Origin of the sequence: Pseudomonas sp. PICF141 (assembly GCF_002286815.1) — a bacterium.
Taxonomy (GTDB): Bacteria; Pseudomonadota; Gammaproteobacteria; order Pseudomonadales; family Pseudomonadaceae; genus Aquipseudomonas.
Genome location: NZ_MUNM01000090.1, coordinates 1 through 56445 on the forward strand (window position 1 = coordinate 1; position 56445 = coordinate 56445).

The window sequence follows — 56445 nt, forward strand, 5'->3', positions numbered from 1 at the left end:
AGCTACGTTGTTCATGGCAATGATCTCCGATGAGCCCCCGGTGAAAGCTTAGTGGGCGATCACAGGGGGGGAGGCGGGGGTAGCCATTTCATTAGGTTTGCGGGTTTGCGCGGCTTACGTCTCAGCGTTTGACCGACAGACTCGTCTGGGTCATGCGGCTTCGGATGGTGAACACGCCATCGCCCGAAAGAATCGCGCTGCGTGCAAACAGGCGGCCACTCTCCCAGTTCGAAAGCCCCAGTTCCGGCTTGTTCAGTGCGTACTGGCCATCGACCCAGCGAGTAATCCCGTTGCCAACAAAAGGCGCGTTGACCGCGTTGTAGAAACGCTCCTGCGCCGGGGCATCTTCACTGATCAGCGACACAGTGAATTGCGGGCTGTAGCGATTGAACAGGATGATGGCCTGCTCCAGGTCGTCGACGATTTTCAAGCTGACTTCCGGGGTTTCTTCCCACTCCCACTCGCGACCCAATTGGTCCTCGGGCAGCGGTTCGGCCAACGCTTCGGTCTGATAGCCGTCGGCGCGGTACACCTCGACGCTCGCGGTTTGCCAATCACTTGGCAAGTGCTGCTCGCTCCCCTCGACGATATGCAACTTGCAACCCTGGCCCCGAGCGGTGCCGGCCTGTTGCAGTGCGTCGAGAAACAGCGGCACCAGCTCAGCGGCACGGTCGCGGTGGATCAGGCAGACGTTAAGGGTGTTGCAGACTTTGCGGTCCAGTGAATTGCGCACCACGGCGGCAAAGCGCCGGGCATCGGCGTGTTGGTCGGCGATCAGCCACGCGCCGCCGGTGCCGTGCAAGCTGACGGCGGTGCCGGCCTGTTGCGCGATGCTGCCCAACTGGCTGACTGCCCGTCCTGAGCCACGGGCCACCGCTAATGACAGGCGGCGGTCGGCGAACATTGCCCAACCGGCGGCGTGATTGACGCTTTCCACCAGCGAAACCGCACCGGTCGGCAAGCCGGCGTCGGCCAATGCCGGATTCAATGCGTGGGTGACGATGGCCTGGGCAGTGCCCAATGCATCGCTACCAATGCGCAGCACCGCGGTGTTGCCCGTGCGCAATACACCAGCGGCATCGGCAAAGACATTCGGTCGGCCTTCGAACACGAACGCGACAATGCCCAGCGGCGAGACCACTTGCTCGACTTTCCAGCCGTCGTGCTCGACGCAGCTCACGACTTTGCCACGGGTGGCCGGGGCATCGCGCCAGGCCCGCAGGCCGGCGATCATGTCGCCGCGCATGCGTTCATCGGCCAGCAACCGCGTGGTGGAACGCCCGCGCGCCTTGGCCCGTTCGATGTCGGCCAGGTTGGCGGCTGCAATCAGAGCCCAGCATTCCGGGTTTTCGAGGCGTTGAGCAAAATGATCGAAGAACTCGCTGATGGCCTGATCCGGGACGCCGGACATTGCAGCGAATGCCGATTCGGCGCGCTCGATGGCGACCGCGGCCGCTTGCTGGTCGGCCACTGGAATCAGCAACAATTCGCCGCTGACCTGCTCCACCAGCAGATGGTCGCCGGGCTGAAAGCGCGCCGCCAGTTCGGGGCTGACGACAGTGACACGATTACCGGCAAAAGGGATTGGCGTGCCAGCGACTAGACGTTCGAGCGCAAGAGACATGAAACGGTTTCACCATGCAGGAGAGCGGCCAGAAAATGTATAGGAAAATCCGTCAAGCGTCATTCACCGGGGCTTTTTTGCCAGGCGAAATACATCTTGCTCCAGGCGATTGCTCCCCTGTTTGCGCCATCCGGCGTTCGCGTCATAGACCACCAGCAGCAAGGGCTCTTCTACGCCTGCGGCGCTGATAAAGGTCAGTCCCTCGGCATGATCGCGTCCTTTATCTTTTCCTTGCCCGTAAGGAACCTCCAGAACCGGCGTCAATTGTTCGCTGAAGACAAAACCTTCCTCTGTTGGGCTGGCACCGTCGAGCCATCGAAATACGCTGACTGGCCCGTCGAGGTTCATCGTCGGCCCGGCCAGAATCAGCATGTCGTCGCCATCGATGCACAAATCCCTGACGCCGAGCCCGCCCAACTGGAGAAAATGCTTTCGGTATTTGCGCCCCTTGGGCCCGATTTTTTTCAGCCTCAGCGTGTGGGCGGTCTTGGGATGGGCTTGGGGTTCGATCTCCAGAATAATGGTCCAGCCCCGCAGCACAGGCCCTCGCAACCCGATAAAAACCCGCTTGCCATTGACCTCGAGACCTTCGGTATCGAACCCGTTGTCCTTGCCGGGAATGTGCAGAAATGCCCCGACATGCTCGTCGTCCTTGAGTGCGTCGAGCAATTCATTACCCAGTTGATCGCCGGACAATTGAGCGGCGACTCGATCATCACTGACGGTGCTCTTCACCAACGTGAACGTCCCGTTTTCTTCGACCACCGGAATCCGGGCCAGGAGAAAACGATTGCCATCGCAGCTGACCGTTGCCAGGCGCTCGGCGTTTTTCTTCGGGGACTTGGAGCTATCAGGTTTTTTCCGTTTCAGGCTGTGAGACCCCACCATCCAGAGATACCCCGTGTCGCGGTCGTAGCTCATGCCTTCCAGGTCTGCCTCAACGCATGCTTCGCCAATCGTCGGGATGACCGGCAGCGTCAACAGGGACGCCAACGGGAATTGTTTGTGCTGATCGAACAGAAACTCGCCCGCACCGACGCGCTCACGCAAGGTAAAGCGCTCCAGGCTCAAGGATTCATCATTGGCAACCCAAAGGGTGTCGCCTATCTGGACCACGGCAGACAAGCCTTTGCGCATATGAGTGTCCGGATCGTTGAAGACTAGAAGCCCGGAACCGAAATTCGCCATGAAGTCACCCGCCCCTTGAGTGAAAGAATGCCTGCTTCACGGTAGCGGTCATCGGGCGCTAGTCAAGACAGGCCATCAGAACACCGACCAGCCAATCCGCTGACTTAACAACTCCAGCGCCGCCATGCCGGCGAGGGAGTTGCCGGCAGTGTTTAATTCCGGGGACCAGACGCACACCGTGAATTGCCCCGGCACTACGGCGACAATCCCGCCACCCACGCCGCTCTTGCCCGGCAGGCCGACACGATAGGCAAAATTGCCGGCTTCGTCGTACAGCCCACTGGTGGCCATGATCGAGTTGACTTGCTGGGTCTGGCGAGCGCTGAGAATCTGGGCGCCGCTGTGCTTGCAGAAACCGTCGTTGGCCAGAAAGCAGAACGTGCGGGCCAGATCCACGCAACTCATGCGCAACGCGCAATGGCTGAAGTAGCTGCGCAGCACGGCTTCGACGTCGTTATGAAAGTTACCGAACGATTGCATCAGATACGCCATGGCCGCGTTACGCGCGCGGTGCTGGTATTCCGATTCGGCAACCTTGCCGTCCACCATGACATTCGGGTTGCCGGACAAGCGCCGGACAAAATCGCGCATCGACAACGCCGGCGCGGCAAAACGGGACTGGTTGATGTCGCAGATCACCAGCGCACCGGCGTTGATGAAGGGATTGCGCGGGCGTCCGCGTTCGAACTCCAGTTGCACCAGCGAGTTGAACGGCTGCCCGGACGGCTCGTGGCCCAGACGTTGCCAAATCGCCTCACCGGAATGGTCGATGGCCTGCACCAGGCTGAAGACCTTGGAAATACTCTGCACCGAAAACGGCGTGTCGGCGTCGCCGGCACAAAACAACTCACCGTCATTGCCATACACGGCAATGCCCAACTGATTGGCCGGCACGGTGCCGAGGGCGGGAATGTAGTCAGCCACTTTGCCCTGACCGATCAACGGTCGGACTGCGTCAAGGATCTCGTTCAACAGCGCTTGCATGCCGGGTTCCGAAGTCTCGCCCCATGGGATTGCGGGGACACTGTCGCTAGACGCCACTGATCGGGGCTGAATCACAGTTTTGTACGGGAATGTATCTGTCCAGGCCCGGGATACATGAACTTGCACCGGGCGCGCTTTCGGACATACCGCCCACACATCGGGTTGAAAAACTCCTGCCGTCCGCCGACCGCTTGCAAAACCGGGTCGGCTCTTGCTCAGGAGAGTTGTCATGATGACCCAAATTCCCCGTTACCACGGCTGGTCGCTGTTTGGCCTGCTGTCCCTGCTGGTGTTGTTGATGACCGGTCTGATTCTGCTGCTGAATCCGGACCTGGTAGAGGCCACGCGCAGTGCCATTCGCGCCACCGCACGCACGTCGTTTGTGCTGTTTCTGGCGGCGTTCACGGCCTCCGCCGTCGCTGTGCTGGTGCCCTCGCCTTTCACTCGATCGCTAGTGCGTGAACGACGCTTCATCGGTCTGGCCTTTGCGTTTTCCCACCTGGTACATGCCCTGCTGATCTATAGCTACGGCCAACTGAACCCCGAGTTCTGGCCCGGCCGTACCACGGTCGGCAACATTCCGGGCTCGGTGGGTTATCTGTTCATTGTGCTGATGGCGCTGACCTCGTTCAAAACCACGGCGCGGCTGATCGGCCCCAAAGCCTGGAAAGCCCTGCATGTCAGCGGCATGTGGGTGATTGCAGCGGTATTCACCTATTCCAACTTCAAACGCATCCCCCTGAGCGCCTGGTATGTATTGCCGTTCGGCCTGATGTTCTCGGCCATCGTCGTTCGGCTGCTGGGCAAGATTGCGTTGAAGTACAAACGGTCAACGAGGCATGCGTTATTGACCGAATGAAACCTCAACAACACCAACATTCCCCTGTGGGAGCGGGCTTTTGTGGCAAGGGGGCTTGCCACAAAAGGCCGCTCCCACAATGAATGCACCTGTCGATCAAATCCCGGAGCTCAAGCCCATGAATACCCCCCTCTCATCAGCCCTCAAAAGCCTGCACCTGAACCTCGACCGTCTCGGCAGCTGGATCGCGCCCCTGACGTTGCGAGTATTTCTGGCCTGGGAGTTTTTCGAGTCAGGCCTGGAAAAATGGAACGGCCAGAACTGGTTCGCCGACATCCAGCACCGCTTCCCGTTCCCCTTCAACCACGTTCCCGCCACGCTGAATTGGGAACTGGCAATGTGGGCCGAATTGATCTGCGCCTTTGCCCTGCTGGCGGGCCTGGGGACGCGGGTCTCGGCGATTATCCTGACCGTGGTCACGATCGTTGCGACCGCTGCCGTTCACTGGCCGGCCGATTGGTCTACATTGAGTGAACTTGTCCAGGGCTATGCCATCAGCAATAAAGGCCACGGCAATTTCAAACTGCCGCTGATCTATCTCGCAGCCCTCCTGCCGTTGTTGCTCTCGGGGGCCGGTAAGCTCAGCGTCGACGCGCTGTTGGCTCGATACTTCTGGCGGCACAGTCACCGCTGATCCGCCAGCGTCTCGATACCTCACCCAACTTATGTAAAGGAGCCATCATGAGCGTGACCACCCAATGGATCGAAATCACCAGCAGTGAGGGCACATTCGGCGCTTACCTGGCCATTCCCCATACCCGCAAAGGTCCGGGGATTGTGCTGATTCAGGAAATCTTCGGCGTCAACGAGCACATTCGCTCGGTCGCCGAGCAATATGCCGCCGACGGCTACCTGGTCATCGCGCCGGATCTGTTCTGGCGCCACGGCCACCGCATCGAACTGGGCTACGACGAAACCGGCTGGAAACGCGCCGTCGAGCTGATGAACGCCACCGATACCCAAAAAGCGCAAGCCGACATCAAACTGGCCATCGACGCCCTGAAAGCACAGCCGGGGCTGGATGGAAAAATCGCCTCCATTGGCTTCTGTTTTGGCGGCATGCTGTCGTACAACACCGCGGCCAACGGTTTTGTCGATGTGGCGATCGCCTACTACGGCGGCGGCATTCAGAACCAGCTGGATCGAGCCGATGAAATCAAGGTGCCGGTGCTGATGCACTTCGGTGAACAGGACAGCCACATTCCCATCGACGCCGTGAAGCAAATCGCCGAGCGTTTCGAGTTCAACGACGATGTCGATATCCAGGTCTATCCGGGGGCCGAACATGGCTTCAATTGTTCGCACCGTGACAGCTATAACCAGCGGGCGGCGGTCGAGGCCCATGGCAATACGTTGCTCTTTTTGAGTCAAAACCTTTAAGGGCTCCTTTAAAGGGGGTTGGCGACATAAACGATCGGTGAGCATTCAATCCCGGAAACCTGCATGGACAACCTCTCGAAACCCAGACCGGCTTCAGTACGCATCCCCTCCACGGTCTGGGCCTTGGGTTTTGTCAGCCTGTTCATGGACCTGTCTTCAGAACTGGTGCACAGCCTGCTGCCGATATTTCTGGTCACGACCTTGGGCGCGAGCGCGTTGACTGTCGGGGTGATCGAGGGCATCGCCGAAGCGATCGCAATGCTGACCAAGATCTTCTCCGGCGCCATCAGCGACTTTATCGGCCGGCGTAAAGGCTTGCTGTTGATGGGCTATGGACTGGCGGCGTTGTCGAAACCGCTTTTCCCCCTCGCGCAATCGGTGGAGGTGGTGTTCACCGCGCGTTTTCTGGATCGCATCGGCAAAGGCATTCGTGGCGCGCCGCGAGATGCCCTGGTCGCCGATATCGCACCGGCCGAAATCCGTGGCGCCTGTTTTGGTTTGCGCCAATCGATGGACACCGTGGGCGCCATTCTGGGTCCGGTTCTGGCCATTATCCTGATGCTCTGGCTCGGGCAGATCCATCTGGTGTTGTGGTTCGCGGTGATTCCGGCGGTGATATCGGTGGCGCTGATTATCGGCGGGGTCAAAGAGCCGACCACTGTCGCTGGCGAAGGCGCCTTCCGCTCGCCTATCCACTGGAAAGTCCTGCGGGATTTCTCGCGCGATTATTGGTGGGTGGTGATCATCGGCGGGCTTTTCACACTGGCCCGTTTCAGTGAAGCCTTTTTGGTATTGAAAGCACAGCAAACAGGGCTGACGGCCACTTGGGTGCCGATGGTGATGGTGGTCATGTCGCTGCTTTATGCCGTATCCGCCTACCCTGCCGGCTGGTTGTCCGACCGGATCAGCCGCACCAAAGTGCTATGCATCGGCATCGTCCTGCTGATCCTGGCGGACCTGTTATTGGCGCAAGCGGATTCAATCATGAGCATGCTGGCGGGCGTGGCCCTGTGGGGCCTGCACATGGGCTTCAGCCAAGGCATTCTGGCGACGCTGATCGCCGACACCGCACCGGAACACCTCAGGGGTACGGCGTTCGGCCTGTTCAACCTGATCAGCGGCGTGTGCCTGTTGATCGCCAGTGTGCTTGCCGGTGCGCTGTGGGAAATCTCGGGCTCGGCCAGCACATTCATCGTCGGGGCGGGCCTGGCGGCTGCGGCGCTGTTGTTGCTTCTGTTGCGCAAGCCTTAGTCCATCGCAGCCGCTAACCTGAGCCCGGAAAGCGCCAGGATCGAGCCAGTAATTTGAGTGCCAAAAACATCTTAATGGAGCAAACGATGCAGATGATGAAGGTAGGGCCAAGCGGTTTGCATCAGCTCCGTGAGTCTTTGAGCGAAGCAGGATTGCCCTGCGATGATGTCGGAGAACCGGGGCTGCAGTTTTTCCGCTTCGAGGTGGATGGAAGCCGGGTTGCTTATGGAGGGCTGGAAGGTTCTGGCGCGGATCTGTTGCTTCGTTCACTGATCGTTTGTGAGACTCGTCGTGGCGAGGGGCTGGGTAAAGCCGTGTTGTCTGAACTGGAACACTGTGCAATCGCCCAAGGCGCAGTCCGGCTTCACTTGCTGACCCAAAGCGCGGCTGGTTTTTTCGCAGCCAATGGCTATGAATTGCTCGATAGAGGTAAAGCGCCTGTCGTCATCAGCCAGACAGCCCAGTTCAAGCACCTGTGTCCTGCGTCGGCGCGCTATCTACGAAAAACTCTATAGGCTTTTCTTGATAACTCTTTGCAGTCAGCCGTTCACAGCGACGAGTTAAGCGCTACCGCCGCTCGAATCAGCGCTTTCAACGCCTTCTCATCGACCCTTTCAACCTCAGGCCAGCATACATTCATGCTTATGCGTTATAGCACTGGTTCACAATGGGTATATCCGCGATCCGGCATTCGGCTACCGTCAACGTATATGACTTGATTGCACAGGCTCTGCGCCTGTGCGTTGAGGCCCCCAGACATGAGGAAACCATGATGACTGCCCACAAAGCGGCCGCTGTTTTGTTGGCCTTGCTCAGCCCTGCCTTTCTGACATTGACCGCCCTGGCCGAGGAAGCGGGTTTTATTGCCGCCACCTCATCCGGACTCAACTGGAAACCTGCGCCGGCAGTGGGCCCCGGCGCCATGATTGCCGTGATTGAAGGTGACCTGAAAGCCGCCGAGCCCTTCACCCTGCGCTTGAAGCTGCCGGCCAATACAAAAATCGGCGTGCATACCCATCCCGTGACCGAACGCGTAACCGTTATCTCGGGCACCTTCTACTTCGCCACCGGAGACACCTTCGATCCGGCACGGGCCAAGGCCTATCATCCGGGTGACACCCTCATCATTCCTGTCGGCACGTCGATGTACGGCGCCAGTCGCGAACAGGAAACCGTGCTTCAACTCCACGGCACAGGACCTTGGGGAATCACTTACCTCAACCCGGCGGACGATCCCAGGAACAAAACAATGCAGTGAGCGCGGCCTGCGCGATGAAGATGGCGGCGAGGATGCAGCAGATCGCCTGGCCGTAAAGGTTGGTTACTGGTCCAGGATGAAAGTTGCCAGGGTTTGCAGATCGTCCGGGCTTAGCTGCGCAAAAGGCGGCATTGGGATATTTCCCCATTTGCCGGCACCACCGCGCTGAATGCTGGACGTTACCTTGGCCAGTGCCTGCGGGTCATTGGCATACTTGGCAGCGACATCGTGAAAGGCCGGGCCTACGACCTTATGATCGATCGCGTGGCACGACAGGCAGGCGTTGCTCTGGAACAAGGCCATGGCATCGACTTTTGCCACAGACGCCGCCGGGGGTTGGTCCGCCGACGGGTTCGAAGCAGCCTGCACATCGGCATCGCTCGCATGGGCACTCCCGTAGGTCACCGCAAGGTAGGCGCCGATAATCTTCACATCCTGATCGCTGATCGGAGCACCGTACACGTGCTGCATCTTGCTCGCTTCACCCGTCCACTGAGCCAGGGTCATGCCAGGAGGCTGGAAGTTGATGTAATCGGCTGAGTGGCAGGTGGAACATTTCTGCTGGGCCAACGAGTAGCCAGGCAGCGCACTGGGCTTGAACGCAGCCGTTTCGGGCGGCAACGTGATCGATAGTGGCGCCGCGCTAGCCATGGCAGCCAAAAAAACCTGAGCCGCGCACAGCAAGGTGGTCATATATTTCATGCGGGCCCCCTCAGGCGACGGTCACGTGGCTGGTTTCTACCACGTTGCGGCGGTAGCCACCGGGGTTCCAGTCGGCTTGCATCGGTTGCGTCTCGCCCGCCCTGTTACTGGCTCGCACCATCAACTGTGTGGCGCCCTTACTGGTAAAGGTGATCGGTAGCATCCATTCACGGAAGGAGAAACGACCAAGATCCTGCCCAAGCCTGGCTTCGCGCCAACTTTTGCCGCCATCGATCGATATTTCCACCTTGTTGACCCCAACGCCGCCGTCGAACGCAATGCCCTTGAGCACCACGCTTTTTTTCAGCGGCAGCACATCGCCGTGTTTGACGCTGGTGATGAAACTGCGCACTGGCAACCTGGAAATCGGCTGAGTCTGCGCCGCAGTGGTCCCTGGGGCGATGCAATAACAATCGTTATCCGGAACGCGGTAGCCTTTAGCCATGAAGAAACCGTCATAGGTGTGGTTGACGACTTCGATCTCACTCAGGTGCTTGACCCAATACGTACCGAAATAACCTGGCACCACCAGACGTATCGGGTAACCGTTGAGGAATGGCAGGTCGGTGCCGTTCATCGACCAGGCGATCATAGGCCCGCCATCCATGGCATGACCGATGTCCAGGGCCTTGATGAACTCTGGCGTGCTCGGCAGCACTGGCCTATCGAGCCCACGGAATGTCGCTTGCCTGGCGTCGGCTTTCACCCCCGCCTTTTCCAGTACCGCCTTGAGCGACACCCCCACCCAGCGGGCATTACCCATTGAACCGTTGCCCAACTGAGCGCCGAACACGCGTGGCATCGAGAAGCCACGGCTATTCCCCGAACACTGATTCACGGCCACCACCTCGACCGGTTCAGCGAGGGCCTTGAGTTCTGCAAGCGACAGTGACAGCGGCGTGTTGACGGAGCCCTTGATCGTCAAACGGTAGTTGTCCGGATCGATGCTGGTAGGGAAATCGGGCAGGTGGTAACGCACGAAAAAGGCGTCATTCGGCGTAATGGGCCCCTGGTTGAAGACAGAGAATGGGGTCTCCAGATGCGGTGGCCGAGTGGTCACCAGGGTCAACGGTCGTTTTTGCGGGTATCGCACCAGCGGCCGCGGGCCAGCAGCGAAGGTGACTTCTTCGGCGTTTTCGTCGGCCGCCTTGGTTTCGTCGGCGGCCTTGGCGAGGCTTGCCAATGGAGAGGCCGCCAAAGCCAGAGTGAAGGCATCGCGTAGAATGCGTCGGCGGCTCGGCTCGCTGTTATCTACAAAACTGAACTTCATTCTGCACGCTCTATGATTGTTTTACTGAGATGCAACTGACAGCCTCCCATCAAGGCAGAGAGGCATCGGATTTAATGTGTAAGTGGAATTTCGCTTAACTGTTCACCGTCGGTGAGTAAGTCAGTATTGTCACGCGCCAATCGACTGCTTTTCATTGAGCGTCAGTGATTTAACATTTGATGACAGAGGCGAAGCGGTAACTGAACGCCCTTCACGCTGGCTTGGAGGCTGCTAGCGCAGCGTCGCGGAGCGAGACGGCGCAAGCGACCAGCGTGCTGCAAGCGGAACCGTTCGGGCGACCTACTCTTCAAAGCGCCCCGTGGCGTCACGATCGCGCTCGTATCGTCGCGTCAGCGGAAACGGCGGCAACCAGGATTCGCGACGCACGATCCAGCTTTCGTAGGTGGGTGTCAGTTGGTCAGGGGCATCCAGGGAGCCCAGGTTCACTTCGATTTCATCGCCGGTGCGGGCGAACACGGACGAGCCGCAGCGGGGACAGAAAAACCGCCCGGCATAGTCGCGTGTTTCGCCCTCGATCGTCACCGCATCCTGAGGGAATATCGCGGAGGCGTGAAACAGCGCGCCATGATGTTTGCGGCAATCGAGACAGTGACAAACACCCACCCGGTATGGGTGTCCCGACGCCTCGATTCGGACGTTGCCGCACAGGCAACCGCCGGTGAATCGGTCCATGCTGCGTCTCCTCTGATCAAGCGACGGTTGCGACGTTGCAAACTGTGAAAAGAGTAGCGAAGCCACGGCCATGGGTCGACTAATCTGAGTAGAGCACCAGCACAAACAGCCTCTAACCTCAGGGGAAACGGGATGACCGGAAAAACAGCGCGCCAGTGTTCGTCATGGGTTATGCCCTCCCTGCTCGCGATCAACCTGGCGCTGACGGCGGGATGTGCAGGCAACGCTGCCACGGCGCGCTATTCAGCCTCAACGATGGGCTCGAACTGCTACGCAAAAGCGATCCCCACTGCCGGCGAGGGCGGCCTGGCGTGGGGCGATACCTTGAGCATGGCTCGCAAAAAATCCATGGATAATTGCATCCGCTATGCCGGTCGATCCGGGGGTACGCCCAACACCTGCCAGGTGGTGTTGTCGGAGTGCAAAAATTAATAGAGCGTCATCGAAACGGTCCATTCCGTTCGCGGTCAATCGTCTGAACAACATCTATCGGTCATAACCGAGGGCACTGAACAACCTGCCAATTCTGGAGAGTCAAAATGATCAGCAAAAACACGATCTGTCTCTGGTACGACGGCACCGCACTGGATGCCGCAACGTTCTACGCCCAGACATTTCCCGACAGTGACGTGGGCACTGTCCTTCGTGCGCCCGGCGACTATCCGGCGGGCAAACAGGGCGATGTCTTGACGGTAGAGTTCACGGTGATGGGTATCCCTTGTCTGGGGCTGAACGGCGGGCCGGAGATCAAGCACAACGAGGCTTTCTCGTTCCAGGTTGCGACCGACGACCAGGCCGAAACCGACCGCTTGTGGAACGCGATCATCGGAAACGGCGGTCAGGAAAATGTATGCGGCTGGTGCAAGGACAAGTGGGGACTGTCGTGGCAGATCACGCCACGCGTGCTGACCGCCGCGATAGCCAATCCTGATCCGGCGGCGGCCAAGCGTGCGTTCGACGCCATGATGGGGATGGGCAAAATCGACATTGCTGCGATTGAAGCGGCTTTGAAAGGTTAACCGGCGCTGTAGCCCTGCCATACTGTTGAACATGACCCGAGCAACTTTCCGCTTCTACGAGGAGCTCAACGATTTCCTGCCGGCCGACCGGCGGCGGCAGTCCTTCACCTGCGAGTGCGCACGCGGGGCGACGGTCAAGCACATGATCGAAGCGCTCGGCATCCCGCACACCGAGGTCGAACTGGTGCTGCTCAATGGCGAGTCGGTGGGCCTGGAGCGGGTGATTTTCGATAATGACCGGCTGGCGGTGTATCCCAAGTTCGAAGCGCTGGATATCAGCCCGTTGCTCAAGGTTCGCGCACAACCTTTACGGGTGCTGCGCTTTATCGCTGATGCGCACCTTGGCGGGCTGGCCCACCTGCTGCGCATGAGCGGCTTCGACACCCTCTACGACAATGGCTTCGAGGACGGCGAGATCGCCGAGATCGCAGCGCACCAAGGACGCATCGTACTGACCCGCGACCGCGAACTGCTCAAGCGGCGGATCATCAGCCACGGCTGTTACGTGCATGCCCTGAAACCGTCGCTGCAGCTGCGCGAATTGTACGAGCGCCTCGACCTGGCACGTAGCGCGCGGCCCTTCAGCCTGTGCCTGCACTGCAACCTGCCGCTGCACGAGATCAGCCCGGAACTGGCCCGGTTGCAGGTGCCGCCCCGCGTTGGCGCCCTCTATTCACACTTCCTGCGCTGCGACGCCTGCCAACGGGTTTACTGGGAGGGTTCACACTGGCGCAGCATGTGCGCACTGTTGGCACCTCTGCTGGGCCAATAGCCGAGCGCATCGGGACGGCTGCCAGGGAAACTGGCTTTTGCAGGGTCTTCGCGCCTATGCAAACCCGAGGAACGACAGGATAACCACGACGATCACAACTACCCCGACGATGTAGATGATGTTGTTCATGAAATCCACCTCTCAACCTGGACAGGACTGCGTTAGAAAGACAAGACACTGCACCTTTGCCGGGCGGGACTGGCGCGTGTGCCGTGCGCCAATCCCGCCCTTCCTAGTTCTGACCACCCGACAACGGTGGGGTTCGCGGCGGAATCACTCGCTTCGTCCCAGTCGACTCAAACGCCGAAGCCAAGCGCAGCAGCGTCGAATCGTCATAGGCCCGACCGGCGAAGGTCAGCCCGACGGGCATGCCGATGTCCGGCATGATTCCCATCGGCACCGTGACCGTGGGAACGCCCAGGTGGCGGATGGCAAGATTGCCGTTGGCGACCCAGACACCGTTGCTCCATGCGATGTCCGCCGACTTCGGGTCGACATCGGCATTCGCCGGCCCGACGTCGGCCACCGTCGGGAAGATCACCGCGTCGAGTCCCAACCGATCCATCCAGTCCTCAAGGTCGATTCGGCGCGTCTGCTCAAGGCCGCGCAGCCCGTCCGGCACCGTGGGGATCTGGTCCCAAGGCGTGATGCCGCGCTCGGCCATGCGCACATACTCGTCCATGCCGGCGGCAAGGTCGCCCTCACGGTTGGGCAGCGTCCCGGGGTCGTGCGGGAAGATCAGCGGCCCGTTCACGTCGACCAGGCGATTGAGTTTTGGATCGCCGTTGGCCCGCAGGAAATCGTCGAATGCCCAGGCCGTCAGGTCCCACAACTCATGGTGAAGGAACTCTTTGGAAACCAGGCCCCGATTAAACACCGTCGGCGCACCGGGACGATCACCCTCGCAATTGGACACCAGCGGGAAATCGACCTCGATCACTTCGGCCCCACAGGCTTCGAGTGCCTTGCGAGCCTCTTCCCAGAGCGCGATCACGGAAGGACGGGTGTTGATTCGCTGCCCCGTCGGACCACCGATACCCGGCTCATCGCTCGTGCCCGCTTCGGGATCCGCGTTGATGTACATGCGAGGAACGCCCAAGCGCTTGCCGGCAAGGGCATCGCAATTCGCAGCAAGCGAGGCATAGGAAGCGGGACGCACCGAGGCGACACTCGGGATGGGCACCCAGGGTTGCATCCGCCACAGATCGCCTCGTGTGTCGGGATCGTCCGCCACCACCACGTCGAGCACTTCGAGCAGGTCGGCCATGGTTCTGGCAAACGGCACGACAACGTCCATGGTCGGCGTCAACGGCCAGTTGCCGCGCACCGAGATCACCCCGCGCGAAGGCGTATAGGCACACAAACCATTGTTCGAGGCCGGGCCACGTCCGCTCGACCAGGTTTCTTCGGCGAGGCCGAATGCCGCGAAGCTGGCGGCGGTTGCAGTGCCGGCGCCGTTCGATGAGCCCGAGGCGAAGGGTGCGGTGAGATAGTCAGCGTTGTACGGGCTCTCGGCCCGGCCATATACCCCACGCTGCATGCCGCCGTTGGCCATGGGCGGCATATTGGTCTTGCCCAGGCAAATTGCGCCGGCGGCACGCAGCCGTTCGATGGTGAACGCATCGCGATAAGCAATCAGGTTCGCGAACGCAGGACTTCCAGAGGCTGCGGTGAGCCCTTTCACCAGATAACTGTCCTTGGCCGTATAGGGAATGCCATCGAGCGGTCCCAACGTCTGGCCCTTGGCCCGACGGGCATCGGACGCCTGCGCTTCCTTGAGCGCATCGGGGTTGCGAACCACCACTGCGTTGAGGGCGGTAGGCGTGTCGGGGCCGTCGTAGGCATCGATCCTGGCGAGATAGGCCTGGACCAATTCAACCGCCGTCGTCTGGCCCGATTCGAGCGCAGCACGCAGTTGAGCAATGGGAACCTCGGTGACCTCGATCATGCTGTTACCGCCGGCGGGTGATGGGTGACTGGATGTTGGGCTCAAAGACATCACTTATCTCAAAAAGGGGTTTTCATAGTGGTTCTCGTTGCACTGCATTAGCGCGATCGATTACTCACAATACGTGCTTGACCTGCGATCAATACGCGGTGAGCGCGTTCTACCCGTGATTTTGCATGAGATTAGAGCAAGAGCCCACTCCATGAACGGCCCGGAACGCTATGCATCCTGAAGCCGCTCACGCAGAAACTCGATAAACCGCTGGGTTTTCGCCGGCAACAGCCGCGTCTCGGTGAGGGCGTAAACCGAGACGGGTGAAGCCCGCCACTGCGGCAAGACCCTGCGCAGGGTGCCATCGGCAAGGTCTTGCGCAACGATACCTTCCCCCAATAACGCGATACCCAGATCCAGCGTCGCCAGACGTCGAATCATTCCAACACTGTTGAGTTCGAATCGACCTCCCACCTCAACCTCCATTTCCTCTTCACTGCCAGAGAGTATCCAGCGGTCAGCGCGCGTGCCGCGCATACGCAGGCACTCGTGCCTGGTCAGGTCCGTGGGGTGAATCGGATCACCGTGCAATTCGAGATATCGGGGTGAGGCATACAGGCCGCGGTGCACGCTGGCGAGCTTACGGGCAATCAGGTTCGAACTCGCAGGCTCGCCCATGCGAATGACCACATCAACCGGCTCACTCACCAGATCGACCTGACGCGGAGTCAGATCGAACTCGAAGCTGATATCGGGATACAACCGGGCAAATTCCGCCATCAGCGGTGCCAGATAGATAGTGGCGAAATCCACCGGGAGTGAGGCTCGCAGTACACCGCTGGGTCGGGCAAGCATTTCGCCGAGCTGCTCGTGCGCGAGCCGGGCTTCGTCGACGATGCGTTTGCAGCGATCGAAGTACAACTGCCCCGCCTCGGTCAGCTCGATTTTGCGCGTGGTGCGATGCAAAAGCCTTAGCCCGATTTCCTTTTCAAGGCCACTTATCCGACGCGACAGCGTCGAATTCGGCATCCCCAACGCCTGCGCCGCCCGGCGGAAACTGCGCGCCTTCACGACTTCGACGAACAACGCCATGTCGTTGAGAAACTCCAATGTCATTGCTCCATCAGTGGATCAGTCAATTCAGTTTTACCCGGTTTATCCCGGATTCTGATTGATCAATGATAGCCACATCGTTTACCGAGGAGTACCGCAATGCATTCGCTTTTTTCTCAGGTCCAGATCGGTCGCCATACACTGACCAACCGCATGGTCATGGCACCAATGACCCGTTCACGTTCCGACGATGCTGGCGTGCCAAGCGAACTGGTAACGACTTACTACGCACAACGCGCCAGCGCCGGCCTGATCATCAGTGAAGGCGTGTTTCCCGTTGCGATGGGCAAGGGTTATGTCCGTACCCCAGGCATCGAAACCGCCGAGCAAGTGGCCGCCTGGAAGCACGTCACCGCAGCCGTGCAGGCTCGCGGCGGACGGATCTTCATGCAGCTGATGCACTGCGGACGCATATCGCACCCTTCGCTGTTGCCTGGCGGCGCCCTGCCACAGGCTCCCTCCGCGATCAAACCCGTCGGCCAGACCTGGACAGCCTCAGGCCTTCAGGATTTCGTCACCCCACATGCGCTGACCGTGATAGAGATTGCCGCGATCATCGAGGGCTACCGTCAGGCCGCACGCCTGGCGATCGAGGCCGGTTTCGACGGTGTCGAGTTGCATGCCGCTTCGGGGTATCTGCCTGAACAGTTTCTTTCGACGGGCAGCAATCAGCGCACGGATGAGTACGGTGGATCGGTGGAAAACCGTGCTCGCTTTGTACTGGAAGTGTTGAACGCCATGGCGACGGAAATTGGCAGTGATCGCGTCGGCATCAAGCTCTCTCCAGAAATGAACTTCAATGACATCGTCGATGCCAACCCGCAAGAAACCTACACCTGGCTGGTCGAGCAATTGCGCGGGCTGAATCTCGCTTATCTGCACGTGGCCCTGTTCGGCGCCAGCGTCGACTACCACGCCTTGTTGCGCCCACTGTTCAATGGCCGCTACCTGATCGGTGGCGGGCTCGATCGAAACGCCGCCGAGACCCTGATCGCTGAGGGCCAGGCCGACGCGGTGGTGTTTGGCAGCGCATTCCTCGCCAACCCCGACCTGCCCGAGCGTTTTCGCACAGGCGCCGAGCTTAATGTGCCGGACAAAAACACGTTCTACGCACCGGGCGCTCAGGGGTATATCGATTACCCGGCCATGAGCCCGGCACAGAGCGCCTGAGAAAGCTGCCATAGCGATGCATGCCCCAACCTTACTGCCAGGAGAATCATCATGACGTACGAAAAATTCAGTGCCGACAATGCCGCCCTGCTGCTGATCGATCACCAGGTGGGGACGATGGGGTGGGTGAAATCCATTCCGTTCGAAGAGCTGAAACGCAATGCGCTGATGCTCGCCAAAGCGGCCAGCATTCTGAAGCTGCCGGTGGTCTTGACCTCCAGCATGGAGGAATACGCTCAGGGGCCGCTGCTCAGTGAACTGGAGCAGATCCTGCCCGCCGAATTCGCTTCCCGCGTCAAACGCCTGGGTATCGTCAACGCGATGGACGATGAACACTTCGCCGCCGCCGTCAAAGCCACGGGCCGTAAAAAACTCATCATTGCCGGTGTCACCAACGACGTCTGCACGGTCTATCCGGCGCTGAGTCTGGTGCGCGAGGGGTATGAAGTTCAGGTGGTGGCCGATGGCGGCGGCTCACCGAGTGTCATGGCCGATGACATCGCCCTGCGGCGGATGGATAAAGGCGGCGTGACGCTGACGACCACCAACCAGCTGATCGCAGAACTCGCCGGAAGCTGGGCTACGCCGCAAGGTGGGCAGTTGGTGCAAGTGCTGATGGAAGCGCTTCAAGGCTAAAGGTTCCAAACAGTAGAAGTGCAAAACCTGTGGGAGCGAGCCTGCTCGCGATAGCGGTGGATCAGCCAACACCACCTGGAATGGCTGAATGCAATCGCGAGCAGGCTCGCTCCCACAGGGATGAATCGCGTCTACATCTCAACCTGCGTGCCCAGCTCGATCACGCGATTGAGCGGTAACTTGAAGTATTTGAGGTTGCTGTTGGCGTTCTTCAGCAAGAACGCAAACAGGCTTTCGCGCCAACGGGCCATGCCGATACGTTTGGTCGGGATAACCGTCTCCCGGCTAAGGAAATACGTGGTGCGCATCGGGCTGAAATCCAGCTCTTTCAAATGACACAGGCTCAACGCCAGAGGCACATCGGGCTCCTCGATAAAACCAAAGTGCAGACTCACTCGAAAGAACCCTTCACCAAAAGCCTCGACCTCGAATCGCCGATTCGCCGGCACACGCGGGCTGTCTTCAGACACCACGGTAAGCAACACCACTTGCTCGTGCAGCACCTGGTTATGCAATAGGTTGTGCAACAGGGCATGAGGGACCGCATCAGCCCTGGCCGTCAGAAATACCGCGGTACCCTGCACACGATGGGGTGGTTGCGAGCCGATGCTGCTGATGAACAACGGCAGCGGCAGCGAGGTTTCGTCCAGCCGCTCGACAATGATCTTTCGGCCCCGTTTCCAGGTGGTCATCAAGATGAACAGGGCAATACCGGCAATCACCGGAAACGCACCGCCCTGGAAGATCTTCGGCGCGTTGGCGGCGAAATACAGGCTGTCCACCATGAGAAAGCCCAGGAGTATCGGAATAGCCAGCCAACGAGGTGTTTTCCAAAGCAGCAATACAACGGCCGAGGACAGAATGGTGGTAATCAGCATGGTCCCCGTCACCGCCACGCCATACGCCGCCGCCAGTGCACTGGAGGATTCAAAACCGATGACCAGCAACACGACGCCGACCATCAGCGCCCAGTTCACCATGCCAATGTAAATCTGCCCCTGCTCCTGACTGGAGGTGTGCTGGATAAACATCCGAGGCACGTAACCCAGCTGAATGGCCTGACGAGTCAGTGAGAACGCACCGGAAATCACAGCCTGGGAGGCGATGATGGTGGCCAGTGTCGAGAGCGCGACCATCGGCAGCAACGCCCAGTCAGGTGCCAACAGATAGAACGGATTACGGACCGCTTCAGGGTTGCCGAGGATCAGCGCGCCCTGGCCAAAATAGTTGAGTACCAGGCCGGGGAGCACCAGGATGAACCAGGCGCGGGCGATGGGTTTGCGACCAAAATGGCCCATATCGGCATACAGCGCTTCAGCACCGGTCAATGCCAACACGACGGCGCCCAGAATGGCGACGCCAATGCCCGGATGGACCACGAAAAATTGCACCGCCCACGCAGGATTCAGCGCTTGCAGAACTTCCGGCCGTTGCAGGATGCCGTAAATGCCAAGTGTGCCCAACACCACAAACCACAGCACCATGACCGGGCCGAACAGGATGCCGATACGGGCCGTGCCGTGTTTCTGTATCAGGAACAGCGCGACCAGGACGATCACGGACAGCGGAACCACCCAATGCTCAATGCCATCGAACGCAAGCTGTAGCCCTTCAACCGCAGAAAGCACCGAGATGGCGGGGGTGATCATGCTGTCGCCGTAAAAAAGTGCCGCGCCAAACAGGCCAAGCAACACCAGGATCCTGCTCATTTTGGGATACGGCGCAGCGGCCCGACGTGCCAGTGCCGTCAAGGCCATGATGCCCCCCTCGCCCTGGTTATCGGCGCGAAGGATAAACAGCACGTACTTGATCGAGACGACCCAGATCAGTGACCAGAAGATCAACGACAGAATGCCCAATACACCGTCGTGATTGGCCTGGACTCCATAATGACCGGCGAACACCTCTTTGAGGGTGTAAAGAGGGCTGGTGCCGATATCCCCATAAACCACGCCCACCGCGGCGACGAGCAAACCCACTCCTGAGGTTCTGGAATGGGACTCTTCATGGGCATGGATCATTGTTTCGCTCACGGGGTGGCTTCTCGATAAAGAGGAAGGAGTGCAATGAGGAATTGCAGGCATATCAATGATAAAAAAACGCGATCAGTATCATTTCGGGGAAAGGTATCCACCGTAAAAAAACCGTAAATTCTTACCGGCAGCACTCTCCCTCAATGATCATCAAGCGCTTACTGCGCCGTCCCGCCACGAGGTTTATAAAACAGGAATTTCCCGGTCTCGGCCGTCCTGGTGTACTTCTTCGCCCAGTCGGGTTTCACCGTTCTGTCGTGGAAATACAAGGCACCGTGGGTGCGGTCCGTGAGTTGTTTGTTGAGTGCCTTGCGCGCGATTTCCTTGGCGAGGGCATATTCGTCATCTTCCTTTACCTGATCGGCACGGCCGTCGCACCACCACGAAAACTGGCAGGAACCCGTTTCAGAGCCTTGCTTGACCACCGCGCAGACCGTATCGGGAAAACCCTCCTGGCCGAGCCGGTTCATCACCACGCTGGCGACGGCTTCCATGTTGGCAGGTGCAACGCCTTTGGCTTCCCAATAGATACTGCGTGCAAGGCAAGTAATGGCATCGTCCAGCGGCGCGGCACCCGCCGGATCGACCGCCTGCGCTTCCGAGGTGGTGATGGCTTCGGATTTGGGCACCGGAAGCTCGCTGCCCTTCTCGGCCGCTTTCTGCTCCAGGACCTGGGCCTTGTCCTCAGCCACCTCCTGTTTTTGTTCCTGATCAGCCGCCCACACCTGGCTGCCTAGAAGGATGATCGCGAAGCCGGTGAGTGCCCATTTAGATCCCATGAATGATCCTTCCGATGACACGGGCGTTAGCCATGAAACAGCGATGTTGTGGTGCCAATCTGCTGTGATTGTAGTCGTCGCACGTTATTCCAGCCGCCTGACAATAAACGCGTTTCAGTGCAAAAAGGCATTGCGTGCGCAGGGGTGAAATCGCGCATCATGGACGCAATCCGTCCAAGGGAGATTTTCATGCGCAGCCCGTCATCCATTTTGCATCTCGCCGTGTTGTCATTCGGGCTGGTGTTCAGCGTCGCTGCCTCGGCGGCCGAGGAAACGCAGCTGGTCGAGTCGATCAATCTTTACCGCAGTCAGGTGCAGCGTTGCGCTGGCCAGGCGTCTGCGGAACTGCCGCCGCTGGCGAATGATCCGCGGCTGGTCCTGTCCGCCAACAGCATCGGTGATTTGCAACAGGCACTGGCCCGCGCGGCGTATCCGATGGTCAATGTGCAGGCGATCAGCCTGTCCGGCCCCCGTGATGCGCCGTCGGCCATGAAAGCGATTCAGGAGAGCTTCTGCCAAGTGGTGCTGGACCCGCAATTCGTCGACATCGGCATCAGCCGCGATGGCCGTGAATGGCGCATTGTGCTGGCGCGTCCGCTATTGACCGGGCGTCTGGGTGACTGGCAGGCGGAAGGACAAAAACTGCTTGAAGCGATGAACAGCGCCCGCGCTCAGACGCGCCAGTGCGGCAGCCAAGCCTTTGCCGCCACGACGCCGCTGGCCTGGAACGCCACACTGGGCTCCGCGGCGGAGAGCCATAGCCGGGCCATGGCCAACAATAACTATTTCGATCACAAGGACCGCGACGGTCGCACGCCGGGTGATCGGGCTGAATTGGCGGGTTATGCGGGCCAACAGGTCGGCGAGAACATCGCCGCCGGGCAAGACACCGTGCGCAAAGTGGTCGATGGCTGGCTCGCCAGCCCAGGCCATTGCGCCAACCTGATGAACCCGCAATTTCGCGAGCTGGGTGCGGCCTATGCGGTGGACCCGAAGAGTGACGCTGGCATTTACTGGACGGCGATGTTCGGCACGCCGTGAAGGTTTGAATCGAGCTTGAAAAAGGAATCATCATTTGAATAAAGCCCCCTCCTCGACCGTCGAACAGGACCTGTCAAAGCCTGACGCCATCAGCTTGCGGGAAGCGTTCCTGTTCTGGCTGAAACTGGGCTTCATCAGTTTCGGCGGGCCGGCCGGACAGATCTCGATCATGCACCAGGAGTTGGTGGAGCGCCGACGCTGGATCTCGGAACGGCGCTTTCTGCATGCCCTCAACTACTGCATGTTGCTGCCCGGGCCTGAGGCTCAGCAGCTGGCGACCTACATCGGCTGGCTGATGCACCGCACATGGGGCGGCCTGATTGCCGGCGCGCTGTTTGTGCTGCCTTCGCTGTTCATCCTGATCGCGTTGTCCTGGGTGTACATCGCCTTTGGCGAAGTGCCGGTGGTGGCCGGGCTTTTCTATGGGATCAAGCCTGCGGTGACCGCCATTGTGGTGCAGGCGGCCCACCGGATCGGCTCGCGGGCATTGAAGAACAATTGGCTGTGGGGCATCGCCGCGGCTTCATTCACGGCCATCTTCGTGTTCAATGTGCCGTTCCCGTTGATTGTGCTGGGCGCTGCGATTATCGGTTATGTCGGCGGACGCCTGGCACCTGAACGGTTCCGCACCGGAGGTCACAGCGCGGCGAAAAAATCCTTTGGCCCCGCCTTGATCGATGACGATACCCCGCCTCCCGAACACGCCCGTTTCAACCGTCTCAAATTGCTGCGCCTGTTGCTGGTGGGTGCGGCGTTGTGGGCGTTGCCGATGGGCATTCTCACCACGCTGTTCGGCTGGGAAGGCACCCTCACCCAGATGGCCTGGTTCTTTACCAAAGCGGCGTTGCTGACATTCGGCGGCGCGTACGCCGTATTGCCTTATGTGTATCAGGGCGCGGTCGGCCATTATGGCTGGTTGACACCCACGCAAATGATCGACGGCCTGGCACTCGGCGAAACCACCCCCGGGCCGCTGATCATGGTGGTAGCCTTTGTCGGTTTCGTTGGCGCCTATGTTCAGCAGGTGTTCGGCCCTGATCATGTGTTCCTGGCCGGCGCCCTCGCCGCCACGCTGGTGACCTGGTTCACCTTTCTGCCCTCGTTCCTGTTCATCCTCGCCGGCGGCCCGCTGGTGGAGTCGACGCACAATGAACTCCGGCTCACCGCGCCGCTGACCGCGATTACCGCGGCGGTGGTCGGCGTGATCCTTAATCTGGCGTGCTTCTTCGGCTACCACGTGCTCTGGCCCAACGGCTTCAGCGGCCAACTTGACTGGCCTTCGGCGCTGATCGCCATTGCGGCGGCCATCGCCTTGTTTCGCTTCAAGCGGGGCGTGATCGAAGTACTGATGGGGTGCGGGCTGATCGGGTTGGTGGTGCATTTGCTGCGCTAGCGCAGCAAACGTGATCAATGAAGTTGTCGCTGCCTCTGCAGTTCGGTCTTCAGCCAGGTATCTGCCGGTTGAATACCCGCAGGACAGCGCACTTCATAGGCGCGACCACTCACACTGCTTTGGGTGGCTGCCAGGCTGATGAAGTCTTCTGCACTGGTGATCTTGTCCTTCTCTTCCAGGTACTCAAGCTTCTTTTCCAGATGCGCTCGGGCCTGGGCGCCCGGGTATTCGCTCCCGTTGCGCACAAACCGGCATTCACTGTGCTCGACAAAGTCCAGCAAGCTGTTTATTTCCTGAGTGGTTTGAGGTGGGGTTTGCGCCTGTGCATCGAGCACCACGGCGGTCAGGCCGATACCCGCCGCGATCAACCAATGGCTGGCATACCGAGTGAAACGTCCAGGCACAATTCCCATGGTGACACCTCGCATGACTGACGGCAGATCAGAGCGGCGGTGGCCGCTCTGAAGGCTGACGAGCAAGTATCAATCGTCGTAGTCGTCGCCATCCCGGTCGCGGTAACGACGGCGATCATCACGTCGGTCGTAATCCCGGTCATAGCGTCGATCATCACGTTGGTCATAACCTCGGTCATGGTCGCGATGGTATTCACGACGGTGATCCCGATCGTACCTGTCATCATCTTCCCAGTGAGGAAAGCAGCCTCCCAGTAGAAGAGTAGTTGCAATGGCCAGGGTCATTATCGCGGTGCGCTTCATTTGAACATCCTAAAAGCAAAGGTCAGAGCGGCGGGGATGAGTTGACGCTATCCACGAATTCAATCGAAGTGCGTGCAAACCGCAGATACGACCTTCCAGGTGCACAATGATTCCGAACGCAGCCTCGCTGGGGCTCGACAGCTGCTACAAAAATTCGATGGCGACGTTAGGCCTTACAGCGTTCTTTGGCTGTTACCGATGGTTTTGGCTTTTTCGATGGCCCAATCCAGCGCCGCTTCCATGTCCAGCAAATGCGGCGACGGGTGATTGTCCTCAACGATGGCCGAACCGTCCGGCCAGTAGACACCGATGAACATCCCCAGCGAACCGTCTCTCAATATCTCGGCCTTAACCTTGATCGTGCATCCGTTCGATAGCGTTTCCGAGTGGGTTATGTGTCGCTCAGTCATGGCTGCATTCCTCCCGTCGTTGCTATCAGCGTAACCCATGCAGCACTGAGCGCGATGACGCTTAAGCGTCCACTTGCACCACCTCGATCCCCAGCTGTTGATAATCCCCGACATTGCCCGAGGCCACGTGACACTCGGTGATCAAGGTATGCACGCGGTTGCAAGGCGCAACAACAAAGGGCTCCACCGCCCCCAGCTTGTCCGCGGTGGTGACGGCAATCACATGGGAAGCGCTGGCGAGCATTGCCTGCTTCACCGGCACCTCGTCGAAATGCAGCGAGCTGATGCCGACTTCCGGATGAATGGCGCAGACCCCGGTGAACAGCAAATCAGCCTTGACACCTTCGATCAATCGCAAGGTTTCATGGCCGCCGGAAGACATCGTCGCGGGATTGAGCTGACCACCGGCAACAATCACCGTGATGCCTTTGTATTCGGCCAAGGTGATGGCGATCATCGGCGACGCGGTGATGGCCGTGATGGAGATATCAGCGGGCAGCGAGCGCGCAATCTGCAGCGTGGTGCTGCCGGAATCGAAAATCACGATCTGGCCGTTTTTCACCCGGCGTGCGGCGAGTTGGGCCAGCCGGGTTTTCACTTCGTCGGTTTCGCCGACCCGGGTGAAGTAATCCTTGCCCGTGTCCTTGGGCCGCGGCAGCGCTCCGCCATGCACCCGCTGCACCAGCCCGGCGCTGGCCAGTTCCGACAGATCCCGGCGGATGGTGTCTTCGGACACAGCGAAATGATGGCTCAGCTCGGAGGCCATGACCTTGCCGTCGCGTTCCAGGATCAAAAGGATTTTCTGACGGCGCAGCTGCGGGAGTTCGGCGATGGAATGCTCGGCTTGCATGGTTATGCCTGTTTTTGCGTGTTTGTGCGAGATTAGTCAAACAGCTGAATGAACACAACCGGCATGGCAGCGCTCCCACAGGATTGTGGTCAACTGATGCCCCTCACAACGCTTTCACAATGAACTCCCTCAACCATTGATGCGCAGGGTCGCGATGAACACGCTCGGGCCAGAGCATCGACATCTCGTAACCCGGGACATCAAGCGGTGGCTCGACCACTTCCAGCGCCCCCGCATCGCGAACCAGCCGCGACGGCAGCATCGCCACCATGTCGGTACTCTCCACCACCGACCGCACAAACAGGAAATGCGGGACTGAAAGCACCACCCGGCGCGTCATGCCCACCGCCGAAAGCGCCTGGTCGGTGACACCCTGAAACGCCCCACCATCCCGTGACACGATCACGTGGTCGAGTTCACAGAATTGCGCCAGTGTCGGTTGTTTTTTCAACTGCGGATGGCCGGCACGGCCGACCAAAACATACTGTTCGGTAAACAACGTGCGACGCCGCAAGCCGGCGGGAGCGTCCTCGCTGGTATGGAAAGCCAGATCGATTGCCCCCTGCTCCGCTTGCCTGGCGATCTGTGACGGAACCAGATCAAACACCGCCAGACGCGTGCCCGGCGCTGCCGAACGCAGGCCAGCCAACGCAGGCAACACGATAGTCGTCTCACCGTAGTCGGACGCCATGACATTCCACGTCTGCCGGGCCTCAGCCGGATTGAAAGGGCTGGCGGGCGACACCGCGCGCTCCAGGGCTTCCAGGGCCTGACGCAAGGGCTCGCGCAACTCATCGGCCCTGGCCGTGGGCCGCATGCCCCGGGGTCCTGGCAGCAACAGCGGATCACCGAAAATGTCCCTCAATTTGGCAAGATGAACACTCACCGACGGTTGAGACAAATTCAGGCGTTGCGCCGCACGGGTCACGTTGTGTTCCGAGAGCAAGACATCAAGGGTCAGCAGCAGATTGATGTCCAGGCGTCGCAGATTATTCATGGTAATACCTGGCATATTGGTTATTCATTTCCAATATACCGGGCAAAGCCTGACTCTGCAGTCTCCTGACACTGGAGACTCCGCCATGAAAGTTCTGCTCGTTTATGCCCATCCTGAACCAAAATCGTTGAACGGCTCGCTCAAGGATTTTGCCGTCAAACACCTGGAGGCCGCCGGCCACCAAGTGCAAGTCTCCGATCTATACGCGATGGACTGGAAAGCCTCGCTGGATGCCGATGACAGTCCCGGCCGGCCAGCCGAATCGCGGTTCAATCCTTCGCTGGACTCCAAACTTGCCTTCGAAGAAGGCCGGCAACGCCAGGACATCGTCCTCGAACAGGAAAAACTGCTCTGGGCCGATGCCGTCATTCTGCAGTTTCCGCTGTGGTGGTTTTCGATGCCGGCGATCCTCAAAGGCTGGGTAGAACGCGTCTATGCCTATGGTTTTGCCTATGGCGTAGGCGAGCATTCCGATGCGCGCTGGGGTAACCGCTATGGAGAAGGCACGCTGGCGGGCAAACGGGCGATGCTGATCGTCACCACCGGTGGATGGGAGTCTCATTACAGCCCTCGGGGCATCAATGGGCCCATTGATGATGTGTTATTCCCGATTCAGCATGGCGTACTGTTTTACCCCGGTTTCGACGTGCTGCCACCGTTCGTGATCTATCGCACCAGCCGAATGGATGACGCGAAATTTTCGACGACCTGCGATGCGCTCGGCCAACGACTGGATGACCTATGGAAAACCGCACCGATTCCTTTCCGACCCCAGAATGCAGGCGCATACGACATCCCGCAGCTGACATTGCGTACGGAGATTGCTGGGGATCAAACCGGGTTTGCGGCGCACGTCATGTGATCTGTAGCAGCTGCCGAGCTCGCGAGGCTGCGTTCGGCTGCGAAGCAGTCGTAAACCCTGAACGCAGGGTGTGCCTGACGAACCGCAGTGCCTGATTTTACGACTGCTGCGCAGCCGAACGCAGCCTTCGGCAGCTGCTACGAAGAACGCGGCGTGGCTTAAGGGTTTACCGATTCGCGAATACGAAAAAGCCCGCACAAGGCGGGCTTTGGAAATCGATGTAGGTGGCCAGTGCTGGTCTCTGGCTTACAAGGTTTATCGGGCCTCTCACAGAACAGGATTTTTAACCTTGGGCTGTTCTGCCTCACACGGCATAAGGGCTGGATCTCAGCGCGGAGATCTTTCTAACCGTGTACCCTTGGGAGCGCGCCCCACGCTTCCTCGCTATCCCTTTGCGCATCAGTCTGCGTCTTCACCTACAGTTTCAGAATAGCAAATCGATCGAAGCCTGGGTCGGGCTTTTTAGACCGATTCTTTTCTAAGGGAATGACAGGTAAATGGAAAGATACTAACTGCGCCCTATGGCTCGAACCAGGACGAACGCCACAGTGCAGGAGCTGCAACACAGACGTTGAGCGACGCCAACCTTTTGCGGCGTCGTTTTGAGCTTTTCAATGCTCCAGCAACAAGGCCTCAGTAAGCCTTGCCGCCGTTCAGCTCTCAAGGAGCGCTTGTCCGCAACGGAAATCCGTACGATTCGAAAAGATCCCAAACGTCCTCGCGATCGAAGAGCCGCCACCCCAGTGTCGTGAACTGCATCAGGTCATCCTCGCCGGGAAAGGAGTAGTAGGCCCCGGCAGATGGATCTTGAGACGTCCCCGTCATGGGCTCATCGCGCTCCAAGCGCCTGATTGCGTTCATGATGAGACGCGCGCCTGGTTGATAAAGTGAAAGGATGTGCCACAGCAAGGAGCGCTCCTTTTCGACTGCCACACGCGCAGTCTCAATGATGCGACCGACATCAATGCCGGGACTGTCGATCCAATGGAGCGTACAACCGATCTCAGGGTCCCCGTTCAGCAGCGCCCGGAAGGTCGCGAGAACACCTCGATATTGAGGCAAGAGGCCAGAGTGAAGATTTAGGACGCCGCGTGGCGGAATGGCCAACGCTTCATTCTTCAGGATTTGACCAAAGCGGATTGAGATGAACAGATCCGCTCCCGCATCCTGCAGCATTTGCAGGCCCGCAGGATCCCTCAAGCTGGGCAATACCCGCACAGGAACCCCAAAGCGTTGCTGCAGTTCTGCAAAACCGAATCGATGCCCGCTGCTAACCTGGTCGCTCGATCCGGTTAACCCAGGAGCCAAGGCATTGAAGAAGTCCTGCTCGATCAATGCCAGTTGTCCGAGCATGCGTGGCACCTTCCTGCCCGATCCCACTCTCTCCGAGAGGAATATTCCCACTGTGCTCTCGTGAATCTCGGGCAACAGGAAATTGAGAGTGAGATTGCTCTCCACGTCCCTGTTCACCAAAAAAGCGATTCGCAACTTCAGACCTCCTCGGGCAGACCTGCCTTGAGAAGCAGCAACGGCCAATTCAACACAAGCGGATCGATCCCATTTCCATTGTTTTGCCACGACGTATGGACGGAAGGCCCGATCTGCTCGATCAATTCCGGCATCAGACCTAGCATAGTTGCTATTTCGTCATTACTACGCCCCCAGCAGCTCCTGGCCGTTCTCTGCCGATCATGGTTACAAAGCGTGCTGGTGAAATCCGATGCAATCGGTGGTCAGAACGAATGCAAATGACTGGTCAGGTCGAATGCAAACGGGTGGTCAAGTGGAGTGCAATTGCGGTCCCAAGCCACCCCAAATTTAATGAACCCCGCCCCCACCCGTTCGCCTAACTGAATGACTATCAGGAGGTGACGAATGCAAATCGAAACAATCTGGATCGTGCTCGCAGCAGTACTTGTACTGATTGAGTTGTGGGCGATCAACAGGGTGCGAAAAGCCGAAGGCAAATCGAGCAACAAACTGGTGTGGATGGTGGTGATCGTGTTTGTGCCGCTATTCGGGCTAATCGCATGGGCCTTGGTGGGACCGAAGCACATTGCACAGACCCCGCATTCACCGCAGGCCAGACAATAACGTCGGACGGCGTGCGGTAACGATCTGCGAACTGCGCAATTTCAAAGAACAAAGCCCTGATGATTTGGGGCTTTGTCGCTTCTGGCTGGAACACCTCCGGCACTCACGCTAGCGACGCGGTGCCAACACTCACTACGACCGCAACACCCCGATCGCCCGCCGATACTTCTCAACGCGCTCCAGATCCTCCCAGGACGGCTGGGCAATCCGCGACAAGTCGCTGTTCTCTTCCAGATCCGCCAGTTTCACCACCCGCCCGATCGGGTTCTGCGCCACGCGTTCGATAAACGCCTCGTAGGACTCATCCGGCACCTTGGTCACCGACGCAATCGCCATCAGCACCGTTTCACTGAAACCTTCGTTACGCAGATCGTCGAAACTGATGCCGCAGTCTTCGACTACGTCGTGCAGCACCGCGACGATGCGCTCTTCCAGCGTATTCACCCGCAGCATGACACTCAGCGGATGCAGGATGTAAGGCGCACCGCCCTTGTCCACCTGCCCCTCATGCGCCGCCGCTGCGATGGCAATGGCGCGTTCCAGTGTCTGGGTCATGGGATTCTCCTCGGGTTAAACGCCGTAACGGCCGCTGAAATGAATGTTGCGCTTGAACCAGCCTGCAATCGCTACCGTCCCGCAGGCTTGGCGATCTCAGCGTGGCGTTCGAGAATCATCGCCACCAGCGTCGCCTGATCGAGGCCCGGATGACCGTCCACCGCTTCAGCGACCCAGCCGCAACCGGACTTCTGCACATGCTGACGCCACTCACCCGGCCAGGCTTCAAGCGCCGACACCGCCAACCACACTGCCCCGCCCTGCTCGCAATGACCGCCACCGATGGACTGTTCGAAACAAAAAGGCGTGTCCGGTCGGGAAAGGTCGATGTGAAAGAGGTAAATGTCCTGGGTTTGGTGCTGTGGCGTGGGGGGCGTTGTTGCGGCTGCCGATTTCGATCATGGGCATGCTCTATCCTTGAAATCCCGTTGGCGTTCAGTCTACGACGGTGGCGGTGCTGGACGGAAGCAAGCGTCACTCACCACCGAAAATCCCGCGCCTGAACGTTCGATGAAGGCACGGCGAGGATTTTGAAGTCCGAAAATCTCGTAGGAAATAACCGATTGTGGCGAGGGAGCTTGCTCCCGCTGGGCTGCGAAGCAGCCCCAAACCCTGCTAGCCCGTTTCCTCAGACACACCGCAACGCCCGGTTTTGCGGCGGCTGCGCCACCGAACGGGGGCAAGCCCCCTCGCCACAGTGAGCGCGTGTGGTCCTACAGCCCGGTTGCGGCTACCGAAATCGCTGCCTAGAGTGGGTCTGTCGCTGAGCGAATTCAGCGATAGGGTTTCGCAGCCCTGACGATACGTGTAGTAACCTTGCACCCCATAACCAGCAACGGCCGCACAAACGCGCCCGTATTCCGTTTTATGGTGGCTGTGTGTGGGAGACCTTCTGGTCTGCCGGGTTCCTCGTATCCTCGGTCTGCGAACCCGCACATAGCTACCACCCTTTCGATTCGCAGCGAACGGCAGTAGCTCTTCTAACAGATACGAGGAAGATTTACTTATGAGTACGAACAACCCGCTCCGCCACTACACCCCCATGTCCCACTTCGCCACCGACCACCCCGTCCTCCTCATCGACGCCGACGCCCCACTGCGCGAACTCCACAACTGCCTCAGCGAACGTCTCAACGCCGTCCTCAAATACCTCAACCTCATGGCCTGCACCAGCCTGCCGGACTACGCCGAGCACGATATCAACACCGTTACCAACATCGCCCGGATCATGGTTCAGGATGTGAGTGATGTGTTTCGGGTGATTGAGCAGCGTGGGTTTGATAATGAAAGGGAGTAACTGATTTTTCAGTTATAAAAAACCCACTCCACTGTGGGTTTTTGCTTTCATTAAAAAACCTCTAGAGACAGCTCTCAAATAACTCAAACAAATACCAATTGAATTTGGACGCGGTAGTGGCTGTAGGCTATGGTCTTTGGGCACGCAACTGGTACGGCGCCTTAAAGAGCCCATCAGAATGGGCCTGAAAGATGACTTAAGGAGTTTGAAAATACATGGGCACCAGTCACGATCCAATACGACATCTGAAATATTTGAGACACTCCCTATCGCAGGACAATGAAGCTATAGGTTTCTTCGTAGCTGCTGGCTGCCCGCTTTCTATTTCACTTCCTGAATCAGACTGGCCATTAATACCAGACGTTATGGGGTTAACAAAGTGTATAAACGAACGCCTCAAAGATACCCCAGAATACAACACTCTACTTTCCGAGCTAGCTAAAGCAACAAGAATTCAGCACAAAAACATAGAACACATACTAAGCTTCGTCCGAAGCTTATATTTAGTTTCGGAAGGAGGGGACGTCAGAGGTTTAAATGAGCAACAACTTTCTCAATTAGAAAAGACTATCTGCGAAGAAATTGCAAAAAAAATCGACGTAGAATTACCACCTCTCGACACTCCCTACCATCGACTTTGCAACTGGATAAACTCAATTGATAGGAAATCGGCAGTAGAAATATTCACAACAAACTATGACCTTCTCTTAGAGCAGGCACTGGAAAGTACCCAGATGCCATACTTTGACGGCTTTGTGGGTTCTAGAAAATCTTTTTTTGACTTGCGAGCAGTTGAAGAAAATTTAATCCCTAACCATTGGACAAGGTTATGGAAGATTCATGGATCAATAAACTGGTATCTCGAAGACGAAGGTTCAAAAAAAAGAGTTCATCGATCTTCTGAAACGAAAGACCGCGTTTCGCACTTAATATACCCGTCCCACCTTAAATATGAAGAAAGTCGGAAAATGCCATATTTAGCGTTGATCGACCAGCTTAGTAGATTTATAAGAAAAAAATCTTCTTTACTCATACTTTGCGGTTACTCGTTCAATGACGGACATATAAACGATACAATTCTTAACGCACTTAAAGCAAATCCTACAGCAATGGTTCTAGGATTAATGTATGAAAACTACAAGATTTTAGACTCTTCAAATGAGCCTGTCGATCGGTACCCCGAAGCATACTTAATGGCAAAAAACCAACACAACTTAAATATCTGGACATATGACAAAGCAATTATCGGTACGAGCTTAGGCGATTGGAAATATGACTGGCTTAAGGAAACCCCCGACGCAGATCTCATAGAGTTCGTCTATAAAGATGTTCGGAAAGATTTACCAGATCGAGATTTAATAAAGCTTGGAGATTTCTCAATATTCACCTATTTCCTTCAAAAAATCATAGGTACAGCTAAGGCTGCTCGACATGTCTAGTAAAGAAACCTATCTCGGTGATGTTCAGGATGTTGATGGAACAAGCGTAAGCCTTACTCTATCAAAAAAATCAATGACGGGTTTCGTATATATTGATGGCCAAGGCTATCGCGTAGGACAAATAGGCAGTTTTGTACGAATCCCAATTGGTTTTACCTCACTTTTCGGAATCGTCAGTCAAGTTGGTGCAAGTGCGATCCCCAGCAATATTACAGACTTAACAATAACTGGCGATCGCTGGATGAAAATCCAACTAATAGGCGAAGGGCAGCGAGATGGCGTCTTTGAAAGAGGACTGTCGCAGTATCCGACTATTGGAGATCAGGTACACCTTGTATCTGAGAAAGAACTAAAAAACATTTACGGCCAACCTGATCGCCCATATTTCGTAAAAATAGGCCACATTTCAAACGCTGATTCAATACCTGCACTAATTGACGTCAACAAGCTAATCACCAGACATTCCGCAGTTGTTGGGACAACCGGATCTGGAAAATCCACTACAGTAGCGAGCTTAATCAACGCACTATCAGATAAAGATAAATATCCGTCATCACGCATCATCATGTTAGATTTACATGGCGAATATGGTTCAGCGTTAAAAAGCAGAGCGAATATTTACAAGATAAATCCAGACACCTCATCCAAACTAAAGGAGAAAGGCTTATACATTCCATTTTGGGCGTTAAATTTCGATGAGCTTTGCGAAATAAGCTTTGGCAAATTCGACAATGAAAAGGATAGAAATATTGTTCTTGAGCGAGTTCAGAAATACAAGATCGAATCTCTTAAGAAACACCCAAAAAAAGGTGCCAACGCTGACGCATTAAGCGTTGACTCACCGATACCTTTTAGTCTTCATGACTTATGGTATGAACTTTATACAGAAACATTCGGCACCTACTACAAAGGCGCAGGCAAACCTTTAGATTGTATTGCTTATGAAACCAACTCAGACGGCGTAGAACTGAAGGGAGATCCTAAAAACGGAATTGCACCAATATTCAAAAATGTTAAAAATGACGCAGGAGATCCTGAAAAAATAAACTATCTCCCAACGCAACTTAACCTAGGAAAACAGCTACAACTTCTTGGCACTAAATTAAGAATACCCAGGTATGATTTTATTTTTAAACCAGCAGAGTGGAGTTCTCAAAAAGATGGAGAGGTAGGTCGCGACCTAGATGAACTACTAAAAGACTGGATTGGAAGCGACAAGCCGGTCACTATATTAGACCTTTCCGGGGTTCCGGGCGACATTCTTCAAACGACCATAGGGGCAGTCTTAAGAATATTGTATGAGGCATTATTCTGGGCCCGAAACCTGTCACAGGGAGGAAGATATCGACCGCTACTCATAGTAATGGAAGAAGCTCACATCTACCTTAATGACGATTTTAAAGGTATGGCATCAAAAGTAGTTCAGCGTATTGTTAAAGAGGGAAGAAAGTACGGCATAGGCGCAATGATTGTTAGTCAACGACCGTCGGAAATAAATGCAACTATTTTATCTCAATGCGGTACTTTTTTTTGCGCTACGACTTTCAAATTCATCCGATAGAAGCCATATATCTTCTGCGCTGTCAGACAACCTTGACGGCTTGACAAACATGCTACCAATACTGAAAACCGGAGAAGCTATAATTTTAGGAGAGGCTGTCAAACTTCCTATGAGAACAGTTATATCTGCGCCACCTAGAAACGCAAGACCAGACAGTCAAGATCCGGTAGTTTATGATGAAGTATCATCAGAAGATTCTCAGAACCCAGGCGGCTGGGGTATTCCAATGGAAGCAAGCCCAAACTACCAAGAGATAAGTGAAACTTGGCGCTCGCAAAACCCAAAAATCGAAAGATTAAAAACCTAAGGGCTATCATGGAAAGAATATCTGTATCATCGAGCAACATCGCCTCTATAGGATACGACTCCGAAAGCATGACCCTCGAAGTCGAATTCAACAATGGCGCTACATACCAATATTTCGATGTTGGTCTGAGGCTTTACGAAGAGCTAATTAATGCAGACTCTGTAGGCGGCTTTCTTGCTGCCCATATTAAGGGGACCTATCGTTTTTCCAAAGTATAGCCAAAGAATGAGCGGATTTATTTCTCTTCTTAGATGAATCCGCCCACTCTAAATCCCTAGCAACAAAGAACAAAGGAGGACAGATTTATTTTTGGATATGCGTCGAGAGTAGCTGCTTACAATTTCGTCTCAAATGCCTCCTTCCAGTCAGTCACAACCAAACGGTCTAAGCTCATCCGATCGAAACTTACTCTCGCCACCAAGCCCCCTTATTTGCTCGGGGTACCTTCCACGCCTACGCCTGGAGCCACCGTAATGATCCGCATCCTGCTGACCGCTCTCACATTGCTTGCCCTAAGCATCCCGGCCCACGCTCAGATGCCTCCATTCCCCACCTCCTTCCGCACTCAAAACATCCCGCTAGAAGACGTCACCCTCCATGTCCGCATCGGCGGCAAAGGCCCAGCCGTGGTCCTTCTACATGGCTTCGGCGACACCGGCGATATGTGGGCGCCACTCGCCGCCGATCTGGCCCGCGATCACACAGTCGTGGTGCCGGATCTTCGCGGTATGGGCTTGTCGTCGATCCCGGACGGCGGCTACGACAAGAAGACCCAAGCCGCCGACATCAGTGCAGTGTTGGCCGCGCTAGGTATCGAACACTCGGTAGTCATCGGCCATGACATCGGCACCATGGTCGCCTACGCCTACGCCGCGCGTTATCCGCAGCAGACCGATCGCCTGGTGGTGATGGATGCGCCCGTACCGGGCATTCCGCCCTGGAACGAGATTGTCCGCTCACCGATGCTTTGGCACTTCGACTTTGGCGGGCCGGATGCTGAGCGCCTGGTCGCCGGTCGTGAGCGCATCTACCTGGACCGGTTCTGGAACGAGTTCGCGGGCGATCCCAGTAAGGTGGATGAAGAAACCCGTCAGCATTACGCCTCGCTCTGTGCCCGCCCAGGCGCCATGCGCGCAGCCTTCGCTCAGTTCCGCAGCATTCGTCAGGATGAGGTGGACAACAAAGCTTCGATGGCGACGCGGCTGACGATGCCAGTGCTGGCCATCGGCGGTGAGAAATCCTTTGGCAGCAATGAAGCGATCGTGATGCGCAATGCGGCGGATAAGGTCACGGAAGTGGTGATTCCGGGGACAGGACATTGGCTGATGGAAGAAGCGCCAACGGAGACCATTCGAGCGATTCGGAACTTCATCGCGCAGTGACGGGGGCATCGTTTCTGGACTTCATGCCGACAAATCCTTAGCTTGGCTGATCCGAATACCCGCAGAGACGGACATGCAACAACCCATTCGAAAATTAACTCTAGCGAATATCGATGCCATAACGATGGACTTTCATCGTGAATTGGCAGTTATCGGACAATCGATTAGAGGAAAAACCGGCTTGCCCTTAATGCTTTCGATGAAACGCGATCGCCTGGGTCATGGGCCTTACCCCGGCGTATCGTTATTCGAGGCCGCCAACCGGATCATGTCCGATCTTGTGATTCTTCACGGTGTTGCAGCCCTGCTAAAGGACAAGCATTTTCCCTTTGACGAGTACACCGTCGAGTTTGGAAACGAAAACCACAACGACTTTGACATTTATGCGAGTTCAGCGGGCGCGAGCTTGGCGGGAGAAGCTTTCAACGTTGCACCGTCCTTCTTCCAAGGCAAAAAGAGTACGGCGTTGAAAAAGTTGCGCGCCAAAGCGACCGAGGCAACTTATCGAGTCATCCTGTTCAATGCCGAGGCGGCACGGAAGGGTTACATCGGGCGCGGTAAGGATGACATTTATTATGTCGTCGTCGATATCTCATCACGGACCGTCGCCGTTTCGCCCAAACCTACTTGGAACGTTTCGGTGTAACGGTTATGGGGCCATCTTTCAGTTACATAAGTCCGTCCATTTCCTTTCAGGAACAGAGCCTTTCGAGGCGGCTCCAGCCGTGATACGCCTCCTTTCTGCGGATGAGAGCCTGGCAAATAAGTAAAGAAGCAAAATTTTCACGGCGAGTTTTATGGGCAGAATTTTTTAGCGCTGCTTTGTTGTGCGCCATAGCAATCCTGCTATCGGAGCTGTCGTTTGATCCACTGTATGGGTTTGGGCCACACGAAGCCGGTCATCTTGTAGGTTATGCAGGATTAGTGATTGGAATGATTTGCTTCATCCAGGCGGTGTAACCGTTCAAGCGCATCGCCGTTGGACTCAACTAATTGCGGCCTCAGTTGCGACGTTCGCTGCAATTTGGCTTGGCAACTTCTGCGGAAAAATCCCTGCCGATATCGCCAGGTTACTGTCGGTGGTGTTGGTGATCTCCCTGGGGGCGTCGATTTTTTTCGGGAATTTGCTCCACGGAGTTGCACGGCGCTGGCCTCTGCTGTGTGCCGCAGCTTCATGCCTGATGTTTTCAGGATATTGGGAGCTGTTCCTACAGCCGTTTGTCGCAGTCTACGATAGCGGCCGACGCGGTTGGATTCAGTGGCCTCAGGTTGTGTCCGACGCCATAGGGATTTGCATTGGATTGATCATCGCCAAACGCAACCGCAAGGTTACCAACAGCGCAGCATTCGTCAGGAGTGGGCAAAAAGGCTTCGATGGCGACGCGGTTGACGATGCCAGTGCTGGCCATCGGCGGTGAGAAATCCTTTGGCAGCAATGAAGCGATCGTGATGCGCAATGCGGCGGACAAGGTCACGGAAGTAGTGATTCCGGGGGCGGGACATTGGCTGATGGAAGAAGCGCCAACGCAGACTATTCGAGCGATTCGCGACTTCATCGCGCAGTGATGGGGATGTCTAGCAAGGCCCTGCCTCCAGGGCCTCCCAGACAACAATGATCAGTAAACCTGCACCCGCCACAACTCCCGCGAAGACGATGCCGCCGACATCGGAAACCGCCCATGCAGCGTCCGATAGTTATCAATCAGCACCAGATCCCCCTCACTCCATTGATGAGCAATCAGGCACTCCGGGTCGTAAACCAGCGCGTTGATCTGTTCGAGCAGCGCCTGTTGAGCCTCCTCGTCATGGTCCTGCACAGCCTGGCTCAGGGTCTGCAGTGTCGAGTCGGTGCCCTCTTGGTAACGCAGGATGAGCTCGCCGCTGCGGGGGTGATGATCCACCAGGCTGTACATGCGCGGCGAGCCACCGAAGTAGGTCATTTTGGTGTAGTAGGTGATGTTCACGTCCTGCCATTGTCGGGCGACTTGCTGGCCGACTTTGCGCAGCACGTTTCGGCTGTCGACGATGGTGGTCTGGCCCTCGCCCGGCTGCGGCGCGGTCTTGCAATACAGCATGAATTTGCTGGCGCAGAATTTCGGGTTGCGCTGAACCTGTGCGTCGCTGTCGGGCAGCATGTTCAGGTCCCAGTGCAACGGCGTTTTCTCCAGCGAGTGCACCACGCCTTGGGGTTTGTCCGCAGGCTTGACCACGTGCACGGCGCCGAAGGCCCATTCGTACAGCGTGCCGAAGCGTTCGCAGCTGCGCGCGAAACTGTCCTGATCATCGAAGCGGCAGCCCTTGAGGCAGACGAAACCGAAGGTTTCCACCAGTGCTGCCAGCAAACCCGTGGACAGTCGTTCGAAACCCAGCCCCAACGGGTCTCGCACCACCAGGCCAAACAGCGGCAGTTTTTGCAGTGCGTATTCGAAGCCTTGGGCCTGCGGGTTTTCTGTTTGGTGGTAGAGCCATGGCCGCCCCTCAAAGGTGACCAGCACATGGTGGTCGAGGTCGACCTGGGCGCGAGCGCGAAGGGTTTGACTGCCATCGAGGTTGCGCACCGGCACGGCATGCCAGGGGCTGTCGACACGGGTCAGCCCTTCGGCCAGGCCGAAGGTGAATTTGGGTCCGGCATTGTTGTATTGATGGACGGACAAGCGAATGTCATCGCCGAAGAAACGCTCCACTGCCGCATTCAATGCCTGCCCGCGAAACATCATTTGGTAGGCTTTGAAGTTGATTTGCTGCAGGTACTCATCCTCGCTCTGCCCCTCTTCACGGCACAGACGCAGGTCGTTGTAGAGGTGACTGCACAGATGGTCATGGGCCTGGCTGAGGGATTCATCGTGCCGGCTCTGCTCGATCAGATCCCCAAGGTTTTTCCAGGGCAGACGGGCCTGCTTGATCAGGCTGGCGCGAACCGACTCGGCACTTTGGGCCTGAGGGAACAGGTCTTCCATGCTGACCCACTGAATCGTGTGGGTGGTGCACAGTTCGCGCAACGCCCGGTTGTAGCTCTCGCGAACGTCGTCGGCCACCCCGACGATGTCGTTGAACGTCGTTCCGTCACTGAGGATCGACACTACACAACCCGGTGTGTGCAGCGCGGCGATGGCCTGGCCGAGTTGGTCGAGGCGCTCGATGGCGATGAGCTCGCCGTAGTCCGGTAGCACGCCAAAAGTCTGGTCAGTGGCGTTTGGTGACTTGCAGGGAAAACCTGGCAGTACCAGACGCACCGGCAGGCCTTGATCGAAGCAATGCCCCAAGCGTTGCGCAAGATGCGCTCTGCCTTGTGTGTCGAAACAATCATCCGTGCCTTTGAGCAGATAACCCGCGAGCAAATCGCTGACGGCAGCGATCCAGGCGTCTCTATGTTCCATAGAACAATTTCCTTGAGAGTGTGTGTATCAATAGGATTTAACGGCGTCGCCATGCCCGGTGAATGCATGTGCTGTAGCGCACACTTGCTGCAGAATGCGCAACAACCCGGCCGGCTGTTCGCAGCAGAAGTTCGGGGCCAGGGCCTGCAAGTCAGGTGTCAGGCCATAGCCCCAAGTGACCGCCGCCGAGTGCATGCCTGCCGCACGGGCGGTTTGCAAATCGATCTCGGTGTCACCGACGAACAAGCAGCGTTGCGGGTCCACCGACAACCGTCGGGCGGCTTCCCATGCCACCTCCGGTTGAGGTTTGAGTGCCCTGCCCGCGCGATGCCCCAGAATGGCCCCGAAGGTATTCTGTGGAAGCAGCGCATCGGCTACTTGCAGGGCCATTTCCTCGGTCTTGTTGGTGACGATTGCCAACGGCACTTGCAACTGACGACAGCCTTCGAGCAAGGCAAGCACACCGCTGAAGGGCCGGGAAAATTGAACCAGGTTGTTTTGGTAGAGCGCCACATAGTGCTGATGCATCGCGGCCGCATCGGCAATGCCAAACCGGGTGGCAACCTGCTCGATCATCGCCGTGACCCCGCCGCCGATATAATCGCGCACTGTTTGCGCTGACTGCGCCGGGCAACCGTGTTCGAGCAACACCTGGTTCAGGCACCAGGTGATGTCAGGCAGAGTGTCAACCAGGGTCCCGTCCAAATCGAAGAGTACGGCTTCGACCCGCAACCGAGGCGCCATCATTGAGCACTGGCGTAGTGACAAGGACGCCCCTTGCGGAACACCAAGCGGTGGTAGCGCTCATCGACATTGCTGCGTTTCTCGAGGGTGACCACACCCCGTCGCTTGATAGCCACCGAATGCCAGGGCGTGCGCCACAGGTCACTGGTTGGCACCAACCGGATACCGATCTTCGTCGACACCGCCAGTTGTGGGTGAATCGACAGACGCAGGCAATGCGGGTAGCGCGCCTGTAACAGCGCACTCCAGGCTTCACTGCGCTGGATCACCCGCTGCGAGGCCGGTTTGGCGATTTTCTTCACCGCATTGAGGCTCATGCCGGCGAACACCTTGAGCCCCGAGTAATCCTCGGACAGAAAGCGATGGATACCGCAGTACATCAACGTCATGTGCGGCTCATCCTTGAAACGCTGCTGCAACAAGACCAGTGACTGGCCATGCTCGATCATCATCTCCTCACGCATGGCGTCCAGGCAGTCAAGCGAAGGATAGGCATCCTTAAGATCGAAATGAGCGAACGTGCCGGGATAGTGCTGTTCGGCGTAGTCCTGGATAGCGTCGGTGTAGGCTTTGACGTGCGCATCGGGAACATGCACCAGATCAGAGAACACATAGCCATCGGAGCAGATATGAATCAGTGCCCCCGGTGCGTAGATCTGCTGGATCTCATTGCACAGGCGATATAACTCGTCGATGGCGTGATGTTCGGCAAGGTCGGGCAGATGGCTGAGGGTTTTCTTGCGGCTGGGCGACTTGCCGGGGAAGGCTGGCAAGACCATTTCGACCTTGCGACCGCTCTCGACCGCTTGCATGACCTTCGCCAGATGGGGTTCCAGCACCTGCAACGAAAGCGCGTGATCCTGCCCCGGGGCAAGGCTACGACGTCGAAACAGGCATTCGAGAATTTGCTGGGAAATGTTGTGCGCGTTGTGCTGATGCTCATGCACCCGCTGACCGCACACCTGTTGAGCAACGGTGTTTGAACCCTGCATAGACAATCCCTTGTGTGTGAAAAAACGGCCATTTCTGGTCGTCAGCAGATATTCCTTACCTGCGGGCGGCTAAATTCCTACAAGTCGTTGCGACTGTCAATCGTGGCAATCAGGAATATTGCGGCCAGACCGGCAAAGCCATCTTGCCGTCACATAAGTGCCCTGGAACAAAATCTAAGCCTTGCTTTTTTTCTGGCTACACTCATCGCGAGTAGCTTCGGCTACCAAGGTGATTAGTCCCAACAGGAAATTAAAAATAGAAGGGAATCTCATGAGCAAATCAAAAGTCTCCCCGTTTGCTTGCGCTGCATTGTTGTTTTTCGGCGGTCATTCAATAGCTCAGGCTACCGACAGTCTGGATCAGGGATGGAGTGAGGCCACCCTGTCCAACTGGCAAAACCTTTCACAAGGATCGCGAATTCTCCCTTTCTCCTGGGCGCTGGCATTGGAAGAGCCTGATTCAGAAGAGAAGTTCATGAGTGACAAAACGATCTCGGCCTACGGTTACACGCCTTACTATCCGTCTTATAACGGTAAGCGTTTTACGTTGCCGATGGGTTTCGTTCTGGATGACAGTCACGACAGCAAACTGTCTTTCACCAAACTGCGCTGGTTTTTTGGACAAGGGTCGCAAGAGCCGTGGGTGGGGATGAACTGCTCTGCTTGTCACACGGCTCAAATCAATTTTGAAGGACAGAATCTTGTCATCAATGGCGGGCCAACGAACGCCGACTTTCAGAATTTCTTCAAGGCGTTGAGCGCGGCTTTAAACACAACGGCTGCTGACCCTGAAAAATTCGAACGCTTTGCAAAGAGTGTTCTGGGTGATGACCTGTCAAACGGGAATCGCCAGCGGCTGAAGAAATCGCTGGATAGCTTGAATGCGTTTTATGCACAAAACGCAACGCTCAATGCCACAGATCTGCAATATGGCCCAGGTCGCCTGGATGCAGTGGGGCACATTCTCAATAAAATCAGTCAAGTCACCCAAGCGACACCGCCTACCCCTAACCCCTCTGATGCGCCGGTGAGTTATCCATTTCTCTGGAACACACCTCAACACAACGTTCTCCAATGGAACGGGATGGTCAGTAAAGCAAAACTTCCTTCGTTAATACCAGGCGGCGGCCTCGATGTTGGAGGTCTGGGGCGTAATGCTGGAGAGGCTATCGGCGTGTACGCCGATATTCGACCGGTTAAAGAAAATCCGGCTAAGGCAGGATTTGTCTCCAGTGTGAACGTGAAAAACCTGGAGATCCTGGAACATTCTCTTTATAGCTTGAAGCCTCCACGGTGGCCTGGATCGCTGCCAGAAGACCTCACGTCAGGCGCCAAATTATTTACGGAAAATTGTGCCGGCTGCCATGCATCCCTTGAAAGAAACGATCTCGCCACGCCAATCAAAGCGGTCATGGTTCCAATCTCTGCGAATGAAAATTTAAATCCTCGGGGCCCAAATGACAGGACCATCAGCACGGACCCCTGGATGGCGTGCAATGCCTATCAATTCAAAGCGGATGCTGGAGTGTTAGCGGGTTATGCCAAAGTCGATAAGTCAGGACCCATCAAGTCGAATGACCTGCTCTACAGCATGCTGGGTGTGACCGTCCTTGAGACATTGCTTGGCAAAGGACGTGATGTCGCCGAGCTGGCTTTCGATGGATTGCTTGGAATAGAGCCTCAACCTGTAAAAGTCCCTGGACTCAGGAACCGTGCCTTATTCAGCAATGTTGATGATAAAGCACTACGGCTAATCGAATGCTACCGTGCCAGCCCAACCGTTGCTCTTCTCGCCTATAAAGCAAGACCCCTGACTGGCATCTGGGCCACAGCTCCCTATTTGCATAACGGCTCTGTGCCGACCTTGAACGACCTTCTCCTGCCACCCCGTCAGCGTCCCTCGACTTTTTATACTGGGACCAATGAATTCGATAACCAAAGGGTGGGATTCAAGACCGAGAAATCGGACAAGAACCGGTTTCTGTTCGACACCAGGCTTGATGGCAATAGCAACGCCGGGCATGACTATGGCGTGGGTCGCCTTAGTGATATCCAACGGTCACAGCTTCTCGATTACTTGAAATCACTTTAAACGGCGTCGCCGATACCATCAGCTGATGGCATGGAGGGGCGACCACAAGTAGTGGTCGCCTCTGCGAAGTTCGTTACAGGTTTGATGTTCGCTATCGATATCAGAAGTTCGCCGGGGTGTTGGCGCTGATGATTTCCGCCTCATCCGCCCCAATATTGCGAAACCGATGCGGCAACGTCGTCGGGAAGTAATACCCATCCCCAGCATTCAGCACACTGATCTGCCCATCCACGGTCAGCTCAACCGTGCCCCGGGTAACGAGTCCACACTCCTCCCCTTCAGCATGCACAATAGGCTCTTCCCCCGAACTCGCCCCAGGCGCGTATTGCTCGCGCAACAGCCGCATCTGCCGACTGGGTACCGAAGCGCCGATCAGCAACAACCGCAACCCATGCCGCCCCAGATCCGGCTGTTCGTTGGCACGGAACACGTATTGGTGCTCGCGGGGCGGTTGGTCGAAGGTGAAGAAGTCCGCCAAAGACATCGGGATGCCTTCGAGCAGTTTTTTCAGGGAGCTGACGGAGGGACTGACGCGATTCTGTTCGATCAGGGAAATGGTGGCATTGGTGACGCCGCTACGCCGGGCCAGCTCGCGCTGGGACAGTTTGTAGCTTTCGCGTACTAATTTGAGTCGTGAGCCCGTGTCCATGACAGCCTTATGCGAAGAATACTTAAGGGGTAATGGGGGTGGGTGGCGGGCGACTGGTGGCCGCGGATCACGCCGTTTCCCGTCCCGGAACCGTGGAAGGCGGGTATTAAATCACGTTTGTCGGTGTTGCTCAGCAGGTTCGATAAACGGCTGGATAAATTGAACAGGCGAACGATAGTCGCCCGTCCATGTACGAAACCTGTGAGAGCGGGCTCGCCCGCGATGGCGGTGTGTCAGGCGCCATCAATATTGAATGTGCAACCCTCATCGCGGGCAAGCCCGCTCCCACAGGATTTGGTCCCCTTCTATATCTGGCATTGGCTGGCGGCACCTTTGGGGGTGCCGCCGTAGGTTCAACCTAGATACCAAACCGGTCCCGCAGCGCGTAATACGCGGCGCCCATGGCGGTGAGCGGGGCCTGGAAGGTGCGGCCGCCGAGCATGGGCATGTGCGGCAGGGAGGCGAAGGCGTCGAAGCGTTCGGCGTCGCCGCGGATCATTTCCGAGATGAGTTTGCCGGCCAGGTGCGAGCAGGTCACGCCATGGCCGCTGTAACCCTGCATGTAGTAGGCGTTCTTTTCGATGCGGCCGAATTGTGGCATGCGGGACATGGTCAGCAGGAAGTTGCCGGTCCAGCGGTAGTCGATTTTTACGTCCTTCATTTGCGGGAAGGTTTTGAGGATTTTTGGTTTGATCAATTGTTCGATGTCGTCGGGCTCGCGAGCGCCATAAACCACGCCGCCACCGTACAGCAAGCGGTTGTCGGCGGTGAGGCGGTAGTAGTCGAGCAGGTAGTTGCAGTCTTCGACGCAGTAGTTGTTGGTGATCAAGCTGCGGGCGACCTTTTCGGACAGCGGCTCGGTGACGACGATTTGCGAACCGCAGGGCATGCTTTTGCGCGTGACGCGGTTGTCCAGGTCTTGAGGCAAATAGGCGTTGCCGGCGATCAGCAGGTACTTGGCGCGCACCACACCTTTGGCAGTGCGCACGGTGATCGGCTCGCCGTAGGTGATTTCCACGGCGGCGGATTGTTCGTAGATTTTACCGCCCAGGCGGATGATCGCAGCGGCTTCGCCGAGGGCCAGGTTCAGCGGGTGAATGTGGCCACCCTGCATGTCCAGCAGGCCGCCGACGTAGTTGTCGCAACCCACTTCGCGCTTGATGTCCGCCGCGTCGAGCATGCTCAGGTTTTTGTTGCCGTAGCGCTCCCAACTGCGCTTCTGTTCGGCCAGGCCATTGAGTTGTTTCTTGTTCAGTGCGGCGAAGATGCCGCCGGGGCGGTAGTCGCATTGAATGTCGTACTCTTTGATGCGCGAACGGATGATATCGGCGCCTTCAAAGATCATGCTGCCGAGCACTTCGGCGGTTTTGTCGCCGTAACGCTCTTCAATCACATCGACGTCGCGGCTATACGAATTGACCAGTTGGCCGCCGTTGCGACCGCTGGCGCCGAAGCCGACTTTGGCGGCTTCCAGTACGGTCACGCTGTAGCCCGCTTCGCTGAGGAACAGCGCCGAGGACAAACCGGTGTAGCCGGCGCCGATCACACAGACGTCGCATTCCACCAGTTCTTCCAGAATCGGGTAATCACCGGTCTGATTGCGGGTCGCGGCGTAGTAGCTGTTTACATGCTTTTGTTTAACAGAGTCTTGTTTCATAGGTTTCTCCGATGGCCGCAAACGCTTGCCCGCGACCGCCGCTGTAAAGGTGTTAGAGCTTGATCCAGGTCGCTTTGAGTTCGGTGTATTTGTCGAACGCATGCAGCGATTTGTCCCGACCGTTACCCGACTGCTTGAACCCGCCGAATGGCGCGGTCATGTCGCCGCCGTCGTACTGATTGACCCAGACGCTGCCGGCGCGCAAACCACGGGCGAAGGTGTGGGCCTTGCTGAGGTTGCTGGTCCATACGCCGGCCGCCAGACCGAAAATGCTGTCGTTGGCGATCTGCAGGGCCTCTTCAGCGGTGTCGAAGGTGATCAGCGACAGCACCGGGCCGAAGATCTCTTCGCGGGCGATGGCCATGGCGTTGGTCACGCCATCGAAAATCGCCGGCTCCACGTACAGGCCACCGGTGTCTGCGAGGGTACGATTGCCGCCGGCAATCAGTTGCGCGCCCTGGTCTTTGCCGATCTGGATATAGCGCAGCACGTTATCCAGTTGGCGCTGGTCGACGACCGCGCCGACGGTGGTTTCAGGATCGAGGGCGTGGCCCGGTTTCCAGGCTTGCAGTGCTTGCACCAGCAGCGGAATGAATTGCTCGCGAATCGAACGCTCCACCAGCAGACGCGAGCCAGCGGTGCAGACCTCGCCCTGGTTGAAGGCAATCGCGCTGGCCGCTGCCTGAGCGGCGGCACGCAAGTCCGGCGCATCGGCAAACACCACGTTCGGGCTCTTGCCGCCCGCCTCCAGCCAGACGCGTTTCATGTTGCTTTGCCCGGCATAGATCAGCAGTTGCTTGGCAATCGCAGTGGAGCCGGTGAAGGCCAGCACATCGACGTCCATGTGCAACGCCAATGCTTTGCCGACGGTATGACCGAAGCCTGGCAGGACGTTGAACACGCCTTTGGGGATGCCGGCGTCGAGGGCCAACTGCGCGATGCGAATCGCCGTCAGCGGTGACTTTTCCGAAGGCTTGAGGATGAACGAATTGCCTGCCGCCAAGGCTGGGGCGAATTTCCAGCTGGCCATGATCAGCGGAAAATTCCACGGCACGATGGCGGCGACCACGCCTGCTGGTTCACGGGTGATGAGGCCGAGTTGGTCGTGGGGTGTGGCGGCGACTTCGTCGTAGATTTTGTCGATGGCTTCGGCGCTCCAGCGGATCGCGTTAGCGGTCGCAGGGATGTCGATGCTCATGGAATCGCTGATCGGTTTGCCCATGTCGAGGGTTTCGAGCAGGGCGAGTTCTTCCTGGTTGGCCAGGATGAGGTCGGCGAAGCGGATCAGGATGCGCTTGCGTTCTGCGGGCGCCAACCGCGCCCAGATGCCGGATTCGAACGTGCGGCGAGCCACCTGCACGGCGGCATTGGCGTCGGCTTCGTCGGTGCTGGCGATGTTCGCCAGGAAGCGGCCGTCGACCGGGCTGATGCATTCGAAGGTGTCGCCGTTGAGCGCCGGGCAGTACTGGCCGTCGATGAATGCGCGGCCTTCGAGTGTGAGGGACTGGAAGCGTTGTTCCCAGTCGCTGCGAGTGTTTGTCATGGTTGTGACTCTGCGCAGAGGAATAAGTAATCGCCGGACTAAAGCCGACCAATTAACGATCAGAAAACCACGGTCCACTGTAGGAGCTGCCGAAGGCTGCGATCTTTTGATCCTGATCTTCGGCGGCTTCATGGATATCAAAACCAAGATCAAAAGATCGCAGCCTTCGGCAGCTCCTACGGGGGTTATTCGCCGTCATCAAAGAGGTGTCGATACCCACATCCTCGATTGACGGGTGTTTGGCCCATCAAACCGTATGCAAGTACCAGTTGTACTCAAGGTCGGAGATGGAGTTCTCGAACTCGGCCAGCTCGCTTTCCTTGCAGGCCACGAACACGTCGATGTACAGCGGGTCGATGTAGCGCGCCATGACCTCGCTGTCGTCCAGCTCTCGCAACGCATCGCGCAGGTTGTTTGGCAGGCTTTGCTCGTTCTGCTCGTAGCTGTTGCCTTCGACCGGGGCGCCCGGTTCGATTTCGTTGGTCAGGCCGTGGTGAATACCGGCCAGCACCGACGCCATCAGCAGGTACGGGTTGGCATCGGCGCCGGCAACGCGGTGTTCGATGCGTACCGCATCCGCCGAACCGGTGGGCACGCGCACCGCCACGGTACGGTTGTCGATGCCCCAGCTTGGCGAGTTCGGCACGTAGAACTGCGCGCCGAAACGGCGGTACGAGTTGACGTTCGGGCAGAGGAACGCCATCTGCGCCGGCAGGGTCTCGAGCACACCGCCGATCGCGTGACGCAGTGCGGCGTTCTGCTCGGGATCCTCGCTGGCAAAGATGTTGTTGCCTTCTTTGTCGAGAATCGAAATGTGCACGTGCAAACCATTGCCCGCCTGGCCCGGATACGGCTTGGCCATGAAGGTGGTGTCCATCTCGTGGTCGTAGGCGATGTTCTTCACCAGACGCTTGAGCAACACCGCGTAGTCGCAGGCCTTTATAGGGTCACTGACATGATGCAGGTTCACTTCGAATTGCGCCGGGGCGCTTTCCTTGACGATGGCGTCGGCGGGGATGCCCTGCTCTTTCGCGCCTTCGAGGATGTCTTGCAGGCAGTCGACGTATTCGTCCAGATCGTCGATCAGGTAGACCTGGGTCGAGTGCGGACGTTTGCCGGACACCGGCGAGCGTGGCGACTGCGGGCGACCGTTCACGTTGTCCTGGTCGATCAGATAGAACTCGAGTTCGAAGGCGGCGCAAATGGTCAGGCCCATGTCATCGAACTTGCTCACCACCTGACGCAACACTTCACGGGGGTCAGCGAAGAACGGCTGGCCTTCGAGTTCGTGCATGGTCATTAACAGCTGCGCGGTGGGGCGCTTCTGCCAAGGCTCGATGCTCAAGGTATTGGGGATGGGGAAGCAGATTCGATCCGAGTCGCCGATGTCCAGACCCAGGCCGGTGCTTTCCACCGTGGAGCCATTGATGTCCAGAGCAAACAGCGACGCCGGGAGGTTAATGCCTTTTTCGTAAACCTTATGAAGACTGGTGCGCTCGATGCGCTTGCCGCGCACCACACCGTTCATATCCGCAATCAGAAGGTCGACGTACAAAACCTCAGGATGTTTCTTAAGGAATGCGTTTGCTTCGTTGAGTTGAACGGCACGCAGAGGGACCGACATGATGCACCTATTAGCTGTTAATTATTATGTTCACTACCCTTTCACGAGCCCAGTCAATCCGAAAGGCAAAGTGAAGTCAATAGCGAACACTTGGCCTTTCAACCTTTATTTTCGGGCCTTTCTCGAGCATCAGAATGACAGATCAGCCTTGCACACCGCGTAAATCCTGAAGATCGGACGTGCGGCGTTTAGAATTTTTTACATGAGAGTTGTTAATTAAAATCAACAAGGCTAAGCTCCGGAAAAGCTCGTTCAAGTGTGAAACTTCGAGGTGATAAAAATGGCATTCAAGCCATTGATCGGCGTTACTGCGTGCATCAAACAGATTGGCCTGCACCCCTACCACGTCAGCGGCGACAAGTACTTGCGTGCTGTCAGCATCGCGGCTTTGGGGTTGCCCGTGGTCATTCCTTCCCTGGGCGATCTGACCGACATCGATGACCTGCTCGCGCAGCTCGACGGTCTGTTGCTGACCGGCTCGCCGTCGAATGTGGAACCCTTCCACTATCAAGGCCCGGCCAGTGCCCCCGGTACGGATCACGATCCGCAACGGGACGCCACCACCCTGCCCTTGCTGCGTGCAGCCATCGCCGCCGGCGTTCCGGTGCTCGGCATCTGCCGGGGCTTTCAGGAAATGAACGTGGCGTTCGGCGGCAGCCTGCATCAGAAGGTGCATGAACTGCCAGGCTACCTCGACCACCGCGAAGCGGATCATCCGGATTTGGCTGTGCAGTACGCACCGGCCCATGCGGTGAGTGTGCAACCGGGCGGTGTGTTCGAAGCGCTGGACTTGCCGCAGGTGTTCCAGGTGAATTCGATTCACAGCCAGGGCATCGACCGACTGGCGCCCGGCCTGCGCGCCGAGGCTGTTGCGCCGGATGGTTTGATCGAGGCGATTTCCGTCGAAAACAGCAAGGCCTTCGCCGTCGGCGTGCAATGGCACCCGGAATGGCAGGTGCTTTCGAATCCTCCCTATTTGAGTATTTTCCAGGCGTTTGGCGACGCGTGCCGACAACGGGCGGCGCGGCGTAATACGCCCTGACTTCAAAAAAGCATTCAACGATTTAACTGCCCCCGTGAGTCTGGCGGGCGTGCCTTTGCGCGCCGGTCGTTCACGTAATAGATGAACCGCAATAACAACAAGCACGACCAGGCAGCCAGGATGGCGGTGCCGAATAAGCCCTCCGGTATGGGTAAGCGCAAATCCCTGTAGGAGCGAGGCTTGCCCGCGAAGACGGTGTGTCAGTCGACATCATCGTTACCTGATACACCGCCTTCGCGGGCAAGCCTCGCTCCTACAGGGGTTGCGTTGGCACCGTACGGCCCGGGTTGCAATCCACTCTTAAGTCAGGCCGCGTTGGCCCGACGACTGAAACCTGTTGGGAGTTTCATATGGCAAACGCCTCCAGCATCTACAGGAAGGCTCTTGAAGGTCACCAGGCACCGAAAAAGGTGTTGGTGAAAGTCGACCGCGTCACCAAGAAATTCGACGAAACCACCGCTGTGGACGATGTGTCCCTGGAGATCCATCAAGGCGAAATATTCGCCCTGCTTGGCGGTTCCGGCTCGGGTAAATCGACGCTGCTGCGCATGCTCGCCGGCTTCGAACGCCCGACTGAAGGGCGGATTCTGCTCGACGGGGTCGACATCACCGACATGCCGCCGTACGAACGGCCGATCAACATGATGTTCCAGTCCTACGCACTGTTCCCGCACATGACCGTGGCGCAGAACATCGCCTTCGGCCTCAAGCAGGACCGCTTGCCCGCCAGCGAAATCGACGCCCGTGTCGAAGAGATGCTGCGGCTGGTGCACATGACCCAGTACGCCAGACGCAAGCCGCATCAGTTGTCCGGCGGTCAGCGTCAGCGTGTGGCATTGGCACGTTCCTTGGCCAAGCGACCGAAGCTGTTGCTGCTCGACGAACCGATGGGCGCGCTGGATAAAAAGCTGCGCTCGCAAATGCAACTGGAGCTGGTGGAAATCATCGAGCGGGTCGGCGTGACCTGCGTGATGGTGACCCACGACCAGGAAGAAGCCATGACCATGGCCGAACGCATTGCGATCATGCACCTGGGCTGGATCGCCCAGATTGGCAGCCCAGTCGATATCTACGAAGCGCCGGTCAGCCGCATGGTTTGTGAGTTCATCGGCAACGTGAATGCCTTCGACGGCACCGTGGTCGAGGATCTGGAAGGTCACGCGATCATTCACAGCCCGGACCTTGAGCAGAAGATTTACGTTGGTCACGGCGTGAGCACGTCGGTGCAAGACAAGTCGATCACCTACGCCATCCGCCCGGAAAAAATGCTGGTCAGCACCCTCAAGCCCGAGACTCGCTATAACTGGTCCGAAGGCAAGGTGCATGACATCGCCTACCTCGGCGGCCACTCGGTGTTTTACGTGGAGCTGCCCGGCGGCAAGATCGTCCAGTCGTTCATGGCCAACGCCGAACGCCGTGGCGCACGCCCGACCTGGGACGATCAGGTCTACGTGTGGTGGGAAGACGACAGCGGCGTGGTACTGCGCTCATGAGAACCTTCAATCAGCAATTCCTGCGCCTGGTGCCCAGCGGCCGCAAACTGGTCATCGGCATTCCGTTCCTGTGGCTGTGCCTGTTTTTCCTGTTGCCGTTCTTCCTGGTGATGAAGATCAGCTTCTCGGAAGCGGCGCTGGCCATTCCTCCTTACTCCGAGATTTACACCTTCGCCGAACAGAAGTTTCAGTTGCTGCTGAACATCGGCAACTACTCGCTGCTGACCGAAGATGAGTTGTACATCTCGGCTTACTTCGGTTCGTTGAAGGTCGCGTTTTTAAGCACGCTGATGTGCCTGGTGATCGGTTTCCCAATGGCCTATGCAATCACCAAGGCCAACAAGGAAACGCAAAACGTTTTGCTGCTGTTGATCATGATGCCGACCTGGACCGCGATCCTGATTCGCGTCTATGCGTGGATGGGCATTCTCAGCAACAACGGTTTGCTCAATGGGTTCCTGATGTGGACCGGGCTCACTTCGCAGCCGATCGAGATCCTCAACACCAACACCGCGGTGTACATCGGCGTGGTCTATGCCTACTTGCCGTTCATGGTATTGCCGCTCTACGCCAACCTGGTCAAGCACGATCACAGCTTGCTGGAAGCCGCGTCGGACCTGGGTTCGAGCACCTTCAACAACTTCTGGAAAATCACGGTGCCGCTGGCCAAGAACGGCATCATTGCCGGGTGCATGCTGGTGTTCATTCCAGTGGTCGGCGAGTTCGTGATTCCGGAACTGTTGGGCGGTCCGGAAACCCTGATGATCGGCCGCGTGCTGTGGCAGGAATTCTTCAACAACCGCGACTGGCCGGTGGCATCTGCCCTGGCGGTGGTGATGCTGGCGATTCTGATTGTGCCGATTCTGCTGTTCAACCGCAGCCAGGCCAAAGAGATGGAGGGACGGGGATGAAACGCTTCGGGTTTTCAAAGTTCATGCTGATTTTCGGCCTGTCGTTTATCTACCTGCCGATGCTGATTCTGGTGATCTACTCGTTCAACGCCTCGAAACTGGTGACGGTGTGGGGCGGCTGGTCGGTGAAATGGTACGTCGGCCTGCTCGACAACTCGCAACTGATGGGCTCGGTGGTGCGCTCGCTGGAAATCGCCTGCTACACCGCGATTGCCGCCGTGGCGTTGGGCACCCTCGCCGCGTTCGTGCTGACCCGCGTGACGCGCTTCAAGGGTCGCACGCTGTTTGGTGGCCTGGTGACGGCGCCGTTGGTGATGCCGGAAGTGATCACCGGTCTGTCGCTGTTGCTGCTGTTCGTGGCCATGGCGCAACTGATCGGCTGGCCGCAGGAACGCGGCCTCGTCACGATCTGGATCGCGCACACCACGTTCTGCGCGGCCTATGTGGCGGTGGTCGTTTCGGCGCGTTTGCGTGAGCTGGACCTGTCGATCGAAGAGGCAGCCATGGACTTGGGTGCGCGTCCGTTCAAGGTGTTCTTTCTGATCACCATCCCGATGATCGCGCCATCGCTGGCGGCGGGCGGGATGATGTCGTTCGCCTTGTCGCTGGATGACCTGGTGTTGGCGAGTTTCGTCTCCGGGCCAGGCTCCACGACCTTGCCGATGGAAGTGTTCTCGGCGGTGCGTCTGGGCGTGAAGCCTGAGATCAATGCCGTGGCCAGTTTGATTCTGCTGGCGGTGTCGTTCGTCACGTTCATGGTCTGGTACTTCAGCCGCAGGGCCGAAGCCACCCGCAAGCGGGCGATCCAGGAAGCGATGGACCAGACGGCCAGCGAATCGTGGCAGCAGCCGAAAAAACAGCAGGTTGAAGCGACGGCTTAGTCGCTGAAAGTCCTGTAGGAGCGAGGCTTGCCCGCGAAAAATACACCGCGGTTTTTCAGGCATTACGCGTCATCGTTCTTCGCGGGCAAGCCTCGCTCCTACTGTGTTCTATAAAAAGAAAATGGAGTTGTACCGATGAAAATGTTTGGCAGGACTCTGCTGACACTGTCCTTATTGGGCGCAATGGCGACCGGCGCCCAGGCCAATGACAAGGTATTGCGCGTCTATAACTGGTCGGATTACATCGCCCCGAACACGGTCAAGAAGTTCGAAGACGAGACCGGCATCCGCGTGACCTACGATGTGTTCGACAGTAATGAAACCCTTGAAGCACGCTTGCTGGCCGGTAAGTCCGGCTACGACATCGTGGTGCCGTCCAACAGCTTCCTGGCCAAGCAGATCAAGGCTGGCGTGTATCAGCCGCTGGACAAATCGAAGCTGCCAAACTGGAAAAACCTCAACCCGGTGCTTCTGAAAAACGCCTCTGCCAGCGACCCTGACAATGGCCATGCATTCCCGTACATGTGGGGTTCGATCGGCATCGGTTTCAACCCGGCCAAGGTCAAGGAAGTGCTGGGCACTGATGCGCCGGTGAATTCCTGGGACTTGCTGTTCAAACCGGAAAACGCCGCGAAGCTCAAAGCCTGCGGTATCAGTTTCCTTGATTCACCGACAGAAATGCTCCCGGCTGCCCTGCACTATCTGGGCTACCCGGTGAATTCCCGGGACAAGGCGCAGATCGCTGAAGCCGAAGCGCTGTTCATGAAGATTCGCCCGTCGGTGGCTTACTTTCATTCGTCGAAATACATCTCCGACCTGGCCAACGGCAACATCTGCGTCGCCGTCGGTTACTCCGGCGACGTGCTGCAAGCCAAGGCCCGCGCCAATGAAGCCGGCGACAAGGTGAAGATCGAATACAGCATCCCGAAAGAAGGCGCCGGCAGTTTCTACGACATGGTCGCCATCCCACGGGATGCGGCTAACGTCGACAATGCCTACCTGTTCATGAACTTCCTGATGCGCCCGGACATCATCGCCGAAGTCACCAACAATATCGGCTACAGCAACGCCAACGCAGCGGCCACGCCGCTGGTGGATGAAGCGATTCGAAACGACCCGGGGTCCTACCCGCCACAAGCGGTGATGGCGACGCTGTATGCGATTCCGGATATGCCGATCGGTATCCAACGGGTGATGACCCGAGGCTGGACGCGGGTGAAGCTGGGTAAGTGATTCAAAATGCGGGAGCGAGCCTGCTCGCGATGGGGCTATCACATTAATCGTTCCCACGCTCCGCGTGGGAATGCCTCCACGGACGCTCCGCGTTCGGCTCTGGAGGGGACGCGGAGCGTCCCGGGCTGCATTCCCACGCAAAGCGTGGGAACGATCAATCAATGAAAGGGTTGGGTGGTATTTCGGGCGCCTTTTCAGGCACAAACCAACGGCCATTCGGCCAGCGCCCGGTACCGGCCTTTACGGGATTCGAACAAGGTAAAACGATCCGCCCGCAGGAAAAACTCTGGCGGCGTCGCGGACTCAGGGACCGGCGCCCGGTAGTCGCGCATCAGGGTCAGATGCGGACGAAATTCTCGCCGGGTGTCTTCAAAACCGAACGGCAACATGGCCTGTTCCAGCGCATACACCAACCGCAGCAACTCAGGCTCCGCCTGCGCGGGCGCCAGCAATAAAACCCCGGAGCGACGCCAGACTTCCAGCCGATCAAGCACCACCGTCAACGGCACGCCGGGCATCCGCACATGGGTAGCGGCTTCGCAGACGCCCGCTATCTGTTCCGTTTTCACCGTACCGAGAAACAGCAGCGTCAGATGAAAGTTTTCCGCTGGCACCGGACGCCCGACATTGAGCGCCAGCGCGTTGCGCCATTGGGCGATGGCCCGGCGTTGTTCGGGGGCACAGTTCAGGGCGAAGAACAGCCGTTTGAACGGTTCACGGGTTTCATCGCTCATGTTCGCCACCTCAAGGTTTCGGAGACCCTTTGATTTTACAAAGCAGTACCCGGCCAGCAAGTGCATTTCTGGCACCTGCCGGCAGGCGCGTTATAGTTGAAGCAACCGAATCGACGGGAGGCCGCTATGCGTCAGATCATCAGCAAAGAGCCATGGTGGGCCGCGCCACCGAAACCCGGCCAGGATGAATCCGAGCTGGAATGGGGCTGGCTGGTTCACTACAACGAAGGCGAGCCGCGCTTCGAATTCATCAAGGAGCGGCCGTCGGACAGCGAGATTCGTAACCGCAAGAGCTGCAGGACCACCCCGACGCCGGAGTGATCCTGCGACCCTGTTCAGGCTTTGACGATCATCTCGAAACCACCAAAAATCGCTCGCTGGCCGTCAAACGGCATTGGGTTGACGTCCGGTTGCATCCGCGGATCGCTCATGAGTTTCGCCATGCCGGCATCACGGGTGGCCTTGTCGGGCCACACGATCCAGGAAAACACCACGGTTTCGTCTTCCTTGAGTTTTACGGCCATGGGAAATGAGGTCACTTTGCCATCGGGCACGTCATCGCCCCAGCATTCAGCGAGGCTCAGGGCGCCGTTTTCCTTGAAAATCTCGGCGGCGGATTGCGCATGCTGCTTGAATTTTTCGCGATTGGCGGTGGGTACTGCAGCGACGAAGCCATCGACATAAGCCATGATCGTTTTCCTCAGGTTATGGGATTCGTTGGGTAGTCGAATCAGCGTGGCTCCAATCGACAGTTCCCGCTTCCAGACCGACCGACGGCTCGGCGGGCTGTTCGAGGGTCAGGGCCAGGTTGCCCTCGATCTGCCTGGCCATGTACAGCGTTCCGGCCATGACGCCGGTGGCAGGGTTATTCACCAGCTTCACCCAGGCCTTGTCGAACGAGTTACCCAGGCTGCTGCGGATCAGTGCTTCACTGTCGGGCCGGTCGTTGGCCTGAATCATCGCGCGTACTCCCGCCACTCCTACGGAAATCAACGCACCGGCCGCCTTCCCGGCCACTGCCGCCACCGCACTGGCTGCCCCTCGCGGGGCCATTTCGGCTTGTATTCGCTTGCTGGCACGCTTGGCCACCGGCGCCATGCCGGCGTCCGTCGAGGCGATGCCCTTCTCGCCGCCCGCCGCGTGGATCGTGTCGATCAGTGCCAGATAGGCCGGCAATTTGTTCAGTTCGGCATGCACTACCTGATACAGCGAAGCGTCACGGGCAGACGGCGGGCCCAGTGCAATAGCCGGAATTTTCTGGACACGACTGTTGAGCTGCGCCATCGGTACGCCATGACGTTTGGAAATGACTTCGAGCTGCTGCCCCATCAGTTGCACATAAAACTCCGTTGCCTGGCTAAGGATCGCGTCGGGATCGATCTCCACCGCCACCGGTTCCAGCACGCGCCGGTGATATTGCTCCAGCAGATAGGCGGCCAGGCGTTTGGTCGTCGCATCCTGCTCGTCGCCGGCATTGAGGGTGTACCAGCTGACTTTCATCGACAGCCATTCCTGGGTCCAGTAGCTGCTGAACCACGGAATGAAGACTTCTTCGGTTTGCTGATAAACCCGCGTGCGCCAATGCTCCATGGACCCGCGGGCATAAACCCTGGCCTGTTCGGTGGCCTGTTGCGAAGCGACGATAATCTCCCGGTCAACCTGCTGCCAGGTGCTCTGGGACACCACCACCGGCACCACAATCACCGGGGCAGGCGTAGGCGTGGCGCATCCCGCCAAGATCACTAACACAGCGACGATCAGCGAACGCAGGTTCAAGATCGCGGGGCCCTACATGTCTCGTCGAACGAAATGTCCGACGCTAAACACCGTGCTGATTTGAGTATAGGTCGGGGTCGGGGGCCGTCCGTCAGATGGATGGAGGGTGCCCCCAAAATAGCC

General features: G+C 57.6%; 56 protein-coding genes and 2 pseudogenes. 30 read left to right on the top strand and 28 right to left on the bottom strand.

Features of this window, described 5'->3' with window-relative positions:
• Positions 1 to 121 precede the first annotated feature (121 nt).
• The 3 genes from BZL43_RS27000 to glsB all read right to left on the bottom strand — a co-directional run bounded on the left by BZL43_RS27000 (position 122) and on the right by glsB (position 3796).
• Positions 122 to 1624 (bottom strand): aldehyde dehydrogenase family protein, encoded by a 1503-nt coding sequence (locus tag BZL43_RS27000; RefSeq protein ID WP_095635102.1) that lies wholly within the window; start codon positions 1622 to 1624, stop codon positions 122 to 124.
• Positions 1625 to 1687: 63 nt separating this feature from the next.
• Complete coding sequence (locus tag BZL43_RS27005; RefSeq protein ID WP_095635103.1) at positions 1688 to 2812, bottom strand: DUF3616 domain-containing protein; 1125 nt, start codon at positions 2810 to 2812, stop codon at positions 1688 to 1690.
• Between the two features lie 75 nt (positions 2813 to 2887).
• On the bottom strand, positions 2888 to 3796 hold the full coding sequence (glsB, locus tag BZL43_RS27010; protein WP_095635104.1) for a glutaminase B: 909 nt from the start codon (positions 3794 to 3796) through the stop codon (positions 2888 to 2890).
• A 229-nt stretch (positions 3797 to 4025) separates the two neighbouring features.
• On the opposite strand from glsB, the gene BZL43_RS27015 reads away from it, so the two are divergent.
• The 6 genes from BZL43_RS27015 (at position 4026) to BZL43_RS27040 (ending at position 8544) form a co-directional block, all read left to right on the top strand.
• A complete protein-coding gene (locus BZL43_RS27015; protein ID WP_095635105.1) occupies positions 4026 to 4655 on the top strand; it encodes a ferric reductase-like transmembrane domain-containing protein in 630 nt (209 codons plus the stop codon).
• A 118-nt stretch (positions 4656 to 4773) separates the two neighbouring features.
• A complete protein-coding gene (locus BZL43_RS27020) occupies positions 4774 to 5289 on the top strand; it encodes a DoxX family protein (RefSeq protein WP_095635106.1) in 516 nt (171 codons plus the stop codon).
• Between the two features lie 47 nt (positions 5290 to 5336).
• On the top strand, positions 5337 to 6035 hold the full coding sequence (locus tag BZL43_RS27025) for a dienelactone hydrolase family protein (protein ID WP_095635107.1): 699 nt from the start codon (positions 5337 to 5339) through the stop codon (positions 6033 to 6035).
• Positions 6036 to 6098: 63 nt separating this feature from the next.
• Positions 6099 to 7286 carry an MFS transporter gene (locus BZL43_RS27030; protein WP_095635108.1) on the top strand — a complete coding sequence of 396 codons (1188 nt, stop codon included), beginning with the start codon at positions 6099 to 6101 and terminating at the stop codon, positions 7284 to 7286.
• 53 nt (positions 7287 to 7339) lie between these two features.
• Positions 7340 to 7801 carry an arsenic resistance N-acetyltransferase ArsN2 gene (gene arsN2, locus BZL43_RS27035; RefSeq protein WP_256582922.1) on the top strand — a complete coding sequence of 154 codons (462 nt, stop codon included), beginning with the start codon at positions 7340 to 7342 and terminating at the stop codon, positions 7799 to 7801.
• Positions 7802 to 8058: 257 nt separating this feature from the next.
• Positions 8059 to 8544, top strand: coding sequence for a cupin domain-containing protein (locus BZL43_RS27040; protein ID WP_095635212.1), 486 nt, complete (start codon positions 8059 to 8061; stop codon positions 8542 to 8544).
• Between the two features lie 63 nt (positions 8545 to 8607).
• On the opposite strand, the gene BZL43_RS27045 is transcribed toward BZL43_RS27040, so the two are convergent.
• The 3 genes from BZL43_RS27045 to BZL43_RS27055 all read right to left on the bottom strand — a co-directional run bounded on the left by BZL43_RS27045 (position 8608) and on the right by BZL43_RS27055 (position 11209).
• Positions 8608 to 9246: a c-type cytochrome gene (locus BZL43_RS27045; RefSeq protein WP_095635110.1), complete on the bottom strand. Its 639-nt coding sequence runs from the start codon at positions 9244 to 9246 to the stop codon at positions 8608 to 8610.
• Positions 9247 to 9256: 10 nt separating this feature from the next.
• Positions 9257 to 10516: a molybdopterin-dependent oxidoreductase gene (locus BZL43_RS27050; RefSeq protein WP_095635111.1), complete on the bottom strand. Its 1260-nt coding sequence runs from the start codon at positions 10514 to 10516 to the stop codon at positions 9257 to 9259.
• A gap of 300 nt (positions 10517 to 10816) precedes the next feature.
• Positions 10817 to 11209, bottom strand: coding sequence for a GFA family protein (locus tag BZL43_RS27055; RefSeq protein ID WP_095635112.1), 393 nt, complete (start codon positions 11207 to 11209; stop codon positions 10817 to 10819).
• Between the two features lie 132 nt (positions 11210 to 11341).
• Here BZL43_RS27055 and BZL43_RS27060 point away from each other — a divergent pair, with 132 nt between their 5' ends.
• The 3 genes from BZL43_RS27060 (at position 11342) to BZL43_RS27070 (ending at position 13000) form a co-directional block, all read left to right on the top strand.
• The gene (locus BZL43_RS27060; protein ID WP_095635113.1) at positions 11342 to 11641 is read left to right on the top strand and encodes a hypothetical protein; all 300 of its coding nucleotides are present in this window, start codon (positions 11342 to 11344) and stop codon (positions 11639 to 11641) included.
• Between the two features lie 107 nt (positions 11642 to 11748).
• Entirely contained in the window at positions 11749 to 12228 is a 480-nt protein-coding gene (locus BZL43_RS27065) for a VOC family protein (RefSeq protein WP_095635114.1), read from the top strand.
• A 31-nt stretch (positions 12229 to 12259) separates the two neighbouring features.
• Positions 12260 to 13000 carry a Mut7-C RNAse domain-containing protein gene (locus BZL43_RS27070; RefSeq protein ID WP_095635115.1) on the top strand — a complete coding sequence of 247 codons (741 nt, stop codon included), beginning with the start codon at positions 12260 to 12262 and terminating at the stop codon, positions 12998 to 13000.
• A 232-nt stretch (positions 13001 to 13232) separates the two neighbouring features.
• Here the strand turns inward: BZL43_RS27070 and BZL43_RS27075 are convergent, their stop codons facing one another.
• On the bottom strand, positions 13233 to 14948 hold the full coding sequence (locus tag BZL43_RS27075; protein WP_095635116.1) for an amidase: 1716 nt from the start codon (positions 14946 to 14948) through the stop codon (positions 13233 to 13235).
• Between the two features lie 219 nt (positions 14949 to 15167).
• Positions 15168 to 16049, bottom strand: a complete 882-nt coding sequence (locus tag BZL43_RS27080) for a LysR family transcriptional regulator (protein ID WP_095635213.1) — start codon at positions 16047 to 16049, stop codon at positions 15168 to 15170.
• A gap of 102 nt (positions 16050 to 16151) precedes the next feature.
• On the opposite strand from BZL43_RS27080, the gene BZL43_RS27085 reads away from it, so the two are divergent.
• Positions 16152 to 17222: an alkene reductase gene (locus BZL43_RS27085; protein ID WP_095635117.1), complete on the top strand. Its 1071-nt coding sequence runs from the start codon at positions 16152 to 16154 to the stop codon at positions 17220 to 17222.
• A gap of 51 nt (positions 17223 to 17273) precedes the next feature.
• Positions 17274 to 17858, top strand: coding sequence for an isochorismatase family protein (locus tag BZL43_RS27090; protein WP_008068209.1), 585 nt, complete (start codon positions 17274 to 17276; stop codon positions 17856 to 17858).
• Between the two features lie 131 nt (positions 17859 to 17989).
• Here BZL43_RS27090 and BZL43_RS27095 read toward each other — a convergent pair whose 3' ends face one another.
• Together BZL43_RS27095 and BZL43_RS27100 are read right to left on the bottom strand one after the other, a co-directional pair.
• On the bottom strand, positions 17990 to 19879 hold the full coding sequence (locus tag BZL43_RS27095; protein ID WP_095635118.1) for a potassium transporter Kup: 1890 nt from the start codon (positions 19877 to 19879) through the stop codon (positions 17990 to 17992).
• Positions 19880 to 20049: 170 nt separating this feature from the next.
• Positions 20050 to 20670: a cell wall hydrolase gene (locus tag BZL43_RS27100; RefSeq protein WP_095635119.1), complete on the bottom strand. Its 621-nt coding sequence runs from the start codon at positions 20668 to 20670 to the stop codon at positions 20050 to 20052.
• A gap of 189 nt (positions 20671 to 20859) precedes the next feature.
• On the opposite strand from BZL43_RS27100, the gene BZL43_RS27105 reads away from it, so the two are divergent.
• Positions 20860 to 21711, top strand: coding sequence for a CAP domain-containing protein (locus BZL43_RS27105; RefSeq protein ID WP_095635120.1), 852 nt, complete (start codon positions 20860 to 20862; stop codon positions 21709 to 21711).
• A 34-nt stretch (positions 21712 to 21745) separates the two neighbouring features.
• Complete coding sequence (gene chrA / locus BZL43_RS27110) at positions 21746 to 23104, top strand: chromate efflux transporter (RefSeq protein WP_095635121.1); 1359 nt, start codon at positions 21746 to 21748, stop codon at positions 23102 to 23104.
• Between the two features lie 14 nt (positions 23105 to 23118).
• Here the strand turns inward: chrA and BZL43_RS27115 are convergent, their stop codons facing one another.
• The 5 genes from BZL43_RS27115 to BZL43_RS27135 form a co-directional block, all read right to left on the bottom strand.
• Positions 23119 to 23517, bottom strand: a complete 399-nt coding sequence (locus BZL43_RS27115) for a DUF5329 domain-containing protein (protein WP_095635122.1) — start codon at positions 23515 to 23517, stop codon at positions 23119 to 23121.
• A gap of 69 nt (positions 23518 to 23586) precedes the next feature.
• Positions 23587 to 23820 (bottom strand): hypothetical protein, encoded by a 234-nt coding sequence (locus BZL43_RS27120; protein WP_095635123.1) that lies wholly within the window; start codon positions 23818 to 23820, stop codon positions 23587 to 23589.
• 173 nt (positions 23821 to 23993) lie between these two features.
• Positions 23994 to 24230 (bottom strand): hypothetical protein, encoded by a 237-nt coding sequence (locus tag BZL43_RS27125; RefSeq protein ID WP_095635124.1) that lies wholly within the window; start codon positions 24228 to 24230, stop codon positions 23994 to 23996.
• Between the two features lie 61 nt (positions 24231 to 24291).
• Positions 24292 to 25080 (bottom strand): DeoR/GlpR family DNA-binding transcription regulator, encoded by a 789-nt coding sequence (locus BZL43_RS27130; RefSeq protein ID WP_095635125.1) that lies wholly within the window; start codon positions 25078 to 25080, stop codon positions 24292 to 24294.
• A gap of 103 nt (positions 25081 to 25183) precedes the next feature.
• A complete protein-coding gene (locus tag BZL43_RS27135; protein ID WP_095635214.1) occupies positions 25184 to 26077 on the bottom strand; it encodes a LysR family transcriptional regulator in 894 nt (297 codons plus the stop codon).
• Positions 26078 to 26162: 85 nt separating this feature from the next.
• On the opposite strand from BZL43_RS27135, the gene BZL43_RS27140 reads away from it, so the two are divergent.
• Positions 26163 to 26939, top strand: a complete 777-nt coding sequence (locus BZL43_RS27140) for an NAD(P)H-dependent oxidoreductase (protein ID WP_095635126.1) — start codon at positions 26163 to 26165, stop codon at positions 26937 to 26939.
• 660 nt (positions 26940 to 27599) lie between these two features.
• Here BZL43_RS27140 and BZL43_RS27145 read toward each other — a convergent pair.
• Complete coding sequence (locus BZL43_RS27145; protein ID WP_256582923.1) at positions 27600 to 28292, bottom strand: formyl transferase; 693 nt, start codon at positions 28290 to 28292, stop codon at positions 27600 to 27602.
• A gap of 522 nt (positions 28293 to 28814) precedes the next feature.
• Between BZL43_RS27145 and BZL43_RS27150 the strand changes: the two genes are divergently transcribed.
• Positions 28815 to 29033 (top strand): PLD nuclease N-terminal domain-containing protein, encoded by a 219-nt coding sequence (locus tag BZL43_RS27150; protein ID WP_095635128.1) that lies wholly within the window; start codon positions 28815 to 28817, stop codon positions 29031 to 29033.
• Positions 29034 to 29165: 132 nt separating this feature from the next.
• Here BZL43_RS27150 and BZL43_RS27155 read toward each other — a convergent pair whose 3' ends face one another.
• Both BZL43_RS27155 and BZL43_RS28905 read right to left on the bottom strand, forming a co-directional pair.
• Positions 29166 to 29588: an HD domain-containing protein gene (locus BZL43_RS27155; protein WP_095635129.1), complete on the bottom strand. Its 423-nt coding sequence runs from the start codon at positions 29586 to 29588 to the stop codon at positions 29166 to 29168.
• A gap of 15 nt (positions 29589 to 29603) precedes the next feature.
• A pseudogene (locus BZL43_RS28905) lies at positions 29604 to 29990 on the bottom strand (hypothetical protein).
• A gap of 604 nt (positions 29991 to 30594) precedes the next feature.
• Here BZL43_RS28905 and BZL43_RS27165 point away from each other — a divergent pair.
• The 7 genes and pseudogenes from BZL43_RS27165 to BZL43_RS27195 form a co-directional block, all read left to right on the top strand.
• Positions 30595 to 30885 (top strand): fructose-bisphosphate aldolase, encoded by a 291-nt coding sequence (locus tag BZL43_RS27165; RefSeq protein WP_095635130.1) that lies wholly within the window; start codon positions 30595 to 30597, stop codon positions 30883 to 30885.
• Positions 30886 to 31100: 215 nt separating this feature from the next.
• Positions 31101 to 32324 (top strand): SIR2 family protein, encoded by a 1224-nt coding sequence (locus BZL43_RS27170; RefSeq protein ID WP_095635131.1) that lies wholly within the window; start codon positions 31101 to 31103, stop codon positions 32322 to 32324.
• Positions 32317 to 33885, top strand: coding sequence for an ATP-binding protein (locus BZL43_RS27175; RefSeq protein ID WP_218228044.1), 1569 nt, complete (start codon positions 32317 to 32319; stop codon positions 33883 to 33885). Before BZL43_RS27170 ends, BZL43_RS27175 begins: the two co-directional genes overlap by 8 nt.
• Before the next feature lie 315 nt (positions 33886 to 34200).
• Entirely contained in the window at positions 34201 to 34410 is a 210-nt protein-coding gene (locus BZL43_RS27180) for a KTSC domain-containing protein (protein WP_095635132.1), read from the top strand.
• Positions 34411 to 34665: 255 nt separating this feature from the next.
• Positions 34666 to 35574 (top strand): alpha/beta fold hydrolase, encoded by a 909-nt coding sequence (locus BZL43_RS27185; protein ID WP_095635133.1) that lies wholly within the window; start codon positions 34666 to 34668, stop codon positions 35572 to 35574.
• Between the two features lie 73 nt (positions 35575 to 35647).
• Positions 35648 to 36220, top strand: a complete 573-nt coding sequence (locus tag BZL43_RS27190) for a hypothetical protein (RefSeq protein WP_095635134.1) — start codon at positions 35648 to 35650, stop codon at positions 36218 to 36220.
• A 716-nt stretch (positions 36221 to 36936) separates the two neighbouring features.
• A pseudogene (locus BZL43_RS27195) lies at positions 36937 to 37140 on the top strand (alpha/beta fold hydrolase); the annotation flags it as partial.
• A 50-nt stretch (positions 37141 to 37190) separates the two neighbouring features.
• On the opposite strand, the gene BZL43_RS27200 reads toward BZL43_RS27195, so the two are convergent.
• The 3 genes from BZL43_RS27200 to BZL43_RS27210 are packed head-to-tail and all read right to left on the bottom strand — an operon-like array spanning position 37191 to position 40687.
• Positions 37191 to 38951, bottom strand: a complete 1761-nt coding sequence (locus BZL43_RS27200; protein ID WP_095635135.1) for an L-tyrosine/L-tryptophan isonitrile synthase family protein — start codon at positions 38949 to 38951, stop codon at positions 37191 to 37193.
• Positions 38952 to 38978: 27 nt separating this feature from the next.
• Positions 38979 to 39695, bottom strand: coding sequence for an HAD family hydrolase (locus tag BZL43_RS27205; RefSeq protein ID WP_095635215.1), 717 nt, complete (start codon positions 39693 to 39695; stop codon positions 38979 to 38981).
• Entirely contained in the window at positions 39695 to 40687 is a 993-nt protein-coding gene (locus tag BZL43_RS27210) for an isocyanide synthase family protein (protein ID WP_095635136.1), read from the bottom strand. Before BZL43_RS27210 ends, BZL43_RS27205 begins: the two co-directional genes overlap by 1 nt.
• Positions 40688 to 40958: 271 nt before the next feature.
• Here BZL43_RS27210 and BZL43_RS27215 point away from each other — a divergent pair, with 271 nt between their 5' ends.
• Positions 40959 to 42779: a di-heme-cytochrome C peroxidase gene (locus BZL43_RS27215; protein ID WP_095635137.1), complete on the top strand. Its 1821-nt coding sequence runs from the start codon at positions 40959 to 40961 to the stop codon at positions 42777 to 42779.
• 100 nt (positions 42780 to 42879) lie between these two features.
• Here the strand turns inward: BZL43_RS27215 and BZL43_RS27220 are convergent, their stop codons facing one another.
• The 3 genes from BZL43_RS27220 to BZL43_RS27235 all read right to left on the bottom strand — a co-directional run bounded on the left by BZL43_RS27220 (position 42880) and on the right by BZL43_RS27235 (position 46628).
• Positions 42880 to 43428 carry a cupin domain-containing protein gene (locus tag BZL43_RS27220; protein ID WP_008011722.1) on the bottom strand — a complete coding sequence of 183 codons (549 nt, stop codon included), beginning with the start codon at positions 43426 to 43428 and terminating at the stop codon, positions 42880 to 42882.
• Positions 43429 to 43786: 358 nt separating this feature from the next.
• Positions 43787 to 45085, bottom strand: a complete 1299-nt coding sequence (locus tag BZL43_RS27230) for an FAD-binding oxidoreductase (RefSeq protein ID WP_095635139.1) — start codon at positions 45083 to 45085, stop codon at positions 43787 to 43789.
• A gap of 52 nt (positions 45086 to 45137) precedes the next feature.
• The gene (locus tag BZL43_RS27235) at positions 45138 to 46628 is read right to left on the bottom strand and encodes an aldehyde dehydrogenase (RefSeq protein ID WP_095635140.1); all 1491 of its coding nucleotides are present in this window, start codon (positions 46626 to 46628) and stop codon (positions 45138 to 45140) included.
• Between BZL43_RS27235 and BZL43_RS28175 the strand changes: the two genes are divergently transcribed.
• Positions 46627 to 46860: a hypothetical protein gene (locus BZL43_RS28175; protein WP_143517904.1), complete on the top strand. Its 234-nt coding sequence runs from the start codon at positions 46627 to 46629 to the stop codon at positions 46858 to 46860. The genes BZL43_RS27235 and BZL43_RS28175 overlap by 2 nt on opposite strands.
• A 15-nt stretch (positions 46861 to 46875) precedes the next feature.
• Here the strand turns inward: BZL43_RS28175 and BZL43_RS27240 are convergent, their stop codons facing one another.
• On the bottom strand, positions 46876 to 48252 hold the full coding sequence (locus BZL43_RS27240) for a glutamine synthetase family protein (protein ID WP_095635141.1): 1377 nt from the start codon (positions 48250 to 48252) through the stop codon (positions 46876 to 46878).
• A 280-nt stretch (positions 48253 to 48532) separates the two neighbouring features.
• Here BZL43_RS27240 and BZL43_RS27245 point away from each other — a divergent pair, with 280 nt between their 5' ends.
• From BZL43_RS27245 to BZL43_RS27265, 5 genes are all read left to right on the top strand, one after another.
• Entirely contained in the window at positions 48533 to 49294 is a 762-nt protein-coding gene (locus tag BZL43_RS27245) for a gamma-glutamyl-gamma-aminobutyrate hydrolase family protein (protein ID WP_095635142.1), read from the top strand.
• Between the two features lie 350 nt (positions 49295 to 49644).
• Positions 49645 to 50787: a polyamine ABC transporter ATP-binding protein gene (gene potA / locus BZL43_RS27250; protein WP_063343315.1), complete on the top strand. Its 1143-nt coding sequence runs from the start codon at positions 49645 to 49647 to the stop codon at positions 50785 to 50787.
• A gap of 29 nt (positions 50788 to 50816) precedes the next feature.
• Positions 50817 to 51698, top strand: a complete 882-nt coding sequence (locus BZL43_RS27255; protein WP_168185154.1) for an ABC transporter permease subunit — start codon at positions 50817 to 50819, stop codon at positions 51696 to 51698.
• The gene (locus tag BZL43_RS27260; RefSeq protein WP_095635144.1) at positions 51695 to 52579 is read left to right on the top strand and encodes an ABC transporter permease subunit; all 885 of its coding nucleotides are present in this window, start codon (positions 51695 to 51697) and stop codon (positions 52577 to 52579) included. Before BZL43_RS27255 ends, BZL43_RS27260 begins: the two co-directional genes overlap by 4 nt.
• A gap of 135 nt (positions 52580 to 52714) precedes the next feature.
• Positions 52715 to 53812 (top strand): polyamine ABC transporter substrate-binding protein, encoded by a 1098-nt coding sequence (locus BZL43_RS27265; RefSeq protein WP_095635145.1) that lies wholly within the window; start codon positions 52715 to 52717, stop codon positions 53810 to 53812.
• A gap of 194 nt (positions 53813 to 54006) precedes the next feature.
• Here the strand turns inward: BZL43_RS27265 and thpR are convergent, their stop codons facing one another.
• The gene (gene thpR / locus BZL43_RS27270) at positions 54007 to 54546 is read right to left on the bottom strand and encodes an RNA 2',3'-cyclic phosphodiesterase (protein WP_095635146.1); all 540 of its coding nucleotides are present in this window, start codon (positions 54544 to 54546) and stop codon (positions 54007 to 54009) included.
• Between the two features lie 126 nt (positions 54547 to 54672).
• On the opposite strand from thpR, the gene BZL43_RS27275 reads away from it, so the two are divergent.
• A complete protein-coding gene (locus tag BZL43_RS27275; protein ID WP_095635147.1) occupies positions 54673 to 54867 on the top strand; it encodes a hypothetical protein in 195 nt (64 codons plus the stop codon).
• Between the two features lie 14 nt (positions 54868 to 54881).
• Here BZL43_RS27275 and BZL43_RS27280 read toward each other — a convergent pair whose 3' ends face one another.
• Both BZL43_RS27280 and BZL43_RS27285 read right to left on the bottom strand, forming a co-directional pair.
• Positions 54882 to 55235 carry a DUF1428 domain-containing protein gene (locus BZL43_RS27280; RefSeq protein ID WP_095635148.1) on the bottom strand — a complete coding sequence of 118 codons (354 nt, stop codon included), beginning with the start codon at positions 55233 to 55235 and terminating at the stop codon, positions 54882 to 54884.
• Positions 55236 to 55251: 16 nt separating this feature from the next.
• On the bottom strand, positions 55252 to 56322 hold the full coding sequence (locus BZL43_RS27285) for a hypothetical protein (protein ID WP_095635149.1): 1071 nt from the start codon (positions 56320 to 56322) through the stop codon (positions 55252 to 55254).
• Between the last annotated feature and the right edge of the window lie 123 nt (positions 56323 to 56445).

Coding starts and splice junctions, on each gene's coding strand:
- BZL43_RS27055 (WP_095635112.1), bottom strand. CDS start 11,209: ATGGACCGATTCACCGGCGGTTGCCTGTGCGGCAACGTCCGAATCGAG.
- BZL43_RS27155 (WP_095635129.1), bottom strand. CDS start 29,588: ATGACCCAGACACTGGAACGCGCCATTGCCATCGCAGCGGCGGCGCAT.
- BZL43_RS27185 (WP_095635133.1), top strand. CDS start 34,666: ATGATCCGCATCCTGCTGACCGCTCTCACATTGCTTGCCCTAAGCATC.
- BZL43_RS27045 (WP_095635110.1), bottom strand. CDS start 9,246: ATGAAATATATGACCACCTTGCTGTGCGCGGCTCAGGTTTTTTTGGCT.
- BZL43_RS27205 (WP_095635215.1), bottom strand. CDS start 39,695: ATGGCGCCTCGGTTGCGGGTCGAAGCCGTACTCTTCGATTTGGACGGG.
- BZL43_RS27000 (WP_095635102.1), bottom strand. CDS start 1,624: ATGTCTCTTGCGCTCGAACGTCTAGTCGCTGGCACGCCAATCCCTTTT.
- BZL43_RS27135 (WP_095635214.1), bottom strand. CDS start 26,077: ATGAATAATCTGCGACGCCTGGACATCAATCTGCTGCTGACCCTTGAT.
- BZL43_RS27215 (WP_095635137.1), top strand. CDS start 40,959: ATGAGCAAATCAAAAGTCTCCCCGTTTGCTTGCGCTGCATTGTTGTTT.
- BZL43_RS27085 (WP_095635117.1), top strand. CDS start 16,152: ATGCATTCGCTTTTTTCTCAGGTCCAGATCGGTCGCCATACACTGACC.
- BZL43_RS27025 (WP_095635107.1), top strand. CDS start 5,337: ATGAGCGTGACCACCCAATGGATCGAAATCACCAGCAGTGAGGGCACA.
- BZL43_RS27200 (WP_095635135.1), bottom strand. CDS start 38,951: ATGGAACATAGAGACGCCTGGATCGCTGCCGTCAGCGATTTGCTCGCG.
- BZL43_RS27140 (WP_095635126.1), top strand. CDS start 26,163: ATGAAAGTTCTGCTCGTTTATGCCCATCCTGAACCAAAATCGTTGAAC.
- BZL43_RS27280 (WP_095635148.1), bottom strand. CDS start 55,235: ATGGCTTATGTCGATGGCTTCGTCGCTGCAGTACCCACCGCCAATCGC.
- BZL43_RS27265 (WP_095635145.1), top strand. CDS start 52,715: ATGAAAATGTTTGGCAGGACTCTGCTGACACTGTCCTTATTGGGCGCA.
- BZL43_RS27245 (WP_095635142.1), top strand. CDS start 48,533: ATGGCATTCAAGCCATTGATCGGCGTTACTGCGTGCATCAAACAGATT.
- BZL43_RS27015 (WP_095635105.1), top strand. CDS start 4,026: ATGATGACCCAAATTCCCCGTTACCACGGCTGGTCGCTGTTTGGCCTG.
- glsB (WP_095635104.1), bottom strand. CDS start 3,796: ATGCAAGCGCTGTTGAACGAGATCCTTGACGCAGTCCGACCGTTGATC.
- BZL43_RS27180 (WP_095635132.1), top strand. CDS start 34,201: ATGGAAAGAATATCTGTATCATCGAGCAACATCGCCTCTATAGGATAC.
- BZL43_RS27020 (WP_095635106.1), top strand. CDS start 4,774: ATGAATACCCCCCTCTCATCAGCCCTCAAAAGCCTGCACCTGAACCTC.
- BZL43_RS27060 (WP_095635113.1), top strand. CDS start 11,342: ATGACCGGAAAAACAGCGCGCCAGTGTTCGTCATGGGTTATGCCCTCC.
- BZL43_RS27050 (WP_095635111.1), bottom strand. CDS start 10,516: ATGAAGTTCAGTTTTGTAGATAACAGCGAGCCGAGCCGCCGACGCATT.
- BZL43_RS27260 (WP_095635144.1), top strand. CDS start 51,695: ATGAAACGCTTCGGGTTTTCAAAGTTCATGCTGATTTTCGGCCTGTCG.
- BZL43_RS27235 (WP_095635140.1), bottom strand. CDS start 46,628: ATGACAAACACTCGCAGCGACTGGGAACAACGCTTCCAGTCCCTCACA.
- BZL43_RS27240 (WP_095635141.1), bottom strand. CDS start 48,252: ATGTCGGTCCCTCTGCGTGCCGTTCAACTCAACGAAGCAAACGCATTC.
- BZL43_RS27220 (WP_008011722.1), bottom strand. CDS start 43,428: ATGGACACGGGCTCACGACTCAAATTAGTACGCGAAAGCTACAAACTG.
- BZL43_RS27100 (WP_095635119.1), bottom strand. CDS start 20,670: ATGGGATCTAAATGGGCACTCACCGGCTTCGCGATCATCCTTCTAGGC.
- BZL43_RS27090 (WP_008068209.1), top strand. CDS start 17,274: ATGACGTACGAAAAATTCAGTGCCGACAATGCCGCCCTGCTGCTGATC.
- BZL43_RS27065 (WP_095635114.1), top strand. CDS start 11,749: ATGATCAGCAAAAACACGATCTGTCTCTGGTACGACGGCACCGCACTG.
- BZL43_RS27165 (WP_095635130.1), top strand. CDS start 30,595: ATGAGTACGAACAACCCGCTCCGCCACTACACCCCCATGTCCCACTTC.
- BZL43_RS27095 (WP_095635118.1), bottom strand. CDS start 19,879: ATGATCCATGCCCATGAAGAGTCCCATTCCAGAACCTCAGGAGTGGGT.
- BZL43_RS27105 (WP_095635120.1), top strand. CDS start 20,860: ATGCGCAGCCCGTCATCCATTTTGCATCTCGCCGTGTTGTCATTCGGG.
- BZL43_RS27070 (WP_095635115.1), top strand. CDS start 12,260: ATGACCCGAGCAACTTTCCGCTTCTACGAGGAGCTCAACGATTTCCTG.
- BZL43_RS27145 (WP_256582923.1), bottom strand. CDS start 28,292: ATGCTCGGACAACTGGCATTGATCGAGCAGGACTTCTTCAATGCCTTG.
- BZL43_RS27190 (WP_095635134.1), top strand. CDS start 35,648: ATGCAACAACCCATTCGAAAATTAACTCTAGCGAATATCGATGCCATA.
- thpR (WP_095635146.1), bottom strand. CDS start 54,546: ATGAGCGATGAAACCCGTGAACCGTTCAAACGGCTGTTCTTCGCCCTG.
- BZL43_RS27175 (WP_218228044.1), top strand. CDS start 32,317: ATGTCTAGTAAAGAAACCTATCTCGGTGATGTTCAGGATGTTGATGGA.
- BZL43_RS27120 (WP_095635123.1), bottom strand. CDS start 23,820: ATGAAGCGCACCGCGATAATGACCCTGGCCATTGCAACTACTCTTCTA.
- BZL43_RS27210 (WP_095635136.1), bottom strand. CDS start 40,687: ATGCAGGGTTCAAACACCGTTGCTCAACAGGTGTGCGGTCAGCGGGTG.
- BZL43_RS27170 (WP_095635131.1), top strand. CDS start 31,101: ATGGGCACCAGTCACGATCCAATACGACATCTGAAATATTTGAGACAC.
- potA (WP_063343315.1), top strand. CDS start 49,645: ATGGCAAACGCCTCCAGCATCTACAGGAAGGCTCTTGAAGGTCACCAG.
- BZL43_RS27115 (WP_095635122.1), bottom strand. CDS start 23,517: ATGGGAATTGTGCCTGGACGTTTCACTCGGTATGCCAGCCATTGGTTG.
- BZL43_RS27005 (WP_095635103.1), bottom strand. CDS start 2,812: ATGGCGAATTTCGGTTCCGGGCTTCTAGTCTTCAACGATCCGGACACT.
- BZL43_RS28175 (WP_143517904.1), top strand. CDS start 46,627: ATGGTTGTGACTCTGCGCAGAGGAATAAGTAATCGCCGGACTAAAGCC.
- BZL43_RS27040 (WP_095635212.1), top strand. CDS start 8,059: ATGACTGCCCACAAAGCGGCCGCTGTTTTGTTGGCCTTGCTCAGCCCT.
- BZL43_RS27030 (WP_095635108.1), top strand. CDS start 6,099: ATGGACAACCTCTCGAAACCCAGACCGGCTTCAGTACGCATCCCCTCC.
- BZL43_RS27150 (WP_095635128.1), top strand. CDS start 28,815: ATGCAAATCGAAACAATCTGGATCGTGCTCGCAGCAGTACTTGTACTG.
- BZL43_RS27275 (WP_095635147.1), top strand. CDS start 54,673: ATGCGTCAGATCATCAGCAAAGAGCCATGGTGGGCCGCGCCACCGAAA.
- BZL43_RS27230 (WP_095635139.1), bottom strand. CDS start 45,085: ATGAAACAAGACTCTGTTAAACAAAAGCATGTAAACAGCTACTACGCC.
- BZL43_RS27130 (WP_095635125.1), bottom strand. CDS start 25,080: ATGCAAGCCGAGCATTCCATCGCCGAACTCCCGCAGCTGCGCCGTCAG.
- BZL43_RS27075 (WP_095635116.1), bottom strand. CDS start 14,948: ATGATCGAGGTCACCGAGGTTCCCATTGCTCAACTGCGTGCTGCGCTC.
- BZL43_RS27125 (WP_095635124.1), bottom strand. CDS start 24,230: ATGACTGAGCGACACATAACCCACTCGGAAACGCTATCGAACGGATGC.